General features: G+C 62.9%; 53 protein-coding genes (1 of these 53 running past the window's edge). 23 read left to right on the forward strand and 30 right to left on the reverse strand.

Translation table 11 applies throughout. The features are described from left to right. Positions 1-330 precede the first annotated feature (330 nt). Positions 331-1,458: an aminotransferase class V-fold PLP-dependent enzyme gene (locus NE850_RS12515; RefSeq protein ID WP_165189513.1), complete on the reverse strand. Its 1,128-nt coding sequence runs from the start codon at positions 1,456-1,458 to the stop codon at positions 331-333. Positions 1,459-1,689: 231 nt separating this feature from the next. Here NE850_RS12515 and NE850_RS12520 point away from each other — a divergent pair, with 231 nt between their 5' ends. From NE850_RS12520 to NE850_RS12530, 3 genes are all read left to right on the forward strand, one after another. Further along, complete coding sequence (locus NE850_RS12520) at positions 1,690-2,493, forward strand: hypothetical protein (protein ID WP_007178482.1); 804 nt, start codon at positions 1,690-1,692, stop codon at positions 2,491-2,493. Positions 2,494-2,705: 212 nt separating this feature from the next. After that, a complete protein-coding gene (locus NE850_RS12525; RefSeq protein ID WP_165189515.1) occupies positions 2,706-2,978 on the forward strand; it encodes a hypothetical protein in 273 nt (90 codons plus the stop codon). 426 nt (positions 2,979-3,404) lie between these two features. Then, entirely contained in the window at positions 3,405-3,890 is a 486-nt protein-coding gene (locus NE850_RS12530) for a GNAT family N-acetyltransferase (protein WP_165189516.1), read from the forward strand. A 24-nt stretch (positions 3,891-3,914) separates the two neighbouring features. On the opposite strand, the gene NE850_RS12535 is transcribed toward NE850_RS12530, so the two are convergent. After that, entirely contained in the window at positions 3,915-4,502 is a 588-nt protein-coding gene (locus tag NE850_RS12535) for a flavin reductase family protein (protein WP_007178485.1), read from the reverse strand. Between the two features lie 211 nt (positions 4,503-4,713). On the opposite strand from NE850_RS12535, the gene NE850_RS12540 reads away from it, so the two are divergent. After that, complete coding sequence (locus NE850_RS12540; protein ID WP_310698819.1) at positions 4,714-5,520, forward strand: aminoglycoside phosphotransferase family protein; 807 nt, start codon at positions 4,714-4,716, stop codon at positions 5,518-5,520. Positions 5,521-5,563: 43 nt separating this feature from the next. Here NE850_RS12540 and NE850_RS12545 read toward each other — a convergent pair whose 3' ends face one another. The 3 genes from NE850_RS12545 to NE850_RS12555 are packed head-to-tail and all read right to left on the reverse strand — an operon-like array spanning position 5,564 to position 7,665. Continuing rightward, entirely contained in the window at positions 5,564-5,896 is a 333-nt protein-coding gene (locus tag NE850_RS12545; protein WP_007178487.1) for a hypothetical protein, read from the reverse strand. Beyond that, complete coding sequence (locus NE850_RS12550) at positions 5,865-6,095, reverse strand: hypothetical protein (RefSeq protein ID WP_232292856.1); 231 nt, start codon at positions 6,093-6,095, stop codon at positions 5,865-5,867. The genes NE850_RS12545 and NE850_RS12550 overlap by 32 nt, the downstream gene beginning before the upstream one ends. A gap of 46 nt (positions 6,096-6,141) precedes the next feature. Continuing rightward, positions 6,142-7,665, reverse strand: a complete 1,524-nt coding sequence (locus tag NE850_RS12555) for a PLP-dependent aminotransferase family protein (RefSeq protein ID WP_007178488.1) — start codon at positions 7,663-7,665, stop codon at positions 6,142-6,144. Between the two features lie 108 nt (positions 7,666-7,773). On the opposite strand from NE850_RS12555, the gene NE850_RS12560 reads away from it, so the two are divergent. Further along, on the forward strand, positions 7,774-8,511 hold the full coding sequence (locus NE850_RS12560) for a GNAT family N-acetyltransferase (protein ID WP_007178489.1): 738 nt from the start codon (positions 7,774-7,776) through the stop codon (positions 8,509-8,511). An 84-nt stretch (positions 8,512-8,595) separates the two neighbouring features. Here the strand turns inward: NE850_RS12560 and NE850_RS12565 are convergent, their stop codons facing one another. Continuing rightward, entirely contained in the window at positions 8,596-9,132 is a 537-nt protein-coding gene (locus tag NE850_RS12565) for a GNAT family N-acetyltransferase (RefSeq protein WP_007178490.1), read from the reverse strand. A gap of 238 nt (positions 9,133-9,370) precedes the next feature. On the opposite strand from NE850_RS12565, the gene NE850_RS12570 reads away from it, so the two are divergent. Next, positions 9,371-10,036, forward strand: coding sequence for a VC0807 family protein (locus NE850_RS12570; protein WP_035516841.1), 666 nt, complete (start codon positions 9,371-9,373; stop codon positions 10,034-10,036). A 12-nt stretch (positions 10,037-10,048) separates the two neighbouring features. Here NE850_RS12570 and NE850_RS12575 read toward each other — a convergent pair whose 3' ends face one another. Then, positions 10,049-10,915 (reverse strand): LysR family transcriptional regulator, encoded by an 867-nt coding sequence (locus NE850_RS12575; protein WP_007178492.1) that lies wholly within the window; start codon positions 10,913-10,915, stop codon positions 10,049-10,051. A gap of 127 nt (positions 10,916-11,042) precedes the next feature. On the opposite strand from NE850_RS12575, the gene NE850_RS12580 reads away from it, so the two are divergent. The 6 genes from NE850_RS12580 to NE850_RS12605 all read left to right on the forward strand — a co-directional run bounded on the left by NE850_RS12580 (position 11,043) and on the right by NE850_RS12605 (position 15,966). Further along, positions 11,043-11,987 (forward strand): AEC family transporter, encoded by a 945-nt coding sequence (locus NE850_RS12580; protein WP_007178493.1) that lies wholly within the window; start codon positions 11,043-11,045, stop codon positions 11,985-11,987. A gap of 119 nt (positions 11,988-12,106) precedes the next feature. Further along, positions 12,107-12,937: a helix-turn-helix transcriptional regulator gene (locus NE850_RS12585; protein ID WP_310698820.1), complete on the forward strand. Its 831-nt coding sequence runs from the start codon at positions 12,107-12,109 to the stop codon at positions 12,935-12,937. A 177-nt stretch (positions 12,938-13,114) separates the two neighbouring features. Next, positions 13,115-14,080, forward strand: coding sequence for a zinc-binding alcohol dehydrogenase family protein (locus NE850_RS12590; RefSeq protein ID WP_310698821.1), 966 nt, complete (start codon positions 13,115-13,117; stop codon positions 14,078-14,080). Between the two features lie 68 nt (positions 14,081-14,148). Beyond that, positions 14,149-14,325 carry a DUF1427 family protein gene (locus NE850_RS12595; RefSeq protein WP_007178496.1) on the forward strand — a complete coding sequence of 59 codons (177 nt, stop codon included), beginning with the start codon at positions 14,149-14,151 and terminating at the stop codon, positions 14,323-14,325. Between the two features lie 191 nt (positions 14,326-14,516). After that, positions 14,517-15,095 carry a DUF4337 domain-containing protein gene (locus NE850_RS12600; protein ID WP_007178497.1) on the forward strand — a complete coding sequence of 193 codons (579 nt, stop codon included), beginning with the start codon at positions 14,517-14,519 and terminating at the stop codon, positions 15,093-15,095. A gap of 178 nt (positions 15,096-15,273) precedes the next feature. Next, positions 15,274-15,966: a class I SAM-dependent methyltransferase gene (locus NE850_RS12605; protein WP_007178498.1), complete on the forward strand. Its 693-nt coding sequence runs from the start codon at positions 15,274-15,276 to the stop codon at positions 15,964-15,966. Here the strand turns inward: NE850_RS12605 and NE850_RS12610 are convergent. From NE850_RS12610 to NE850_RS12625, 4 genes are all read right to left on the reverse strand, one after another. Further along, complete coding sequence (locus NE850_RS12610; RefSeq protein WP_310698822.1) at positions 15,881-17,275, reverse strand: RNA polymerase sigma factor; 1,395 nt, start codon at positions 17,273-17,275, stop codon at positions 15,881-15,883. The two genes, NE850_RS12605 and NE850_RS12610, sit on opposite strands and share 86 nt — an antisense overlap. Before the next feature lie 4 nt (positions 17,276-17,279). Next, entirely contained in the window at positions 17,280-17,687 is a 408-nt protein-coding gene (locus NE850_RS12615) for a VOC family protein (RefSeq protein ID WP_007178500.1), read from the reverse strand. A gap of 114 nt (positions 17,688-17,801) precedes the next feature. Then, positions 17,802-18,215, reverse strand: coding sequence for a YciI family protein (locus tag NE850_RS12620; protein WP_007178501.1), 414 nt, complete (start codon positions 18,213-18,215; stop codon positions 17,802-17,804). 149 nt (positions 18,216-18,364) lie between these two features. Continuing rightward, entirely contained in the window at positions 18,365-18,718 is a 354-nt protein-coding gene (locus NE850_RS12625; protein WP_007178502.1) for a YciI family protein, read from the reverse strand. Between the two features lie 414 nt (positions 18,719-19,132). On the opposite strand from NE850_RS12625, the gene NE850_RS12630 reads away from it, so the two are divergent. Next, a complete protein-coding gene (locus NE850_RS12630) occupies positions 19,133-21,094 on the forward strand; it encodes a hypothetical protein (RefSeq protein WP_007178503.1) in 1,962 nt (653 codons plus the stop codon). A 98-nt stretch (positions 21,095-21,192) separates the two neighbouring features. Here NE850_RS12630 and NE850_RS12635 read toward each other — a convergent pair whose 3' ends face one another. Both NE850_RS12635 and NE850_RS12640 read right to left on the reverse strand, forming a co-directional pair. Continuing rightward, entirely contained in the window at positions 21,193-21,666 is a 474-nt protein-coding gene (locus NE850_RS12635; protein WP_007178504.1) for a hypothetical protein, read from the reverse strand. 1,012 nt (positions 21,667-22,678) lie between these two features. Continuing rightward, positions 22,679-22,951, reverse strand: coding sequence for a DUF1488 domain-containing protein (locus NE850_RS12640; RefSeq protein ID WP_007178505.1), 273 nt, complete (start codon positions 22,949-22,951; stop codon positions 22,679-22,681). A gap of 112 nt (positions 22,952-23,063) precedes the next feature. On the opposite strand from NE850_RS12640, the gene NE850_RS12645 reads away from it, so the two are divergent. The 3 genes from NE850_RS12645 to NE850_RS12655 all read left to right on the forward strand — a co-directional run bounded on the left by NE850_RS12645 (position 23,064) and on the right by NE850_RS12655 (position 24,446). Next, positions 23,064-23,246 carry a hypothetical protein gene (locus NE850_RS12645; RefSeq protein ID WP_035516845.1) on the forward strand — a complete coding sequence of 61 codons (183 nt, stop codon included), beginning with the start codon at positions 23,064-23,066 and terminating at the stop codon, positions 23,244-23,246. A gap of 340 nt (positions 23,247-23,586) precedes the next feature. After that, positions 23,587-24,060, forward strand: a complete 474-nt coding sequence (locus tag NE850_RS12650; protein ID WP_007178506.1) for a GNAT family N-acetyltransferase — start codon at positions 23,587-23,589, stop codon at positions 24,058-24,060. Between the two features lie 35 nt (positions 24,061-24,095). Beyond that, positions 24,096-24,446, forward strand: a complete 351-nt coding sequence (locus NE850_RS12655) for a DOPA 4,5-dioxygenase family protein (protein ID WP_007178507.1) — start codon at positions 24,096-24,098, stop codon at positions 24,444-24,446. A gap of 52 nt (positions 24,447-24,498) precedes the next feature. Here NE850_RS12655 and NE850_RS12660 read toward each other — a convergent pair whose 3' ends face one another. The 6 genes from NE850_RS12660 to NE850_RS12685 all read right to left on the reverse strand — a co-directional run bounded on the left by NE850_RS12660 (position 24,499) and on the right by NE850_RS12685 (position 34,631). Continuing rightward, the gene (locus NE850_RS12660) at positions 24,499-24,810 is read right to left on the reverse strand and encodes a high-potential iron-sulfur protein (RefSeq protein ID WP_007178508.1); all 312 of its coding nucleotides are present in this window, start codon (positions 24,808-24,810) and stop codon (positions 24,499-24,501) included. 49 nt (positions 24,811-24,859) lie between these two features. Beyond that, positions 24,860-25,549: a nitroreductase gene (locus NE850_RS12665; RefSeq protein WP_007178509.1), complete on the reverse strand. Its 690-nt coding sequence runs from the start codon at positions 25,547-25,549 to the stop codon at positions 24,860-24,862. A gap of 137 nt (positions 25,550-25,686) precedes the next feature. Next, entirely contained in the window at positions 25,687-30,633 is a 4,947-nt protein-coding gene (locus NE850_RS12670; protein WP_007178510.1) for a response regulator, read from the reverse strand. 329 nt (positions 30,634-30,962) lie between these two features. Continuing rightward, positions 30,963-31,685, reverse strand: a complete 723-nt coding sequence (locus tag NE850_RS12675) for a PepSY-associated TM helix domain-containing protein (protein ID WP_007178511.1) — start codon at positions 31,683-31,685, stop codon at positions 30,963-30,965. Beyond that, the gene (locus NE850_RS12680; RefSeq protein WP_007178512.1) at positions 31,682-32,365 is read right to left on the reverse strand and encodes a Fe2+-dependent dioxygenase; all 684 of its coding nucleotides are present in this window, start codon (positions 32,363-32,365) and stop codon (positions 31,682-31,684) included. Before NE850_RS12680 ends, NE850_RS12675 begins: the two co-directional genes overlap by 4 nt. Positions 32,366-32,432: 67 nt before the next feature. After that, positions 32,433-34,631 carry a TonB-dependent siderophore receptor gene (locus NE850_RS12685; RefSeq protein ID WP_007178513.1) on the reverse strand — a complete coding sequence of 733 codons (2,199 nt, stop codon included), beginning with the start codon at positions 34,629-34,631 and terminating at the stop codon, positions 32,433-32,435. 454 nt (positions 34,632-35,085) lie between these two features. On the opposite strand from NE850_RS12685, the gene NE850_RS12690 reads away from it, so the two are divergent. Beyond that, the gene (locus NE850_RS12690; protein ID WP_310698823.1) at positions 35,086-36,081 is read left to right on the forward strand and encodes an aldo/keto reductase; all 996 of its coding nucleotides are present in this window, start codon (positions 35,086-35,088) and stop codon (positions 36,079-36,081) included. A 55-nt stretch (positions 36,082-36,136) separates the two neighbouring features. Here NE850_RS12690 and NE850_RS12695 read toward each other — a convergent pair whose 3' ends face one another. The 4 genes from NE850_RS12695 to NE850_RS12710 form a co-directional block, all read right to left on the reverse strand. Further along, positions 36,137-36,937, reverse strand: coding sequence for an ROK family protein (locus NE850_RS12695; RefSeq protein ID WP_165189534.1), 801 nt, complete (start codon positions 36,935-36,937; stop codon positions 36,137-36,139). 35 nt (positions 36,938-36,972) lie between these two features. Then, positions 36,973-38,580, reverse strand: coding sequence for a glucose-6-phosphate dehydrogenase (gene zwf, locus NE850_RS12700; protein WP_035516847.1), 1,608 nt, complete (start codon positions 38,578-38,580; stop codon positions 36,973-36,975). A gap of 160 nt (positions 38,581-38,740) precedes the next feature. Next, positions 38,741-41,542, reverse strand: a complete 2,802-nt coding sequence (locus NE850_RS12705; protein WP_007178517.1) for an MGH1-like glycoside hydrolase domain-containing protein — start codon at positions 41,540-41,542, stop codon at positions 38,741-38,743. 51 nt (positions 41,543-41,593) lie between these two features. After that, the gene (locus NE850_RS12710; protein WP_007178518.1) at positions 41,594-43,576 is read right to left on the reverse strand and encodes an amylo-alpha-1,6-glucosidase; all 1,983 of its coding nucleotides are present in this window, start codon (positions 43,574-43,576) and stop codon (positions 41,594-41,596) included. A 212-nt stretch (positions 43,577-43,788) separates the two neighbouring features. Between NE850_RS12710 and NE850_RS12715 the strand changes: the two genes are divergently transcribed. The 4 genes from NE850_RS12715 (at position 43,789) to NE850_RS12730 (ending at position 48,219) form a co-directional block, all read left to right on the forward strand. Further along, positions 43,789-44,103 (forward strand): hypothetical protein, encoded by a 315-nt coding sequence (locus NE850_RS12715; RefSeq protein WP_084747703.1) that lies wholly within the window; start codon positions 43,789-43,791, stop codon positions 44,101-44,103. 59 nt (positions 44,104-44,162) lie between these two features. Further along, the gene (locus tag NE850_RS12720; RefSeq protein ID WP_007178520.1) at positions 44,163-46,316 is read left to right on the forward strand and encodes a phosphocholine-specific phospholipase C; all 2,154 of its coding nucleotides are present in this window, start codon (positions 44,163-44,165) and stop codon (positions 46,314-46,316) included. 446 nt (positions 46,317-46,762) lie between these two features. Then, on the forward strand, positions 46,763-47,695 hold the full coding sequence (locus NE850_RS12725) for a methyltransferase domain-containing protein (RefSeq protein ID WP_007178521.1): 933 nt from the start codon (positions 46,763-46,765) through the stop codon (positions 47,693-47,695). A 254-nt stretch (positions 47,696-47,949) separates the two neighbouring features. Next, positions 47,950-48,219 (forward strand): cupin domain-containing protein, encoded by a 270-nt coding sequence (locus tag NE850_RS12730; protein ID WP_007178522.1) that lies wholly within the window; start codon positions 47,950-47,952, stop codon positions 48,217-48,219. A 43-nt stretch (positions 48,220-48,262) separates the two neighbouring features. On the opposite strand, the gene NE850_RS12735 is transcribed toward NE850_RS12730, so the two are convergent. Together NE850_RS12735 and NE850_RS12740 are read right to left on the reverse strand one after the other, a co-directional pair. Beyond that, positions 48,263-49,378: a succinylglutamate desuccinylase/aspartoacylase family protein gene (locus NE850_RS12735; protein WP_007178523.1), complete on the reverse strand. Its 1,116-nt coding sequence runs from the start codon at positions 49,376-49,378 to the stop codon at positions 48,263-48,265. A gap of 31 nt (positions 49,379-49,409) precedes the next feature. Then, entirely contained in the window at positions 49,410-50,177 is a 768-nt protein-coding gene (locus NE850_RS12740; protein WP_007178524.1) for a transporter substrate-binding domain-containing protein, read from the reverse strand. A gap of 124 nt (positions 50,178-50,301) precedes the next feature. Here NE850_RS12740 and NE850_RS12745 point away from each other — a divergent pair, with 124 nt between their 5' ends. Further along, the gene (locus tag NE850_RS12745; protein ID WP_007178525.1) at positions 50,302-51,222 is read left to right on the forward strand and encodes a LysR substrate-binding domain-containing protein; all 921 of its coding nucleotides are present in this window, start codon (positions 50,302-50,304) and stop codon (positions 51,220-51,222) included. Between the two features lie 249 nt (positions 51,223-51,471). Continuing rightward, positions 51,472-52,326 carry an oxidoreductase gene (locus NE850_RS12750; protein ID WP_007178526.1) on the forward strand — a complete coding sequence of 285 codons (855 nt, stop codon included), beginning with the start codon at positions 51,472-51,474 and terminating at the stop codon, positions 52,324-52,326. A gap of 29 nt (positions 52,327-52,355) precedes the next feature. On the opposite strand, the gene NE850_RS12755 is transcribed toward NE850_RS12750, so the two are convergent. The 5 genes from NE850_RS12755 to NE850_RS12775 form a co-directional block, all read right to left on the reverse strand. Further along, positions 52,356-52,772, reverse strand: coding sequence for a rubredoxin (locus tag NE850_RS12755; RefSeq protein ID WP_007178527.1), 417 nt, complete (start codon positions 52,770-52,772; stop codon positions 52,356-52,358). A gap of 461 nt (positions 52,773-53,233) precedes the next feature. Continuing rightward, positions 53,234-54,454, reverse strand: a complete 1,221-nt coding sequence (locus tag NE850_RS12760) for an aromatic ring-hydroxylating dioxygenase subunit alpha (RefSeq protein WP_007178528.1) — start codon at positions 54,452-54,454, stop codon at positions 53,234-53,236. Positions 54,455-54,640: 186 nt separating this feature from the next. Next, positions 54,641-56,092 carry a glycosyltransferase family 2 protein gene (locus NE850_RS12765; RefSeq protein WP_007178529.1) on the reverse strand — a complete coding sequence of 484 codons (1,452 nt, stop codon included), beginning with the start codon at positions 56,090-56,092 and terminating at the stop codon, positions 54,641-54,643. A 49-nt stretch (positions 56,093-56,141) separates the two neighbouring features. Next, positions 56,142-56,741 (reverse strand): cytochrome b, encoded by a 600-nt coding sequence (locus tag NE850_RS12770; protein ID WP_007178530.1) that lies wholly within the window; start codon positions 56,739-56,741, stop codon positions 56,142-56,144. Positions 56,742-56,876: 135 nt separating this feature from the next. Beyond that, positions 56,877-57,671: the 3' portion of a class I SAM-dependent methyltransferase gene (locus tag NE850_RS12775; RefSeq protein WP_007178531.1), read on the reverse strand. The gene runs 54 nt beyond the window's last position; only the last 795 of its 849 coding nucleotides appear in the window; the start codon falls outside the window, past its right edge — the gene reads right to left on this strand; its stop codon occupies positions 56,877-56,879.

The following is a 57,671-nucleotide window of genomic DNA, read 5'->3' on the forward strand; positions in this document are numbered from 1 at the left end:
GGTCAATCAATTCCTTCGGAATCGACGGCAACGCCGTCTGGGCCTCGGTGGCCGTCTTCGGTTTGCGTGGCATACATGCTCCTTGAGCTACATGTTATGCCTTACACACAAAATTTATGACAGGCCCCAAACCGCGCGTGAGCGGCAGAGTATGGCCGACTGCTGCCCCACGCCAAACAACCTGAAAACCGACATTCATCGCGATCACCGTTAAACGAGGAACGACCGCTTTGGCCGGATATTACGCATAGCCTCTCCGCTAGGTTTCGGGTTCCTCCCCGAGCCGTTTACGATAACGAACAACACGTACATCCTCCGCAAAAACTCACCCTAAAGAATACTACCCAGCCCCTTCACAAACCTCCCCACCGCCCCCTCAACATCATGCAGCTTATCCAACCCAAACAACCCAATCCGAAAGGTCTTAAAATCCTGCGGCTCATCACATTGAAGCGGAACCCCAGCCGCGATCTGCAACCCGGCATCAGCGAACTTCTTCCCAGACCGTATCCCATCATCATCGGTATAACTAACAACAACACCCGGCGCCTCAAACCCCTCAGCCGCCACGCTCCTAAACCCCTTATCCGCAAGAACTGACCGAACCCGCCTCCCAAGCTCAACCTGCTCCGCCCTCACCTTATCGAAGCCATAAGCCTCAGTCTCCCTCATAACATCACGCAACGTCGCAAGCCCGTCCGTGGGCATCGTCGCGTGGTACGCGAATCCACCGTTCTCGTAGGTTTCCATGATCTGCAACCACTTGCGAAGATCACAAGCGAAGCTAGTGCTAGTCGTCCCTTCGATTCTTTCACGAGCAAGCTCACTAAGCATAACCAGCCCGCAACAAGGCGACGCGCTCCATCCCTTCTGCGGCGCGCTGAGCAGGACATCGACGCCGCTCGCCTTCATATCGACCCAGACCGTACCGGACGCAATGCAATCCAGTACGAACATACCGTCGACGGCATGCACAGCGTCGGCCACCGCACGCAAATAAGCGTCCGGCAGCATGATCCCGGATGCGGTTTCGACATGCGGCGCAAAGACCAGATCCGGCTTGTTTTCCCTGATCGCAGCGACCACCTCTTCGATCGGCGGCGGTGCATAGGCGGCCTGTCTGCCTTGTTCGACCGGGCGCGCCTTCAGCACGATCGATTCAGACGGAATGCCGCCCATGTCGAAAATCTGCGTCCAGCGATAACTGAACCAGCCATTGCGGATGACAAGACATTTCCTGTTCGTTGCGAACTGCCGGGCAACGGCTTCCATGCCGAAAGTCCCGCTGCCGGGGACGACAACGGCCGACTTCGCGTTGTAGACCTTCTTCAGAGAATTGGAAATATCGCGCATGACTCCTTGAAAGAGCTGCGACATATGATTGAGTGATCGGTCGGTGTAAACGACTGAATATTCGAGGAGCCCCTCGCGGTCGACATCGGGAAGTAAGCCTGGCACGTTTGTCTCCGGTTATGGACGAATATAAGTTTCTACAACAGATTCTAACGAAAGCCACCTGAGGCTGCGGCAAAGGATGTGATGTCGGCCCTTAGCGCCGGCCGCCGCTAAGCCTGAGCGAAAAACCCGCCTGACTTGATGGAAAGAACCAGGCCGTCGGTTTGAACCATCGCCATGCCCTCCACAGGCCGACTTCAACTTGGAACTATACTGGGACACCTGGAGGTGCCAATGGCCGATCACGAAAAACCGCATCCACTACGCCCGTTCCTGAAAAACTGGATTTGGGAGCATGGACGAATCGGCACTCGCTATCTGGACTGCGTCGATGGCGAGATCAAGTTCGACGAAGGCAAGAAATCGCATTTCGCAGCCGAGAAATACACCTACGTGCCCGTTGGTAAGGACGCTCAAGACGATGCATCCAAGGATAGTCCCGCGATCCAGGAAGCGGGACTCGCCCGATTTCTGCGAGCCGCGCAGTTGGGAACGCCAGCGGAAGCCGGTTCTGTAGCGGAGGTTCAACGCGCCGTGCAGGACTGCATCGAACTCGGCCTGTTCAGCGCATATCAACATGCGGCTCGTGAGGCATTGGCCCGCTACGCGGAAGAACCCATGTTCGAGGACGAGATCCGCGCGGCCGTTGTCGACGATATCCGGCGCATCTACGCCGGCATGCCGGAACAACTGGCGCTGTACGATTTCAGCGTGCTTTACGGCTTGCCCACACCGCTGCTGATCAGCGAGTCGCCCTTCATCGACTGGCGCGTGCGCATCAGCCCTGCACTCCCGTTTGTATCGCTTCCGCTGGGACCTTACTGCCTGCTCGTGGGCGCGCCGTCGGGCAGGCAGAGTCGCGTCGGCTCGGTGGTCTGGAAGGCCGCCTCCGCGCTGGGCCCGCTGAAGGACCATAACCGCCAGATCGCGGAGCACGCACGTCTGTGGCTGGTGGCGACGACTGATGATCAACTCGTCTCGGCGCAGGGCCGCATTGCCGCGACCGCGGGCTCCAGGCCAGAGGAGGCTAAGCGCTAAGCGCCCGGCAAACATCGGCGGCGAGGGAGTACTGGTGTGATGACGAACGCGAGCTGCTGCGCGCGCCGCGGTCGGCTCTAAGGGTTTGTACTTATTTCCACAACATTGTTTTGTTTTGCAGATACTTAATTGCGAGCGGCCCCCGGCCTAGACTGCAATCACTGAAACGCAAACGGGTGTTTGCGGACAAACAAAGTCTGGAGGTAAGCATCATGAAACTCGTTCAATCGCTCATCGTCGCAGCTGCTCTTGCAATTCCCGCCGTGTCGTCTTTTGCCCAATCGAACGACGCGGTCGCTCCGACCAATGTTCAGGCCGCACAAACTAGCCGTGGCGGCGTCGCTGACGGTACTTCAGCGTCAGGCAGCCATCCTCACCTGCGTTCGTTCGGCACCGCTGTGTCCCACCTGGAACATAAAATTCAAGGCTCCATTCGCCCCGATCCGAATGATGGAATGAAGCCCGTATTTTTCGGTGGCGCGTAAATCGACCGGATTGATTACAGTCTCGTGCCGCTGATTGGGCGGTGTGCAGACGTCGCTGGTCTGTTGAGGGAATAACGTTAAAACGCGCAGATTTATCTGCGCGTTTTCGCTTTCTGGAATCCGCCGCAGGGTTGTTGCGCTGAGTGACGGGTTTCGAGCGGATAGACCGACATCAACGGGTACGACCCGAGCCCGACGATTATCCGCACTGGTCTCGTTTCCCTGCTTGCTTTCAGCTGCGAGCTCAGGCGTGCGCGCGGGTTTGGCGCGCGGCCAGCCTCAGATGCTCGACACCATCGGCAAACGAGAACGTCACTTGCTGGCCAGAACAGCACGTTAAACGATACGATGCATGTCTGACCCGAAGAACACGCACGTTCGCGAAACCCGGGTCTGCAACTCAACTGATCTACCGAGCTCTTGACCTTGACTATCCATATTCGTCCCGCTCACGCAGCCGACGCCGCATTGATTCTTCGCTTCATCACCGAACTCGCGGTGTACGAAAAGGCGGAGCACGAAGTCGTCGCATCCGTGAAGGACATCGAAGCGAGTCTGTTTTCCGCAAGCGCCAGTGCGAAGGCGCTGATCTGCGAGATGAACGGCGAGCCCATCGGCTTTTGTGTCTACTTTTTTTCGTATTCGACCTGGCTCGGCAAACAGGGGCTTTATCTGGAAGACCTGTATGTGTCGCCGGCATCGCGCGGCAGCGGCGCGGGCAAACAGATGCTGCGCCACCTCGCGCGCATTGCGTGCGACACCGGTTGCGGCCGCTTCGAATGGAGCGTGCTCGACTGGAACGAATCGGCCATCGGCTTCTACGAATCGATCGGCGCAAGCGCGCAAAGCGAATGGGTGCGCTATCGGTTGGCGGGAGATGCGCTCAAGAAGTTTGCGGAGGGTGAAGCGTAAGCAGCGCGTTAGTTCGTCTGGGCCTCACTCATCCACCGCGCCATTCGCCACGGCGTTCACCTCGAACGCGTCGCCGGTGGCAAAGAACGTCCCGCCTGCCACATAGTGGCAGGTGCGCAAGTCCGGATCGTCGCCGAAATGCCAGCGGTTATTCGAGTACACGCGGCTATCCGCATACGCGGCGACAACTTCGCCGATGATCAGATCGTGACGCTGGCTATCGTCCGGAATCACCTTGCACTCCATCCACGTGATACACCCCGCGAGCATGGGCACGTCGATCTGTTGCGCGGGGAACGTCTCCAGGCCGAAGGCGGAGAACTTGTCGAGCTCGGTGCCCGCACTCGTGCCCACCGCCAACGTCTGCGCGGCGAATCCACGGCTCGGCAGTTGCAGTCCGAATACGCCGCTCGCTTCGATCAGTTGCCGCGTGAGGGTGCGGCTGTCCACAACCACGACCACCTTCGGCGGATTGAAGTCGAGCGGCATTGCCCATGACGCCGCCATCACGTTCGACCGGCCACCGTACGCACTGGTAATGATCGTGACCGGTCCATGATTGAGTAACTGCGTGGCCCGCGGCAACGCCACGGGTTCTCGGGTGACTTTCATACGTATGTTCCGCGTCAGATGAATGAGAGCGATTGTAGCGTTGGGGCTCGATGCGCGCTGCGCGTGCCATTCCCGTCGATCCAGGCGAGAATGAAACACCATCAAGCTCGTTGGAGAGGCCGTGCCCGTCGTCCGCCTGCATAACGCTGATAACCACATCGCCGTATTCGGCGAAGCAGCTCTCGCCGCCGCGCTCACGAGCTGACACGCAATGTTCACCGAATACATCGTCAAATGGAATCTGCGGCAGGACGGCGAGCCGATTCGCACGCATAGCAGCCGGCTGCTGCCCGTGCGCCAGAACGGCGTACCGGCAATGCTGAAAATCGCGCAGGAACCCGAAGAGAAATCCGGCGCGCGGTTGATGGTGTGGTGGGACGGCGAAGGCGCGGCCCGCGTACTTGCGCACGATAAAGACGCACTACTGCTCGAACGCGCGCAAAACAGTCACGCGCTGGCAGACCTGTCACGCACCGGCAACAGCGATGCCGACGACCGCGCCATCGACATTCTCTGCGCCACCGCGGCGCGGCTTCACGCGTCGCGAAGCAAGGCGCTGCCCGATCTGACCGGTTTGCCGCGCTGGTTTGCGAGTCTGCGGCCCGCCGGGCAAAACTACGGCGGCTGGTTGCAGGACAGCGCGACCGTCGCGCAAGCGCTGCTTGCCGCACCGCAAGACCCGGTGGTGTTGCACGGCGACATCCATCACGGGAACGTACTCGATTTCGGCCCGCGCGGCTGGCTGGCCATCGATCCGAAAGGTCTCTACGGCGAACGCGGATTCGACTACGCGAACATTTTCTGCAATCCCGACGAAGAGGTGGCGTTGATACCGGGATGGTTCGAGCGTCGCGTCGAACGGGTCGCGCGGATTGCAGGGCTCGACCGGCACCGTTTGCTGCAATGGATACTGGCGTGGTCCGGTTTGTCCGCGGCGTGGATTCTCGAAACGGGCGAGATGCCGGACATCGATACAGAAATCGGCAGACTGGCTGCCGGGGCGCTCAAGCGCACGTAAGGCAAATCAGGGCGGCAACCCGCGAGCCGCCGCCCGGCGTCCCTCAGTGGGGCGCTTTACCGTTGGGTATGGCGTCCAGTGGTTTGTGCTGTTCTTCGCCGAGTCCGGGGAAGAACGCGTTCCACGCGGCGCGCACGCCTTGGGCGGCGGTGGCCTCGGCGCCGATCGACTCGGCTTCGCCATCGCCGGCTTTCGATGGATCAGCGGACAAGCCGCGCCAGTGCGTAAACACGAGCAACGGTTTCTCGGTCCATGCGCCGTCGCCAAACTTTGCAAAAGCCGTGTCCCCGCTCGTCAATTGCACCTCATACCAGCCTTCACGGACGGGCGTGTGGGCCGCAAGCTCAAACCACGGGGTCGGTTCGATTTCCTTCATGTCGTCTCCGTTCGGATAAATCGTCATAGATAACTACAACAAAGGCATTCTTCATGCCGAGGCCAACCACGGCCTGCGGGCGCACGCCGCAAGGAAGCGCCTCGGGAGCACCGCATGTCACGCGATGTTGCAGTGCGGCGCGCGCGGCATGAGTTGCGGGCGATCCGTCGATCTCGCACACCTCGAAATCGCCGCGCATAAGCGACACGATAGCGCGACATGGGCCGCGCGGACAAACGCAAAAGTTATACGCGAAGCGTCGCGGCCGGCGCCGCGGTGCGCCGGCGCTTCGGCTTGCCGTCCATCTCGCCCGCGAGCCCGGCCAGCGCATGCACAGCGGGCGCAAGTTGCTCGGCCGGCGTATTGCCGTAACCGATCACCAATCCATTGGTCTCGGCGCGCGGCTGCAACGCGAAGCCGGACAGCGCGCGCGGATTGAGCCCTTTGGCAAGCGCGTGTTCAGTGAGGACTCGATCGTCGATGCGAGCCGGCAGGCGCAGCGTCAAATGCATGCCGCAATTCCCACCAAGGATTTGCGACGCCGCGAAATGCGCGGTCAGCGCGTCGCGCAACGCCTGCTGGCGCTCGCGATACAGGCGCCGCATGCGCCCCAGATGGCGCCCGAACTCGCCGCTCTCGATGAAATGCGCAAGCGCCAGTTGCTCCAGCCGGTGCCCGCCGCGCAGCATCTCCTGCAAAGCGACAGCGGTATGCACGGCGATCGCGCGCGGCAGCACCACGAAACCGGTGCGCAGCGCGGGAAACATCGTCTTGCTGAACGAGCCGACGTACAACACCGGCGCGTCCTCGACCAGCCCTTGCATGCTGGCGATCGGCTCGCCGGTGTGGCGGAACTCGCCGTCGTAATCGTCCTCGATCAGCCACGCGCCGCTCTGCCGCGCCTGCGCGATCAATTCCAGGCGGCGCGCCACGGACAGCACCGAACCCGTCGGATACTGATGCGCGGGCGATGTGTAGATCAGCCTGGGCGGCTGCGTGCGCCACGCGTCGGCCGGCACTGCCATGCCTTCGGCGTCGACGGGCATGGGCAGCGTGGTCAGGTCGCCCTGATTGAACGCGGCCTTCGCGCCGCGATAACCGGGATCCTCGACCCACGCGACCTCGCCGGGATTGGTGAAGAGTCGCACGCACAGGTTCAGCGCCTCCTGCGCGCCCTCGGTGATCACCACCTGCGAGCCTTCGCAGCGCACTCCACGGGCCATGCGAAGGTGCGCGGCGATCGCGTCGCGCAACGCCGGCTCGCCGGCCGGCGTGCCGTAGCCGAGCGCGAGGGGCAACGTGCGCTCCATCGAGCGTTCGAGCGCGCGCCGCCACGCAGTCACCGGAAAGCGGTCCAGCGCCGGCGTGCCCGGCGTCAGCGGCAAGGTGTTGTCGGCGTAGCTGAGCGTAGCCGCGAACTGCCCGACGCGCGCGGCGTAGGCCACGTCCGGCACGGCAGGCTGCGCTTGCGGCTCGCCACGCGCGGACGGGCTGGAGAGCGGACTCACGCGCGTGCCCCGCTGGTCGGCAACCACGTAACCGACCGCGGCCAGATGCTCGTATGCGATCACCACCGTATTGCGCGACACGCCCATTTCCGCCGCCAGCAACCGTGACGAAGGCAGCAGCGATCCGGCCGGCAAACGCCCGGCGAGAATCGCCCGCTGCAAGCGCTCGATCAACTGTTTTTGCAGCGGCTCAGGCTTCGCACTGCTGCCGGCGGCTGCCGATCGTAGCGGGCTGGTGAGCGGGCCAATGATCTCGATCATCGTGGCTGGATCTATCAAATGGGTTAGCGATGGATCTTTTTAACATACCACGTTTGCCGTATCGTTCTCCATCAACGACGATCATTCGCAACCGAGAGGAGAAGAGCCATGCAACCCAGACGCAACGCGTTCGAGCAGCCGATCGGCGCCCCCGTGCCGGGCTGGAACGGCGCTCAGGCGCCCGGCCGCGAGCCGCTGGTGGGGCGCTATTGCCGGATCGAGCCGGTGGACGTGGAGCGTCATGCCGAGGACTTGTACGAGGCGTACAGCGCCGCCGCCGATGGTCGCGACTGGACCTATCTGACAGTGGGTCCGTTCGAGAGTCTCGCCGCCTATCGCGAGCATCTGACGCGCGCCGCCGCGTCCACCGATCCGCTCCACTACGCCGTAATCGATCTGGCGACCGGCAAGGCAGTCGGCACGCTGGCGCTGATGCGCATCGACCGCACCAACGGCGTGATCGAAGTCGGCCACGTTACGTATTCGCCGCGGCTGAAGCGCACGCGCATCGCCACCGAGGCGATGTTCCTGCTGATGACGCAAGTGTTCGACAAACTGGGCTATCGGCGCTTCGAATGGAAATGCGATTCGCTGAACGGTCCGTCGCGCGCGGCGGCCTTACGCTACGGGTTCACGTTCGAAGGGATCTTCCGGCAGGCGATCGTCTATCGCGAGCGCAATCGCGATACTGCGTGGTTTTCAGTCATCGACAGCGAATGGCCCGCGCTGCGGTCCAGCTATGAGCGCTGGCTCGATGCCGGCAACTTCGATGCGCAAGGCCAGCAGGTTGAACGGCTGGCGGATCTGATCGCACAGCAGCGGGCAGCGGCGAGCAACGACGCGTAATAGGGCGCGTGTCGAGCCGGCCGGCAAACGGCTAGCTCGACGCAATCGGGCCGTAACAAGCCGCGTCGCCCGTCGCGCGGCGGCTCAGACCGCGGGTGCCGGGCGACGCAGCACGATGGTCGGTTTGCCTTTGTACGTGGTGCGAAGTTGCTCCCGATAACCGCACTTGTGGGCAACCCGCAGCGACGGCAGGTTTTCCGGCGCGACGATACAGGCCGTTTCGCCGCCCGGCCATTGCTGATCGGCCCACTCCAGCGCGGCACGCACGGCTTCGGTTGCGTAGCCGTGGCCATGCACGGCCGGGTCCAGTGCCCAGCCGACCTCAGGCGTTCCCATCAATGACGGCTCGATCTCGCGATGGTAGTCGGCAAAGCCGACTTCGCCGAGAAAGCGGCCGCTCTGTTTGTCCCGCACGACCCAATAGCCATAGCCGAGCATCGTCCAATGTCCCGCGTAGCGCAGCAGACGCGCCCAGACTTCTTCGCGCGTAAAGGGCTTGCCGCCGATGTAGCGGATCACCTCGGGATCGGACCACATCGCGTAGCTATCGAGGAAATCGTCGAGCGTGTGCGGACGCAGGGACAGGCGCGGGGTGGTGAGGAGCGGGGGACGGGTGGACATTGCGTAGGAGCGGATAGTGGTTGGAGTGGCCCGGCAAGCAGTGCGCTCGATGATCGCAGATTTTTTCCGCGTGAGGGGCGTGGCCAAATTCCTGATCGCGCACGCCCCAAGCTATGGCAGGAGAGGAGACTTCGCCATACACTCCCCGGTACGTCTGCGCAACCGGGTCGGCGCGATAAGCGCATCGATACGGGTCGCGCGCCTCGCGCATCGTTGCGCCGCTCACCACGCTCCGCCGATGAAACTCCGCCCGCGCTACCTCACCGCGCTGATCGTCAACGTCGCCCTGCCCTGGCTCGTGTACCGGCTCGCCTTCCCGCACTGGGGCCACCTCGGCGCGCTGGCTGCATCGGCGCTGCCGCTGCTCGCGTGGATGAGCTGGGAGCTGCTGCGCTATCGCCATTTCGACGCGCTCAGCGCGCTCGTGCTGGTCGGCATCGTGCTCTCGCTGCTGGCAATGAGCATCAGCCTCGCCGGCAACACCCGGCTGCGAGCGATCGAAGAACCGATGGTATCCGGCATGGTCGGCGTGTCGTTCCTGGTATCGCTCGCGCTGCCGCGGCCACTGGTGTTTTATCTCGCCCGCTCGACCATGTCACGCGAGGATTATCGTAGCGTCGAGAGCTTCGAGCGGCATTGGCGCGAGCGGCCCACGCTCGTCGCCTATATCCGCCTGATGACGCTCGTGTGGGGCATCGGCATGACGGGCGAGAATGTCCTGCGCAGTCTGATCGTCTGGCAATGGCCCGGCGACCCGCGCTCAGCCATCGCCTCGAATGTGCTGAGGTACGGCGTCTATGCCGGCCTGACGGCCTGGACTTTCTGGTGCCGCCGGCTCATCAAACGCGACGCGCTGCGCTATCCGGACGACACCGTGAGCGAGGCAAACCACCTCGCCAGTTGACCAGCACCACCTTCACGCCAGTTCGAGAAAACGCGCCAGACAAGGATTGCGATTCGCCGGCGACCAGGCCAGCACCTGCTCGATCAACGGCGCATCGACCAGCGGCCGGAACACCACGCCCGCGAGCTGCGCCTTGCGCATCGACGCCGGCACGAGCGCCACGCCCACCCCTTCGTCGACGAGACTCAGCACCGTTTGCTGCAACTGCACTTCGAAGCGTATGTCGGGTTCGAAGCCGCCGGAGCGGCAATGTTCGAGGATCGTCGCGCGCAAAATGGGTGCTACTTCCGCCGACGCGAGCACGAACGGCTCGCCCGCCAGTTGCGCGATCTTCAGGCGCCGCGCCCGGGCGCGTGGATGGCTGCGCGACAGCGCGACACACAAAGGCTCGCTGACAATCGTGCGCGTGGCGAGCCCTTTGTCCGGCACGTTGGGGAACATGATGGCCGCGTCGATGTGGCCGGCGAGCACCTGTTCGGCGAGATCGTTCGAGACGACCTCGCGGAGGTTCAGCGCGACTTCGGGAAACGCGGCACCGAAGGCCCGCGCATAGCCCGGCACGGCGCTATACGCCGCACACATTGTGAAGCCGATGGCGAGCTTGCCCGCATCGCCCTGCGCGGCGGCTTGCGCGTTACTGACCGCCTGTTCGACGGCGGCGAGAATCGCCTTCGCGTCGGCGTAAAAGCGCTCGCCCGCGGCGGTCAAGGTGACGCTGCGGGGACTGCGTTCGACCAGCGTCACGCCGACGCTCGCCTCCAGCGCCGCCAGTTGCCGGCTCAACGGCGGCTGCGACAGGTTCAGACGCGCCGCCGCCCGGCCGAAATGGCGCGTCTCGGCAAGCGTCACGAAGTAGCGCAGCGGCTTGATATCGATCACGATGCACTCACGCGAAAACGACAATGCAAAAAAGGTATTATCGGGTGCGAAAAACAGTATTGGATTGTATCAACGCCAGTCATTAAGCTGGCGGATTGCCATTTTTTTCCGAAATTTTCCCGCGTCGATGTTAGCCACCCTCGAGATTCTGCTTCCCGTCTTCGGCCTGATTTTCGCGGGTTTTGCATGCCGCCGGCGTAACGTGCTCGGGCCGAACTCGGCGTCGGAACTGAACCGCTTCGTGGTCTGGCTGGCATTGCCGGCGTTGCTGTTCGACATCATGGCGCACGCCACCTGGCAGCAGCTCTATCAACCGGCCTTCGTCGCCACATTTTCGATTGCGTGCGTCAGCGTGTTCGTGCTGATTCTCGCGCTGCGCCTGATAAACGGCCGGCATCTCGCCGATGCGAGCGTGGATGCGATCGCGGCCTCGTATCCGAACACCGGTTACATCGGCTTCCCGCTGGGCGTGATCGCGTTCGGTCCGGCCAGTCTGACGCCGACCACGATCGCCACGATCCTCGTCGCCTGCGTGCTGTTCGCGTTTGCGATCGTGCTGATCGAGGTGGGCCTGCAGAGCGAGCGCACGCCGCATAAGCTGGCTCTGAAAGTGCTGGGATCGCTGGCGCGCAATCCGCTGATCGTGTCGCCGATTGTGGGCGTGCTGTTTGCCAGTCTGCATGTCGCGATGCCGGCCAGCGTCGAGACTTTCCTGAAGCTGCTGGGCGGCGCGGCGAGCCCGTGCGCGCTGGTGAGCCTCGGCCTGTTCCTCGCGGAAAAACGCCCGTCGGAGGCTGGCGCTCGCGGCATTTCCTGGTTGCTGACCGGCGTCAAGCTGCTGGTGCAGCCGGCGCTGACGTGGTGGTTCGCGGCGCGCGTATTCGGACTCCCGCCCACACTGGTCGAAATGGCGGTCGTCCTGGCCGCGCTGCCCACCGGCACCGGCCCGTTCATGCTCGCCGAGTTCTACGAACGTGAAGCGCACATCACCTCGCGGACGATCCTGCTGTCGACCGTGGGCTCGATCGCGACCCTGTCGTTGCTGTTGCTGCTGATGGGCCATCGAACCTGAGCGCATCTGAGCGCGCCGGCCGGCGCGCGAGTATCCGGCGGCGCGCGCCTCGCGTTATGCTTCGAACACGGACCGCCGCGGTCCGCGACCTTCTCGCGCGAAGCCCGAACCGACCCGCCGTGCCCAAAGCCCGCCCACCCGAACTCCACGACGACGCCGACGCCCGTTCGCTCGCGCGGCACTATCCGCGCGGGCTGCGCATCGACCCGCATTCGCACACGTGGGCGCAGGTGCTGTATGCGGTATCGGGCGTGATGTGGGTGGAAGTCGGCCGCGAAGCGCTGGTCGTGCCGCCGCAACGCGCGGTCTGGCTGCCGGCCGGCACGCTGCACTCCATCCACATGATGAGCGAAGTGGAAATGCGCAACCTCTACCTTCACGAGCGCAACGTCGGCCATCTGAGCCGGCGCAGCGACGTGTTCGAGGTGAACGGCCTGCTGCGCGAACTGATCACCTCGATCGCGGAATACGAAGGCACCGGCGCGCGCAATCAAACCTATCTGGACACCGCCTACCGTCTCGCCATGCTGGAACTCGGGCACGCGCCGCGTTCGTCGCTGCGCATCGCACTGCCCGATGCTTCGGACCGGCGGCTCGAAGCGCTATGCCGCGCGGTGATCGACAATCCGTCGATCACGATCAGTTTCGAGCAGCATGCGGCATCGGTCGGAGCGAGCGTGCGGACGCTGGCGCGACTCTTCACACGGGAGCTGGGCGTCGGCTTTGCCGAATGGCGCCGCCAGGTGCAACTGGCGGTCGCCGTTTCCTGTCTCGCCGAGGGACGCCCGGTGAGCAGCATCGCGCGCTCGCTCGGTTTTCAGCCGAGCAGCTTCAGCGACATGTTCCGGCGCGAACTGGGCGCGCCGCCGACCGGCTTCGATCCGGGCGGCACGCTGAGCGAAGCGGCTTACGCCGTCTCGCCCGAACCGGTGAAAAGCAGTCTTCGCTGATCACCTGTGCAGTCCGTAGCACCGAGCACAATCCGCACCGCCACGCGCGCGAGGGATCACCAAACCGCCTTGTCCGAAATTCGAAAGTCTTTGTCCTAATGCCTTAGTGCCGGTCATCTAGACTAGGTTTCACCAGCTGCGCGAAACAGCCCTGAATCCAGCAAGGAGCGACATACAATGAAAGCCATCCAGTTCAAATCTTTTGGCAGCCCCGAGGTGCTCGAACACCTGGATCTGCCGATGCCGCAAGCCGATGCGGACAACGTCGTGGTACAGGTCAAAGCGGCCTCGGTGAATCCGAGCGACGTCAAGAACGTCTCCGGGCATTTCGGACACACGGTCCTACCCCGCACGCCGGGGCGCGACTTCAGCGGCGTGGTGGTGGACGGCCCGCAAACATGGCTCGGCGCGGAAGTGTGGGGCACGGGCGGCGACATCGGCTTCACGCGCGACGGCACACATGCCGAATTCATCAAGGTGCCGCTCGCGGCACTCTCGCGCAAACCCAGAACGCTGAGCCACGCCGAAGCCTCCGCGATCGGCGTGAACTTCGTGGTCGCGTGGCTCGGCACGGTCGAGTACGCGCACCTGCAAGCGGGCGAAACCATCGCGGTGATCGGCGCGGGCGGCGGCGTGGGCGGCGCGGTGGTCCAGATCGCCAAGGCACGCGGCGCCCGTGTGATCGCCGTGGACCGTCATCCGCTCGACGCGGATACGCCGGCGGGCCGCCTGATCGACGACTACGTGCCGTTCGACGAAAACGTCACCGATCGCTTGAGGGCGCTGACCGGCGGCGCTGGTGCGGACGTGGTGTACGACACAGTCGGCGGCGTGGCCTTCGAGACCGCATTGAGCCTCGTCAAGCGACGCGGCCGCGTGCTGGAAATCAGCGCGACCGGCAAGCGCCGCGTCGAATTCGATCTGATCGACTTCTATCACAACGAGACCCAACTGCTCGGCGTGGATAGCGCGAAGCTCGGCGTTGCGGACTCGGCGCCGTTGATGACGGCGCTGGTCGAGGGCTTCGAAACCGGCAAGCTGACCGGACCGGTCATCGCGCAGGCCTTCCCGCTCGAACGTGCTCGCGAAGCGTACGACGCCGTTGCCGCCGGCACGCGCGGCCGGGTCGTGATCACGATGTAATCGCCGTCGCGATTGGCAGGCGTGGCGGCCCGCTTTTTTACGAGGCGTCTCACCAGGGTACAACAGTCATGAAAGCGTATTTGATCTCGCTGGCCGCCGGTGTGGTGGTCGGCCTTCTCTACAGCGTGATGGAAGTGAAATCGCCCGCTCCGCCGACCATCGCGCTGGTCGGACTGCTCGGTATGCTGGGCGGCGAACATGTGATTCCGTTGGTGCGCACGTGGCTGGCGTCGGGCATTCATTGACACGCTGCATGCCGCCGCGCGTCGTTCGCGTTGAGCTCAGCGCGTTGATCAAAAGAGCCAACGCGACCGCGTCTTCAGGCTCTCCAGGCCGTCACCTTTTCTGTCACCGTGCGCCGCACGCTAAGATTGAGCCCCGACGGGCCCGTGCGCCGTCCGGGAACGACAAGAAAAGCTTTGCCTCGGAGAATCAGATGCCTGAAGAATACGAAGTACATGGTCCGCACGACCATGCCGTGGAACACGCGGGCCATCATGACGCGGATCCGTTCGCGAGCCGCATGGCCGTGATCACGGCCATCCTCGCGACGATCGGCGCGCTGTGCGCCTATCAGAGCGGCAACAGCGAAAACCTCGCGCTGTACTACAAGAACGAGGCCGCCATCAGGAAGACCGAAGCGTCGAACCAGTGGAACTATTACCAGGCGAAGGGCGAGAAGGAAAATCTCGCTGAACTCGGCGCCGCGCTGTCCGCCGGCAACGCGGATGCGCACGCGAAATTCCTCGCCGACGTCGACAAGTACAAGCAGCAGAAAGAGCCGATCCGCGCGAAGGCTGAAGCGATCGAAAAGGAAGTCGTGGATAACGACGCCAGAAGTGAAGCGCTCCTGCACGGCCACCATCGCTGGGCGCAGGCCACCACGCTGATTCAGGTGGCGATCGCCCTGTGCGCGATCACGTTGCTGACCCGCAAGAAATGGCTGCGCAATCTCTCGTTCGTGGTGGCGGGAGCCGGCGTGATCACCGGCGCCCTGGCGTTTTTCTCGGCTTGATGGATGCTTGATGGATGAGTGTTAATACTGTTTTGCACGCCATCCCGCCCCGATCAACGCGGGCATTAAATAGATAAGCGCCGCGCGGCTTCATGACATAAATTAAGGATGCCGTATTACTGTTCTCGCTTCCACGGCGAGCACCGCATCCGGCACGATCTGTCATGGAGGAATCGCTGTGAGAGAAACTACTGAATTGTCAGGCGAGGTGGCGGCCGCCAACCTCGAGGAAAGCATTCTCCTTCCCCAACTCGGCTGCCCCGCGGGCAAGGTCGGCATAGCGGTCGGCGATATGCTGGAGCGCTCGAATCGCGCGGTTATCGCAACGTCGTTCGATCTGCTCGATCTGCACGCAAACGAGCGTGTTCTCGAAGTTGGCCTCGGCAACGGCGGCCATATCGCCTACGTGCTCGGTCAGGCCGCGCGGTTGCGCTTCACCGGTATCGACCTGTCGCCCACCATGATCGCCGTCGCTCGTTGCCGCAACGCGGCTTTCGTGCGCGACGGCCAGGTCAGACTCGAAACGGCGGATGTCGTCGCCATGCCATTCGCAGCCGCCTCGTTCGACAAGGCAGTCACGATCAACAGCACCTATTTCTGGTCCGACCTGACGGCCGGCCTGGCGGAAATTCGTCGTGTGTTGCAGGTGGATGGCACGCTGGTAATCGCGGCCATCACGCCAGAGGCCGCCATCGAGATGCCTTTCGCCGAGTACGGCTTCACCGTGCATGACGCAGCGGCACTGGAGGCCGCCTGCGTGGCCGCGGGATTCGATCGGATCGGCATTACCCGCTATGTCGAGCCGCTCGGCGACCCGCCGCAAGCGTATGGCCCGCGTGAGTTTTATCTGCTGCGGGCGTGCGCCGTCTGACACGGCGTTCTGCGCTTGCATCGCATGCCGTCAATCTCGATGCGCAATGCCGCGCGCGTTCGAGCAACAACTCGCGCTCGCGCGCATTGCGCGTCATGCCGGCAGCGCGTTCGAATTCCGCACGCGCCTCTTCCTCGCGGCCGAGTTTCGCCAGCAGGTCGCCGCGCACGCTCGGCAGCCAGTGGTAGTTCGCGAGCGCGGCGTCGGCTGCCAGCACGTCGACAATCTCCAGACCCGCAGCCGGACCGCATGCCATGCCGACCGCTACCGCGCGGTTCAGCTCGACCACCGGCGAAGGCGCCACCTGTGACAGCGCGTCATACAACGCCACGATCTGCACCCAGTCGGTGTCGTCCGCACGACGCGCACGGGCGTGGCAGGCCGCGAGCGCCGCCTGCAGCGCGTAGGGGCCGCTCGCGCCGCCCAATGCATGCGCGCTGTCGAGCGCGGCGAGCCCACGGCGGATCAGCAGCGGATCCCAGCGGCCGCGATCCTGATCGAGCAGCAGCACGGGGCGGCCCTGCGCATCCGTGCGTGCATGCGTGCGCGACGCCTGAATCTCCATCAGCGCGACGAGGCCGTGCGCTTCGCTTTCATCGGGCACGAGACCGCTCAGCACGCGGCCAAGCCGCAGCGCTTCCTCGCATAGCGCCGGACGCATCCAGTCGTCGCCGGCAGTGGCCGAATAGCCTTCGTTGAAAATCAGATAGATGACATGCAGCACCGAGGCGAGCCGTGGCGCGCGCGCATCCGCCTGGGGCACCTCGAACGGCACCCTGGCCGCCGAGAGCGTGCGCTTGGCCCGCACGATTCGCTGCGCGATGGTCGGCTCAGGCACGAGAAACGCGCGCGCGATTTCTTCCGTGGTGAGGCCGCCTAGCAGGCGCAGGGTGAGCGCGACGCGCGCGTCGGCGGACAACACCGGATGGCACGCGGTGAACACGAGTCGCAGCAGGTCGTCGCCGATATCGTCGGCGCGGGCGGCATCGAGGGTATCGACGAAATCGGGCACGAGATGAGCCTCCCGCGCGTCGAGATCGTGACCCAACTCCTGATGCTTGCGAGCATGCAGCGCCTCCTGGCGCAAGCGGTCGAGAGCACGGTTCTTTGCGGTCGCCATCAGCCACGCTCCCGGATTGTCGGGCACGCCCGCATCGGGCCAATGCTCGAGCGCGGCCACCAGGGCGTCTTGCGCCAGCTCTTCGGCGAGCTCCACGTCGCGCACGATTCGCGCGGCGTGGGCGATGACCTTGGCGGATTCGATCCGCCAGACTGCCTCGATGGCACGGTGAGTGACTGTCGTGGTCACAGCCTCAGCCCGCCGCCCTGGCGTTCGGATCCATGTAGATGAGCTCCCAGATGTGGCCGTCGATATCCTCGAAGCCGTGCCCGTACATGAAACCATAATCCTGCGGCGCGCGCGGGACCGTGCCGCCGGCGGCGAGCGCCCTGGCGACCAGCGCATCCACCTCCTGCCGGCTTTCGCACGACAGGCCCACCAGCGCTTCCGTGCTCTCCTTCGGGTCGCACAGCGACTTGCGCGTGAACGACTTGAACAGCTCCTTGACCAGCAACATCGCGTAGATGCTTTCCCCGAGGATCAGGCAGGCCGCCTGCCCGTTCGTGAATCGCGGCTCGAAGCTCAACCCGATCGCGCTAAAAAAGGCCTTCGACCGTTCGAGATCGTCCACCGCGAGATTGACGTAGATCTGCTTATGCATGATGCAGTCCGTTGATGAGGTTGTAGCCGGACGGCTTCAGCGCACCACGCCCAGTGCGTCGCGCCGCTTCAGCCGCCGTGCGCCGCGTTCAGCGGAGTTCCGGTCGGTCGCGCCTCAGCGCTTGCCCGCTTCCAGTTCGCGGAACCGGTCCAACTCGGGGCCGGGTTCGAAGTTGTCGAGTTCGAACAACTGACGCACTTCGATTTCGCCGTCGGCTTGCTCGCCAAAAGGCGCCGGAAAGCGCCGCGCCCATTCCACGGCTTCTTCACGCGAGCGCACCTGGATTAGCGTATAGCCGGCAATCAGCTCTTTGGTTTCAGCAAACGGTCCGTCCACGACCGAGCGCTGGCCGCCGCTGTAGCGAACGCGCCAGCCTTTCGAGCTCGGTTGCAGGCCGGTGGCGTCGAGCAGCACGCCGGCTTTGGCCAGTTCTTCGTGATAGGCGCCCATCGCGGCCATGAGGGACGCTTCCGGCATCTCGCCGGCTTCGCTGGCAGCCGTTGCTTTTACGAGGATCATGAATCGCATCGCCGTTACTCCTTTTTGTTGTGAGACGGAAAGCCGCGCACGTTGCTGGACTTCTTACTCACACGACGAACAATGCGCTGGCGGATCGACAAGCGCGTCGATCCGCCAGGGAAAACCCCGAGAACACATGCTGTGGATGCGCGAACCGGCTAGGCGAAACAAGGCCCGAGCTTGCGGACTTCGACCGTGCACCACGTTGCCGCGGGGCAGGCCTGCGCGATTGCCACGGCTTCTTCGCGGCTCTCGCAATTGAGCAGGAAGAATCCGCCGACCATTTCCTTGGCTTCGGCGAAGGGGCCGTCGAGCAGCTTCGGCTGGCCGTCGCGGACCTGTACGCGCACGGCGTCGCTAGAGGACGTAAGCGATTCGACCGCGAGCAGTTTGCCGCGCGCTTTCAGATCGGCGGCGAAACGGACCATCTGGTCGTAAACTTCGCGGCCCGCAGTTTCACCGCGTTCAATGCGCTGATTCGGGGGTTCGACAATGAGCAGCATATAAGACATGGCGTCTCCGATTTGATCGCGCCGCAGACGTGAACGCCCTGGAAGCGTAAGAGGCAAAAATCGCGCTCGCGGTGAGTTGGCGAGAGGCAGTCTAACAAGCATGAAAGACTCCGGCAAACCTGATCCGGCGCTGGCGAGGCACTCAGCCAGACGCCTTACGGAGACCCGTAATATCCGCGCGGCATAGTCAATGTTTTTTTACCGCGCGACACGATAGTGCCGTGTTGAAGTATTCTCCCTTCGCGCTAAAGATGCGTCGTGAAAATGCCGTTTTATCGTTTTAGCAGGCGCGGGGAATCAGCTTTCAATTTAACGACGCCGCACGATTCGGATCGTGCGCAATCATCGGCAAAAGCTGCCGGCCATCTATAACCATTCACAAGCAATCGAATAATCAAAGCGTCGGGGAAATTCATGCATCGATCGTTAGTGCGCAGCAGCGTTGCCGCCGCTGTGGCGTTTGCCTTTTTCCAACTCAGCGGTTGTGGAGGCGGCGGCTCCGGTTCGGGATCGTCGAACCCGCCTGCCGTTACGGCGACCGCAGTCGGCGGGACCGTGGCCGCGGGCAGCGCCCTGGTCGGCGCGAACGTCACGCTGATCGATGCGACCGGCGCGCAGGCCACCGCGACCACCAACGCGCAAGGCGCGTACTCGATCCCGGTGAAGGGCATGACCGCACCGTTCCTGATCATCGCGAGCGACGCCGCCCGTCTGTCCGCCCCGCTCGTCTCGGTGCTCGCGCAGTTGCCGACCGGCACCGCGCCGGCTGTCGTCAACGTCACCACGCTGACCACCGCGATTACGGCGATGCTCACGGCCTCGGGCAACCCGCTCGACCTTGCGTCGACCGCGGCGCTGACCAAGGTCACATTGCCCGCCGTGCAGATCGCGACCATCACGCTCGACACGATGCTGGCGAACATCCTCGCGCAGAACGGCTTGCAGTTGGCCGGCTTCGATCCCATCGGCGTAGCGTTCACACCGAACCATACCGGCGCGGACGCGGTCATCGACACGGTATCGCTCGTCACGTCCGCTAACGGTGGCTTATCGCTGCTGTCGAATGCCGCGCCGGGCATGACCGTGGCGCTGAACAACAAGACCGCGCAATCGGTAACGCTCGCCGCGCCGCCAGTGGCCGCGAATTATCTGGCCCCGCTCGCGACGCTGCTCACCGCCTGCGCGGCAAACGGCACGCTCAACACGTCGTGCTCGCCGGCCATCGACGCCACGTATCTGGAAAACGGCTCGACCGATCTCGCCGTCGGCCACGGCGTGACGGACGCGGCCTTGACCGGCGCCGTCTTCGGATCGCCGAAGACGCTAGCCTTCTTCACGCGCAACGGCAAACAGCTGGCGCTCGTGCAATTGCCGTTCACGCTCGCGAGCGGCACAGCGGCCGGCGTGCTCTACAGCATCGCGCAACAACGCGCGACGCCCGTCACGCTAGCCGACGGCACGCAGCTTGACTGGGATCTGATCGGCAATCAGTCGCAATTCGCGGTGTCGATCGACTCGCAGATCGCGCGGCGGACTTTCCTCGATTCGAGACTGAGCGACGTGAACCGTTATGAGTCGGGCCTCACGATCGCGATCCCGACCGCGTCGAATCCCACGGTTTATTCGGCCTCCGTCACCGGCCCCGGTCTCGCCGCGCCGGTCTGGCTGATGCAGCGCGATACCGTGGGCAGCAACACGCTGGGTCTCTCAGACGCAGTTCTGAACGCCGCGCCGGTGTCGCCTGCCACGACCAGCAGCAACACGTCGCTGTACCGCTGGTCATGGCAATCGCTTTCGTCGACGGCGAACTTCACGGCGCCTGCCGCGAGCGGCTATTACTCGCCGCAATCAATCGATGCGAGCGGCGTGCCGCTCTATTCGACCTACACGGTGACGTTCTACGACAGGAATGGCGCGCAACTCGGCCAGTCGTCGATCATCAATCCAGGTAGCCCGCTGAGCGCGGCGGCTGGCAGCTCGGTCGCATGGCCGACGCTGCTGCCGGATTTCGCGACTGAATTCCTGACGCCGGCCGGCTCGCTCGCGGGCACTCAGTACGCGATGAGCGTGACGTGGTCGAGCCTCGTGAACGGACGGGATCTCGCGTATCCGGTGACGTCCGTGCAGATTCAGGCAACCGGTCTGACGGCCTTGGGTTCGGTAACGGAAGTGGACGGCTTTTCTGTCGGCGCGCCGAACAACACTACGTTCGGCCAGTATCAAACGACGGTGAGCGCAAGCGTCGATTCGCTCGGCGTGGTGACTTGCTCGAATTGCCCATTCCCACCGCTGATCTCGGGGAATTCGCGGCTCGTGCAATTGAGCGGCGGGCAGAACGGGATCGCGTTCTACGACATTACGAAGTACAACGATTAGCGCCACGCAACGGCGCATCTGCTCGGCTGAACGAAAAAACGCCCCACGTGGGGCGTTTCATTTGTGTGCCGGAGAAAGGCGAAACCCGTGCGGGCGACTCAGACCACGGCTTCCGCAATTGCCTGAACCTGCGCGGACCTCATCAATCCCTCTATCATCCTGGCTTCCGCGCTCGCAATCTCGCTCAACGATGCCACGCTCAGCTGGCCGTCGAGAATCGCCAGCGCCGTGCACAGGCGGGCGTATTCGCCATCTTGCAGTGCCCATGCGCCTTCGCCGTGTTCACGCGTGTCGATCTGAACCATCGCCGCATGCGCACTTTCGATGTCTGACAGCACGTCCTCGCCGAGGCCGAGCCGCGCGAGCTCTTGCGACACCAGCAAATGCCGGCTCAAGGTCATGTGCAGATTCCGCGAGCCGTGGCCGTGCCGGAATGCATCGAGGGCGGTATAGCACTGCAGAAGCATCGCCGACGTAACCGGCTCATGGGCAGTGCGGCTATAGGTCAACGCGCGCAACAGCGGAGACATGGCCGACTGGTTGTGCCTGCGGACTCGCGATTTACTGGACATATCGGTTCAAACTCCTTCTCTAGCTTTCGGCTTCGCCACCGGATGCGTTTGCTCTACGGTGGCAAACGCCGCCGATACGCCGGCGGCTTGACAGGCCCTAATGTGAGTCTGTGCAGCCATCATGGCAAGCAACTATTAAGACAGACTTAAACTACATCAAGTCCCGTTCATGTGCAGCGTCTCACACCACGCGGCCGGCCGGGTGTCGAATATTCACCGACAAAACCGCAAAACGCGATGCAACGCCCGCATATCGGCTCGAACCCGCCAATTGCAAGTCGTGCCGCGCAACGAGACAAAAAAAACCCTGTTCCCGCGAAGGAACAGGGCCGGACAGGATGGAACAGTCGTACTCGCGCGTGGATGCTTGCCGACTTTTACCCACCACAAACTATCAGAGCTGCTACTTGAACTACATCTGCAAAGCTGTTGTTACTTGAACTGCCACTGCATCACAACCTGGTCCCTCGCCTTCAACATCACCTGGCTGCAACCCCCTGCTGATTCACGCGCTAATTGCATGGATCGCGCGCTATTCGCATTGCTTCTACTACCTACTGCGTTACTGCTCCGCCGCGTTCGACAACCGCGGCAAACTGCCATCAACGGTACGGTTCAAAACAACGCGGGGGAAGACCGCGTCGATGGGGCTCGGTCATCTGTCGCTCCATGAAAAACAGTGTATGCGCGCACTTGCGAATGCAATTGCGCGAAGCGAGGGGAATTGGCACGCCAGTTTGGCGAATCGGCGTAATAGGCCGATTTCCTCAGACGTGAACGGATGCGCGCTGCGCCGCCCACAGCGATAAATGCGGCTATTTACTGCGCGGAATCGTTGCCGCCGACTTCAGCGGCCGGACCTATAGGAAGTGGATCGAACCGGCAAAAATCGGCAAGGTTCAGCGAGCAGCGGCACCTTCACCGTCGCTTGCTGAATCTCGGGGATGTACGGTTGCACGACGACATATCACGCGAACGCAAACGAAACGCGCGATCGCATCGAGCTGGCTCGTCAACCCCGGGCGGCAAAATCGGCGATCGTCAGCAGCACTTTTTCGCCCGGACGTGCCAGCATTTTTCTTTCCGCCACGGCGGTAATGCGCTTGCGTCCGTCCGCGAACGTCTTCAAGACGCGTTCCTCGCCGGCGTCGCGTTGCAACCAGAAATGCTGTTCCAATGCCTCACGCGTGACGGCGCACTCGAGATCCCGTCCTCGCGTCGAAAGCTGGAAAATCACCGCGCGTCCGTCTGCCGAGACGCTTGGTTCGAGCTCGATAATCTCCATAGCCCACCTCGCAAAGTTCGTTAAGCCGCTCGCCGTGTTGAACGAACGACACCGGAAGAAACTGAATAGCTACGCAAAGCCACAGTGCGCACCTCGCCATGCGGAAAACGTCGTGAACCAGGAATACGGCGGCCGGCGCTCGTGGCAATGCCGCGCGCATGGCAAAGCGCAGACAACCGGTGTCGGGATAAAAGACGAGCGTCATCGCGTCGCCATCAACCCCGTACGTGACAATGTGTGGTTTCGTCGTATGCAGCATGTGTCGTTGTTATGCCAGACCGGCATCGTTGCCTGACGGTTCGGCTTCGAGCCCACACCGCCAGCAATTCGCGGATGAGGCAAAAGCAAAGCACATGCCAATCAACGCAAACCGCGCAGCATGAACCGTAGCGCGCACACCGCAAACAGGCCGCGCCCCGCGTCCGGCGCGCCGCAAACATCGGCCGCGCCTGAGGCGGCGCGCGCGCGAGCATGCGAATCCGCAACCGCGTGGACTGCCCACTTTCGGCATTGGCGCGACCGGTGAACAGTCAGGTCGAAAGGCACAAACATAACCGCGTGGTAAAAAAGCGCTGCTGGCGCGACAATTCACGACCATTCTTACTAGCCGCCGGCACACCGGCAACGTGACCCACATGTCCGTTCAAGAACCTGCTTTCACCCTGCGCCCGGCACTCGACACGGACGAGGCCTTCCTGTTCGATCTGCGCAAGGCGACCATGACGGAGCACCTGGCGCGCGTCGGCGAACCATCGGACGATATCGAGCATCGCGCGCGTCTGCTGCATCGTTATGACACGGCGCGCGTGATTTGCATCGACGGCGAGCCGGCCGGTTTGCTCAAAGCGCATCGCACGGAAGCAGAATGGGTCGTCGTGCAATTGCAGATCACGCCATCGCTTCAAGGGCGCGGCATCGGCGAACGCGCGCTGCAATCGGTGTTGCGCGCCGCGCAAGCCGACGCGTTGCCAGTCACCCTCAAGGTGCTCAAAGGCAATCCCGCGCAGCGCCTGTACGAACGGCTCGGCTTCGAGATCGTCGGCGAAGATGACAGACAGTTTTACATGAGCCGCGCGCCACGCGCGTCGACGGAAATTGAAGCAGAATGAATGTCGGATAAAGACTGATACGCAACGGACCTGTTATGACCTTTCGCGACACCTCCGCCATCGCAAGCTGGCATGCCCACGTGTATTTCGATGCGAGCAGCCGCGACGCCGCCTGGACCTTGCGTGAGCAGATCGAAGCGCGCTGGAGCGGCAAACTGCAACTGGGCCGCTTTCATGAGCGCCCGGTGGGACCGCATCCCATGTGGTCGTATCAGCTCGCGTTCACGCAGGAGCAGTTCGCCGACCTGGTGGGCTGGCTCACGCTGAATCACGGCGCACTGGATATCTTCCTGCACCCGAATACCGGCGACGCGCTCCGCGATCACCGCGACGCAGCCGTATGGATCGGCCATTCACACGAACTGGTACTGAGCGCGCTGAACTGAGCGCCGTGAATGCGACGCGCAGCGAACTGGATAGCACGTCGCCCCTTGCACGTCACATATTCGAATACGAACTGCACCAGCCGCGCGCGGCGACCTGCTTGTCGCCGAACAGCGTGCAACCGCCGTATGCGTCCGTGGCTTTACCCTGGAACAGCGAGCAGTTACCGCAGGTTTGTCCGGCGGCGTAGCCGGAGAATTTCGCTTTGTCGACCTTGGAAGCGTCCTCCTTATAGCCGACGGCTTGCGCCTTCGGATCGCTTTCGCTGAGCGTGTTCGCAGGCTCGGCGAAGGCAGTACGGGCGAGTGCGAGCGCTGAGCCCGCGCTCACGCCCAGCAGCAGAAAATGGCGGCGCGATGTTTTCATATAGGTCCGATTGGGGGTGGGGACTTGCCTCGATCGCGATCAATTGCCGTCAATCGAGAAATCGCGTGAACCGCTCAACCGGTTCGCGCTCGGTGCGCAACGTGTTGACCAGCGCGCCTTCGTCGGCGAAACCGAGCGACATGCCGCACACCAGTTGTTCTTCGGGCGGCAAGCCGAGATGCTCCGCAATCACCCGATGAAACTGCGTAAACGCCGCCTGCGGACAGGTATCGAGACCACGGCCGCGCGCGGCCGTCATGATCGCCTGCAGGAACATGCCGTAGTCGAGCCAGCTGCCGCGCTCCATGACCCGGTCGATGGTAAAGAACAAGCCCACCGGTGCACCGAAGAAGCGGTAGTTCTGAGCATGCTGCTCATGCATGCGCGCCTTGTCGCCCTTCGTGATGCCGAGCAGGCCATACAGATCCCAGCCGATTTTGCGGCGCCGGTCGATGTATGGTGAAACCCATTGATGCGGGTAGTACGGGTACTCTTCCTGGTACAGCGCATCGCGCTGCGGATCGTCGTAAGCGGCAAGCAAGGCCTGCGAAAGACGCGCGAGCGATTCGCCCGTCACCACGTAGACTTTCCACGGCTGCGTATTGGTGCCGGAAGGCGCGCGGCTGGCGGCTTCGAGAATGGCTTCGATATCGGCGCGCGGCACCGGTGTGGGCAGAAAAGCCCGAATGGAACGCCGCGTGATGAGCGCGGTGTCGACGGCGTTAGCGGGTATGGTCATCGGCGAATTCCGGCTGAGCGAGCATGTGGCGGTCTGCGGGAATTCTAGCGCGAGCGCGCACTTGTGCGCTGAGAGGCCGGCAAGCGCTGCCGGGCCTCACCGGCTTTGCGCAGTGGATCTAGCTTTGCGCAGCGGCTCTAGCGCAGCGGCGTTTTCAGCGCGTCGATGAGATCGAGCAGATCGTACGGCTTGCGCAGCAGGATAGCGTGCGGCAAGACCTTGCGCTGCGCCGGCGTCAGCACGAGGTCGTAGCCGGTCAGAAAGATCACGCGCAGATCGGGTCGCACGGCACATACCTCCAGCGCGAGATCCACACCCGACTTACCCGCCAGCCCCACGTCGGTCAGCATCACGCTGATCGCATGCTCGCTCAGAATCTGCTTCGCGTCATGCTCCCCTTCGGCCTCCAGAATGTCGAAGTCGAACATGCGCAGCAATTCGGCGGTGCTTGCGCGAATCAGCTCGTCATCCTCCACCAGTAGAATCCGCAGCCGCGGCTGAGCGGCGACGCTGCCGGCGCTATCCGGTACAGCCAGCGGATCGATCTCTAGAAGATGCTGCCCGGCCTCGGCGATTTCAGCCGCCTGCGGATTCTGCGTTTGCAGCACGTAGCGAATTTTGCGCGCCAACGCTTCGTGCGTGTAGGGCTTGCTGAGCAATTCGATGCCCTCGTCGAGCCGCCCGGAATGCACGATCGCGTTATCCGTATAGCCCGACGTGAACAGCACCGCGATCGCCGGCAACCGTTCGCGCGCCTTGCGAGCGAGTTCGGTGCTGCGTAGCGGACCAGGCATCACCACGTCGGTGAACAGCACGTCGATCGGCACACCGCTTTCGACGATCGCGAGCGCGCTTTGCGCGTCTTTCGCTTTCAGCACACGGTAGCCGAGATCGGAAAGCATTTCGACCACCGTCGTGCGCACTTCCTCGTCGTCCTCGACCACCAGAACGGTTTCCGTGCCGCCCTTGGCAGGACCGGCGTCGATATTCGTTTCGAGGTCTTCCTGCTGGCGCACCCGTGGCAGATAGATGCGAATCGTCGTGCCGTGACCCTCTTCGCTGTAGATCTTCACATGGCCGCCGGACTGTTTGACGAAGCCATACACCATGCTCAAGCCGAGGCCCGTGCCCTGACCTTCGGGCTTGGTCGTAAAGAACGGCTCGAACACGCGCTCGCGCACTTCCGGCGGCATCCCGGCACCCGTGTCGGTGACCGCCAGCATCACGTACTGGCCCGGCGTGACCTCGGCGTTGCGCTTGGCGTAGGCGTCGTCGAGCGCAGCGTTGCCGGCTTCGATGGTGAGCTTGCCGTGGCCGTTCATGGCGTCGCGCGCGTTGATCGCCAGATTCAGCAGCGCGTTCTCGACCTGGAACGGATCGACCAGCGTATTCCACAAGCCGCCCGACACGATCGTTTCGATTTCGACGCCGTCGCCAAGCGCGCGTCTGAGCATGTCGTCGAGTCCGCGCACGAAGCGGCCGAGATTGACGACCTTCGGCGCCAGCGGCTGACGCCGCCCGAACGCCAGCAGTTGCGAGGCGAGGTTAGCTCCGCGGGCCACGCCTGCGAGCGCATTGCGCACGCGCTGCTCGGGCTTCTCGGAACCGGCGACGTCTTTCGCCAGCAGTTGCAGATTGCCGCCTATCACCTGCAACAAGTTGTTGAAGTCGTGCGCAACGCCGCCCGTAAGCTTGCCGATCGCTTCCATCTTCTGCGCCATGCGCAGCGCTTCTTCGGCGTGCCGCAAGGCCTCGGTGGTTTCCTTGTCGGCGGTGACGTCGCGGCCCACGCCGTGAATGCGCGCCGTGTCGGGATCGAGCGCGAGCGTCCACGCAACCCAGCGCCACGTGCCGTCGATCCGCCTGAAGCGGTTTTCATAACGCACCGGCACGCCCGTGCGCCGCAGTTCGGCCAGATGGGTGCGGACCACCTCTACGTCATCCGGGTGAACCAGATCGACATAGGAACGCGACATCAGCCAATGCGTATTGTGACCGAGCGCATTGCTCCATGACGGACTCACGCGCTGCAAGCGGCCTTCGATATCGGCCACCACCAGCAGATCCTCGCTCAACTCCCACAGACGGTCGCGGTCCGCCACCGTCTCGATCACGCGGCGCTCCAGCGTTTCGTTCAGATCGCGCAGCGCGCTTTGCGCCTTGGTGCGCTCGGCGATTTCGGTTTGCGCGGCCCGGTACAAACGCGCATTGTCGATGGCAATGGCCGCCTGCGCGGCGATGCCGGCCACGATCCGCTCAGCGCGTTCGGTAAACACGCCGGGCTCGGGATGACCGAAGAACAGCCCTCCGACCACTTCACCGCTGCGCGACTGCACGGGCGCGGCCAGATAGCTGCGCACCTTCAGATGACCCTCCGGCATGCCACGATGCGGCGCGTTGTGGCCATAGCGCGGATCCTGCGTGATGTCGCTGACACGAACGATGCCTTCGCCCATGAACGTAGGCGCGAACACCGCCGTGTTGCGCGGCATCGGAAACTGCTCGAAGGTTTCCTTCGGCACGCCGGACAGCGTGTAAAGCATGTAGCTGCCGCCCTTATCGTCGAGCACGTTATAGAAGAACGAACCGAACGCGGCGCCGGTCAGTTCGGTGGCCGCGTCGGTTACGATCTGCACCGCGCGGTTCAGATCGAGTTCGGCGGCCACCGTCGAGCCGACGCGATTGAGAATCTCCAGCGTGCGCGATTCTTCGCGCAGCTTCGTCTCGGTCTCGCGGCGCAGGCGCGCGAGTTGCAGGTTGCCCGACACGCGGGCCAGCAGTTCGCGCGCCGAGAAGGGCTTGGTCAGATAGTCGTCGGCGCCGTGCTCGATGCCGTCCACGCGCGCTTCCTCACCCGCGCGGGCGGACAGCATCAGCACCGGCGTGTCGCGCAACTCCGGATCGGCGCGCAACGCGCGCAGCAGGCCGAAGCCGTCGAGGCGCGGCATCATCACGTCGGAGAGCACGAGATCGGGGCGCTCCTGCCGCGCGGCTTCGAGCGCGGCCTGCCCGTCGGTGGCAAGCCGCACGTCGTGGCCCGCCGCGCGCAGGATACGGCTCATGTACTCGCGCAGATCCGCGTTGTCGTCGACGACCAGCAGCCGCGCGGCGGCGACTGACGCAACCACGGGCGGCGCCGCGCCAGCCGGTGTCGCGCCAGCCGGCGCGTCGGCGACGATCTCGTTCTCGGGACTCCAGCGCAACGCCGCATCGACATAGGTGCGCGCGTGCTTGCTCATGGCGGCATGCACGGCTTCTTCATCAGGTTGGACCGGCACGGCGCCGTGCGGCAGCGAGACGGTGAAGCACGCGCCTTCGCCGGGCACACTGTCCACCCGCACCGCGCCGCCGTGGAGTTTGACCAGTTCCTGCACCATTGCGAGCCCAATGCCGCTGCCTTCGACCGAGCGTCCCGGCGCGCCCGCCACGCGATGAAAGCGTTCGAAGAGGCGCGGCACTTCTTCCTCGGCAATACCGATGCCGCTATCCGTCACACTGACCTCGACGCCAACGCCGGCAAGCACGCGAACCGCGACGCGAATCGTGCCGAAGAACGTGAACTTGTACGCGTTCGACAGCAGGTTCATCACGACCTTTTCCCACATCTCGCGGTCGAGCTGCGCGACCACGGGCGCGGCCGGAATCTCCACTTCGAGGCGCAGGCCGGCCGCTTCGATCGCGGACTGGAACAGCGACGCGAGTTCGGCCGTGAACGATGCGACATCGGTGGGTTGCATGTGAATCTGCATGCGTCCCGCCTCGATGCGCGAGAAGTCCAGCAGCGCGTTGACGAGCTTCAGCAGCCGCAAGCCGTTGCGATGCGTGATCTCGATCAGCGCGCGGTCCTCGATGTCGCTGCCTAGCCGTGCCTGGTCGCCGCCTGCGGCAAGCTGCGGCTTGGCGAGCAGTTCTTCGAGTGGGCCGAGCATCAGCGTCAACGGCGTACGGAATTCGTGGCTGATGTTGGAGAAGAACGTGGTTTTCGCGCGGTCGATTTCGGCTAGCGCTTCCGCGCGCCGCCGCTCCTCCTCGTACGCCCGCGCGTAGCCGATCGCCGCGCCGATCTGACCGGCGGCCAGGTTCAGGAAACTGCGATAGGCGTCGTCGAAAAGACGGCAAGGATTCAGCGCAGCGACCAGAACCACCGTTTGCGCCGACTCGCTGCCGGGCGACACCGGCAGGATAACCGCCTGCTGCGGCGGGAGATGCCACGGACCGCTCGGCAACGCGGTGGCGAACCGCTGTGTCAGATCGCCCACCCGCAGCGGCGCTTGCGTATCGAGCACGTCGACGACGGGCCAAGGCGCCTCGCCGTCGAGCTTCATGGTTTGCGGCGCCCCCGCGTGGCCCGGCTCGATGCCGCACGCGCCGACCAGCGCGAGCGTGTCGCTGCCCGGCTCGGCGGCATATAACAGGGCGAACGGAAGGTCTTGCGGGTTAGCCTGCAAGGCGCGCGCGCTGAGTTCGCAAGCCTCGCGCCAGTCGCGGCCGTTCGGGCTGACCGCCGCCAGTTCCTTCAGCAACGCCAGTTGCCGTTCGCCGATCACCTGCGCCGTGCCGTCGCTGTTGGCGCAGATGATGCCGCCGGGTTCGCCGTCGTCGCCGGGAATCGGGCTGTACGAGAAGGTGTAATACGTCTCCTCGGGAAAGCCGTTGCGCTCCATGATGAGCAGCTTCTGTTCGACGAAGATGCCTTCGGCGCCCGCCAGCGCGGTGTTCAGAAGCGGCTCGATATCGGTCCAGATTTCGCGCCACACGACTTTGGTCGGCTGGCCGAGCGCGGCCGGATGCTTGCCGCCGATGATCGATTTATATGGGTCGTTGTAAAAATAGAGCAGCTCGTCGCCCCAGCCAATCCAGATCGGCTGGCGCGACGTGAGCATGATACGGATCGCGATCTTCAGCCCTTGCGGCCAGTTCTCGGGCGCGCCAAGCGCAGTCTGCGTCCAGTCGTAAGCGCGGATGAGCGCACCCAGCTCGCCGCCGCCGGCGAGGAAGGACGGCGCGGCAAAGCCGTCGGGCAATGCATCCGACACGAAGCGGTCCGGCTCTTTCAACGCGATCTCCTCGACGCGACGGCTCATATTCGTGCAAACCGCCGTTGCAAAAGCGATGCCTGATACGACGGATGGCCAACGATCATCGCGCAACCGATGTAGCGCGATTCTCGCACGTAGCGGGATGAGGGAGGAAGGTGAGAGGTTACGCCGCGGCCCGATGAGCCGGCCTTTCGCGGCACGCGGCGAAGGCTTATGCAGAACGGGGCGGCGTCGGCGGAGAGAGATGCCGCGAAGCGAACTGAAATACCGGTAAAACGTACCTTGACGCAAAGGCGCAGGCCTGGCGATCTTCCCGATCGCAGGTCAGACAGGGCGGTCGATTTCTCCCGACCAGGCCCTGCCCGCAGCGGCTTTTATATCAACCCGACACACAACGCGGCGACGATCGACCCCAGCACCAGTACCGCACCGACGGTCTTGCGTTTATTCAGCTCCGTCCAGAGCAGCACACCGGTGAGCGACAGCAGAATGATGCTGCCGGCCAGCGTGTCGATCAGCAGCACCCAGCCGACGCTCAAGCCGACGCCTTTGTGCAGATTCGTCAGCATCGCGAGAAAGGTGTTCTCGCTGCGCTTGACGGTCACATAACCGTTGCCCACCCAATATTCGGCGGACGTGTTCTCACGAGGCGACGCGAAGTTGAGCTGCCAGTGCTCCGGCTGCACGATGCTGCGATCGCCCCACGCGACCGGATGCGCCGGCTCTTTCTGTACGCGCCCCGGCGTGCCCGCCAGTTTCAGTTCGTGCTTGAGCCATTTGCCGAGCTCGCGCGGCGTTTGCGGCGCCGGTTGCGGCAACGGCACCTGCAACAGCGCGACTTGCGGCTCGCCAGTCGATACCCGCAGCGGGCCACCGCGATGGTTCAGCAGAAACCCCGTGGTGCCGAACAGCAAACCCAGCGCCGCGCCCCACAGGCCGATCCAGCCATGCACTTTGCGCAACCATTTGACGAAGGTGGCGCGGCGCGAGCGCTGCTGCCGTGCTTTCAACTGGCCCTCGTCGAGCCGCTGCGGTTCACGCGACGCGTGATCGATGCCCGCGGGCGATTGAATGTCGATTGCCTCGGGTACGCTCACGGTTCACTCCAGGTACGCAACAGATTGTGATAGATGCCGACGAGGCTGCGGCGCGCGGCGTCGTCGGCGTTGGTGGCATTCAGCCTTTGAATGGCCGTGTCCATGTCGAACAGCATGGCGCGCTGCGTGTCGCTGCGCACCAGGCTTTGCACCCAGAAGAAACTGGCGACCCGCACACCGCGCGTGACCGGCGTGACCTGATGGAGACTCGTCGCCGGATAGACGATCATGTCACCGGCCGGCAGTTTGACCTGCTGCACGCCGTACGTGTCTTCGATCACGAGTTCGCCGCCGTCGTAGTCCGCGGGGTCGGAAATGAACAGCGTCACCGAGACGTCGGTGCGCAGCTTCACGCCGTTGGGCAGCACGCGCACTGCGCCGTCGACGTGACTGCCGAACTGCATGCCGCCTTCGTAACGATTGAAGAGCGGCGGGTACACCTGGTTCGGCAACACCGAACTGATGAACAGCGGGTTGCGCTCGATCGACGCGAGAATCACGTCGCCGAGCTCGCGCGCAATCGGCGTGTGCTCGGCGATCTGCTGATTACGCTTGACTGGTGCACCCTGATAGCCGGCGGTTGCGCGGCCGTCGACCCACGCGTCGCCGGCCGTGTCGAGCCGCTCGCGCACGATACGCAACTGCTCGGCATTCAGTACATTCGGGATATGCAGCAACATGATGTTTCCTTCGCGTCGGCTTGCCGCGTTCGAAAACGGCAAGCCTAACGCATGTGCCCAGCGCGTATCAGAAGCGGTAGTCGAACGTCGCCAGCAACGTGCGTCCGATACCCGGCACGGAACGGCCACCGTCCGACGGAATCAGCGCGTCGTAGTACTGCTTGTTGGTCAGGTTCAGCAGGTTCAGGCGGACGTCGTATTTCTTCGCGTGATACGCGGCGGTCGCATCCCAGCGCGTGTAGCCCGGCACCTGCACGTAGTTCGTGTTCGACGCATAGCGCGGCGACATATAGGTCGGGCCACCGCCGATTTCCCAATGCGGCGTGAGCGCATAAGTGGTCCAGAACGTCAGCGTATTGCGCGGCGTGTTGGCCGGCACGTGACCCTGCGTGCCGTCGCGCGCGCTCAGGATGACGGCGTCCATGTACGTGTAGCCGCCGAACACCTGCCACTTGTCGGTAATGTGGCCCGTCACGCCGGCCTGGAAGCCGTCGACACGGACGTCGCCGTCGAGCTCGTATTCGGTCGGCGAAACCTGCGTTCGCGCGTTGGTCTTTTCTTCGCGGAAGAACGACGACGTCACCGAGAGATTGCCGCCGAGCAGATCCCATTTCCCGCCGACTTCGTACGACCTGGTCGACTCGGGCGCAAGGTTCTGCGTGAGATTGGTCACTGTCAGCGCTTCGAGCGACGGATTGAACGACGTGCCGTACGACACGTAGTACGACTGCCAGTCGGTCGGCTGATAAATCACGCCAGCGCGCACGCTGGTGAAGAAGTTGGTTTGGGTCGCGTAGCCCGGCGCGCTGATCGAGTTGTGAATCTGCGCCTGGAAGCGATCCCAGCGCAAACCGCCAATCACCTTCCACTGCCGGCCGATCGAAACGGTGTCGTTCAGGTACGCACCGATTTCGTTCGATCCGGAGTCCGCGTAGTTGCCGACCGTCGTCGTCACACCCGCGGGCGACGACAGATACGCCGGATTCACCATCGAAACGACCGGCAGGTTGTTACGCGTGTACGCCTGATTCGAATAGCTGTCGTGACCGAGATCGACACCGGCGATCAGGTCGTGCTTGATCGGGCCGGTGACGAACTTGTATTCGAGCATCGTGTCGTTGTACAACGAGTGGTTCTCGATCACCCGGTCGTGGCTTTGCAACTTGATGAACAGTTGCGAAGGCGAGAGCTTCGTGAAATTGCCGTTGCTCAACGCGGGACTGGTGGCGAGCGGCCCCGTCAACACCGATTGCGGGGCGGTTTCGCGCGCGTCGGTCATCGAGTGTGAGAACTGCGTCTGGTTGGTCAGGATCAGGTTGTCCGAGAACTTGTGCTTGACCGCGGCGGTGACCGTCTGCACGTCCTGGATCGTGCGGTCGGTGGTCAAGCCGTAGAACGTATTCTTCGGCACCGGCGACGGGTGGCCGTTCAAGGCCTGCACGCCGTAGTCGGGCATGTCGTAGTTGTGCTGGATCAGCGCGGAGATCGTGACTTCGGTCGGTGTGCCGATCCCGAAGCGCACTTCCGGCGCGATGCCGTAATCCTTGTTTTTCATCTCATCGCGCGTCGAACCCAGGCTCTGGCCGAATGCGTTCAGGCGAATCGCCGACGTATCCGTCAGCTTGTGGTTCACGTCGATGGTGCTGCGATATTTATCGTCGGTGCCGATCATGCCGGTGACTTCCGCGGAGTCCTTCAGGTTCGCCTTCTTGCTCACCTGGTTGATCACGCCACCCGTCGAACCGCGGCCGAACAGCATCGACGACGGACCGTACAGCACTTCGAGTTCTTCCAGGTCGAACGTGTCGCGATAGTACTGGTTACGATCGCGGAAACCGTCCAGATAGATGTCGTTCTGTGCGGTGAAGCCGCGCAGGTTGATGTTGTTGCCGATCTGGCCGCCTTCGGCCGCGCCGATGGTCACGCCGGGCGCGTTGCGCAACGCGTCCTGGAACGAGGTGGCGCCTTGCGATTGCAATACAGCCTTGTTGATGACGGTGACTGTCTGCGGAATATCGCGCAACGCCGTGGGCGTCTTTGCGCCGACCGTGGAACGCTCTGCCTGGAAGTCCTGTTGTTCTGCCTGCGCCGAGACACCGATGGCCGGCAAGGTACCGCTGTCGGCGGTGGTCGTCGCGGTTGAATTTGCATTCGCGGTTGACGGCTGCGACGCGGATTGCGGAGCAGTCTGCGCGACCGCCGGAGTCGCAAAGGGAACGGCAAAGGCTAGCGCTAACGCAGTCGCAAGCGGCGTGTGGTTGAACATGGGAAATCCCGTCAGAGATGCGCTTGCCCGATTCGCATACCTGAGATGGAATCGATGACGAAGTCGCAAATTGGCTGGCTGCCGGTCTCGTGCGCACGGCACCGATGACGGGATGGCTGGCTGTGGTTAAATGAGAATCGCTATCATTCCACACGCATAAATCTGCATCAATCGCGAAGTCGCTTACCCCTCGTAACAGAATTGTTTCTATATTTTACGAATGTATGGTTTATGTAATATTTGATGCCCGTTTCGTCACGGATTATTACTTGTTTGTAATACGACATGCATGAAAACAAAAGGCTTTCAGAGCCGTAAGGGACAAATGCGTCACCTGAAATCCTTCAAATAACTAACAGCTTGTGGCAATCGCCGCCGACACTAAATCTCGCTACGGTTTATCCTTTTTGCAACACTGCATATCGAACTGTTCCGTTCATCCCCGGAGTTGACCATGCAATACCGCAAATTTGGCCGCACCGGCCTGACTGTTTCGCGCCTATGCCTCGGCACGATGACCTTCGGCCTGCAAACCGAAGAAGACGTCTCGCATCGCATTCTGGACACGGCGGCGGATGCCGGCGTGAATTTCATCGATACGGCCAACGTGTATCCGCTCGGCGGCGGCGAGGGTATTGCCGGCCGCACGGAGGAGATTGTCGGACGCTGGCTGAAGGGCAAGCGCGACCGCTTCATTCTGGCGACCAAGGCGGTGGGCAAGATGGGACCGTCTGCGTGGGATCAGGGCGCCTCGCGCAAGCATCTGCTGGATGCCATCGACGCGTCGTTGCAGCGCCTCGGCACGGATTACGTGGACCTCTACCAGCTTCACTCCGACGACGCGAACACGCCGCTCGACGAAACGCTCGAAGCGCTGGACGTGATCGTGCGCTCGGGCAAGGCGCGTTATATCGGCGTATCGAACTTTCTTGCCTATCGACTCGCGCGCGCCCTGGGTCGCGCCGATGTTTTGCGCGTGGCGCGCTTCGTCTCCGTGCAGCCTCGCTATAACCTGTTGTTTCGCCAGATCGAGCGGGAGTTGCTGCCGCTCGCCGGCGAAGAGCAATTAGCCGTGATGCCGTACAACCCGCTCGCGGGTGGTCTGCTCACGGGCAAACATCAACTGGATGTCACGCCGGCGCCCGGCCGTTTCACTGAAACCGTCGGCAAGGCGGGTGCAATGTATCACCAGCGGTATTGGCATAAACGCGAGTTCGAAACGATCGAACAGCTGAAAGCCATCGCGGCGCCAACCGGCGAATCGCTGACGCGCGTTTCGCTCGCCTGGGTGCTGGCGAATCCGCTCATCACGTCAGCGATTATCGGCGCGAGCCGCGCCGAGCAGTTGAGCGATACGCTCGCGGCTGCCGATTTCGTGCTCGATCCGCAGATCAAGACGCAACTCGATGAAGCGAGCGTGGAATACCGTTGGGGCGACGCGGCGCGTTAAGCGGAGTCACCTGTTGCGACGGCAACCGCGCAACCCGCACCGCGCCGCGTGAAGGTCATTTGAAGCGGCCCGTCCGCTCATTCGCTTCCGGCAATTGGCGCGTCTCACGCATGGACCTCGCATGCCATAGACGCGCCCCGCCTTCAATGCCGGCATCGTTCGAAACGGTCGCCACGTTTGCCGGGAGATCGATCGTGAGGCGCGCGGCGTTGCCGCCGCCAATCCACAATTTGTCGTAGTTCACCAGCGCCGCCAGAATCCCGATAACCTTCTGAACGCGCCGGTTCCAGCGCTTGTTTCCGACTTTTTTACGCGCAGCATCGCCGATATATTCGTCGTACGCCACGCCCTTCTTGCTGACCGGGTGATGCGCAAGCTCCAGATGCGGCATCAACTCTCCGTCGCGAAACATTGCCGTACCAGCACCCGTGCCGAGTGTCAGCACGAATTCGAGGCCTTGACCCGAGATCGCGGCGAAACCTTGCATCTCGGCGTCGTTGATCATGCGAACCGGCAATCCGCCCAGGCGCTGCGCCAGCGAATCAGCCAGCGCAATATCGTGCCAGCCTTCAACGCCGAAGTGCGGCGCGGTCAGAATACGGTTGTTGCGCACCACGCCCGGAAAGCCGATCGACATCCGCGTGGGCGGCTCCTGCGCGACGAGCGGCGCAACCAGCTTCGCTAACGCGTCCACGAGTTGATCCGGCGTACAGGGATGCGGCGTCGCCACCCGCACGCGTTCGGTTTTCATCTTGCCGTCCGCGTCGATGATCGCGGCTTTCAAACCCGTGCCGCCAACGTCGATCGCCAGAATTCGTTCGGTAGTGCTTGTCACTTTCGTCTTACGTGCTGCCACGGTGTCCCCCGGTTGTGTTGGTGCGGCTCGTCGAATTACTTTTTCTCCACGACATCCCGTTGCAACGGCCGCCATGCGTGACCGCCGCGCGCCAATAGCGCGTCTGCTTCCGCCGGACCTTCGCTGCCGGCCGGATAGCCATGCACCGGCATCGCGCCGCCGGATTCGGGGTGCAACACGTCGTCCACCGCGCACCAGCTCGTTTCGATGCTGTCAGCGCGCTGGAACAGCGTCTCGTCGCCGAGCATGCAGTCGTAGAGCAAGGTCTCATAGCCGACGTTGGCGCGCTCCGCAAAAAAGTCGCCGTAGTCGAACGACGATTGCACCGCACCGATCTGCATAACCGGGCCAGGCGTTTTCACATTGAAGTCGAATCTCGTGCCGTGTGCGGGATCGATGCGCAGGGTCAACACATTCGGTGTGAGCGCGTCCACGGGTGTATCGCGAAACAGGCGGAACGGCACCGGTTTCAGTTGCACCGAGATTTCCGTGCGACGCCCGGCCAACCGTTTCCCCGTGCGCAGATAAAACGGCACGCCGGCCCAGCGCCAGTTCTCGACGAACACGCGCGCCGCGGCGTAGGTTTCCGTCTTGCTGTCCGGCGCGACGTTCGGCTCCTCACGGTAGCCGACACCGGCCGGGCCTTTTTCGTATTGGCCGAACACGACGTCGTCGGGCGTCAGCGGCTTGATCGCGTCGAAGATTTCGGCTTTCTTGTCGCGCACGGCTTCGGCGTCGAACGAATTGGGCGGCTCCATCGCAACCATGCCGAGCAGCTGGAACAGATGGTTCGGCACCATGTCGCGGAACGCGCCGGTCTGTTCGTAGAACTTGCCGCGCCCTTCCACGCCGATCGTTTCCGAAGCGGTGATCTGCACGCTGTCGATATATTCGCGCCGCCATATCGGTTCGAACAGCGCATTGGCGAAGCGCACCGCGAGAATGCTCTGCACGGTGTCCTTGCCGAGAAAGTGATCGATGCGATACACCTGTGTTTCTTTCGCGAACGACAGGATATGCGCGTTCAGATCGCGTGCCGAAGCGAGATCGCTACCGAAGGGTTTCTCGATCACCAGCCGGCGAAAGCCGCCGCCGTCGCCCTCTTTCAGCAAACCCGCGTTGCCGAGGCGCTCGACGATCGGCTCGAAAAACCGCGAGCTGACCGCGAGATAGAAGATCACGTTGCCGCCCGGCGTTTGCTCGAGCTTCTGCTTGAGCTTCGCGAAGGTGTCGTCGGTTTCGAATTCGCCGGCCATGTATTCGAGCCGTTGCGCGACCCAGTCCCATGCCTGGTCGTCGAGCTTGCCGGCGTGAAAGGTGCTGGCCTTGTCGGCGGCAAACTGCTCGAGCGACTGGTGCAGTTCGTCGCGCCACTCGCTCGTCTCGCGCGCGCCATGATTCACGCCGATGATTTTCATGCCGCCGTCGAGCAGGCTATCCACCGCCAGGTTGTAGAGCGCCGGCATGAGGAGCCGTTTGGTCAGATCGCCGCCGGCGCCGAAGATCACCAGCGTGCAAGGCGGCGCGGGCCGCTTGCCGGCCGGCGATGCCGGCGCCTGCTGCGGATTCATGCTGACTTTGCAGCTCGGCGGTTGACTGGCGACGGGGTGATCGGTTGCTCGGGTATTCGGTGTAGTCGACATGGGATTCACTTTTGGAAACCGATGGAACGAACGTGGTGATACATAAAAGACCACGCTTGTACCCACACAGTTCAAAAACGGCCAAGCGACCTGTTCGCCACGCGACGTTGTATGGCTAACGTAACCTGAGCAACCTCACGCCCGCTCGCGCCGCCGCGCCCTACTTCATCGATGCGTGCGCCGGCTCAGGTGCGGAAGCAGATTCGGGCATGCTTGCCACTGTGGCGTGCGCCGAAGGGGAAGTCGGCACCGGCGCCCGATCCGGTTCGCCCGCCAACGGTACATTGCCCGACACCCCCATCACGCGCGGTTGCAACAGCAAGGCGACCAGCCCGGTCCAGCCGGTCTGATGCGAAGCGCCGACACCGCGCCCGTTATCGCCATGAAAATACTCATGAAACAGGATCAGATCGCGCGAGCGCGGGTCGGTCTGCAACAGAGGATAAGCGCCCATTACTGGCCGCTCGCCGTCCCTGTTCTTGAGAAACAGCGTGGTGCACCGGCGCGCCAGTTCGTCGGCAATCTGGCTCAGCGTGAACGCCTCGCCCGAACCGGTCGGATACTCGACCTTGAAATCGTCGCCATAGTAGCGGTGGAATTCGTAGAGCGACTCGATGAGCAGATAGTTCACCGGCATCCACACCGGGCCGCGCCAGTTGGAATTGCCACCGAACACCCGCGTATCCGATTCGGCCGGCAAATACTTCACGGTGAAACTGTCTCCGTTGTGATTGAACACGAACGGCTGATCGCGATGGACTCGCGAAAGCGCGCGCACGCCGTGATCGGAAAGAAATTCGCTTTCGTCGAGTGCACGGCGCAGCAATGCTTTCATCCGATGCCCGCGCAACAGCGAGAGCAGCAGCGCGTTGCCCTTGCCCGGCTCGTTCCAGCGCGAGACCAGCTTCGCCAGGTCGGGGCGATGTTCGAGGAACCAGATCAGCCGTTCACGCAAACCCGGCAGGCCGCCATGCAGACGCTCTTCCAGCACGTGCACGGCGAACAGTGGAATCAGACCTACGATCGAGCGCAACCGCATGGGAACGCTGCTGCCGTCCGGCAGACGCAGCTTGTCGTAGAAGAACTCGTCCTCGCTGTCCCACAGGCCTGTATCGCAGCCGTCGTCGCAACTCACGGCCTCGGCGATATACAGGAAGTGCTCAAAAAACTTCACTCCGATATCGACGAAAACATGATTCGCGTACGCAAGTTCCAGCGCGATGCGCATCAGGTCGAGCGCATACGCGGCCATCCACGCGGTGCCGTCGGCCTGATCGATATGGCCGCCGGTCGGCAGCGGCGACGAGCGGTCGAAGATACCGACGTTGTCCAGCCCGAGAAAGCCGCCCTGAAAGATATTGTGGCCGTCGGCGTCCTTGCGGTTCACCCACCAGGAAAAATTCAGCAGCAGTTTATGGAAGATCAGTTCGAGAAAGTCGCGATCCCCCTTGCCGGTGAGAGCGCGGTCGATTTCATACACACGCCACGCGGCCCACGCGTGCACGGGCGGATTGGCGTCGCCGAGCGCCCATTCATAGGCGGGAATCTGACCATTCGGATGCTGATAGCGGTCCTTCACCAGCAACAGCAATTGCCGTTTCGCGAACGCCGGATCGATCAAGGCGAACGCGGCGGCATGAAACGCCAGGTCCCACGACGCGTACCACGGGTATTCCCACTTGTCGGGCATCGACACGATGTCCGCGTTACACAGGTGCCGCCAGTCCATATTACGGCCGCGTTTGCGGCTTGCAGGCGGCGCCGGCTGAAGCGGGTCGCCCTCGAGCCAGCGCTGCACGTCGTACTGGTAGTACTGCTTCGACCACAGCATGCCGGCGAGCGCCTGACGCTGCACTAAACGCGCGTCGGGGTCGGTGATGTCCTGTTGCAGCGCGCCATAGAATTCGTCGGCTTCGGCAATGCGGTGCGCGAATATCGCTTCAGCGTCGAGTTGCGCATCGTCGGGGCTCGATTGGGGACGCCAGCGCATGTACACCACGGCGCGTCCATGCGGTTCGAGTTCGATCGACGCATGCGCGCCAGCCTTGGTGCCCGCGTTGCGGCGAATCGCGTGTTCATCGCCGTGCACGAGATAATCGTTGAAGCCGTCTTTGAACGGGCCCGCGCCGTCCATGTTGAAGAGACGCTTCACGTTGGTGTCGTTCTCGCAGAAGAGCCACGTCACCGTTGCGTCTTTCGACCAGGCTGTGACGACGATCGGCTCCTGGCCATGCTGATGCCCGACCAGATACGCCTTGCCATTGCGGTCCGTACCGGCGACGAGCGACGGCTTGTCCCTGTTCTCTTTCCACGACCACGAATTGCGCGCCCAGATTTGCGGCAGCACATCCAGTGAAGCTTCCTGGTCCGCGCGATTTTCGATGGTCACGCGCATGAGTATGTCGTCCGGCGCGTGTTTCGCGTATTCCACCTGTACGTCGAAGTAGCGCAAATCGTCGAACACGCCCGTGTCGAGAATTTCGTACTCCGGCATGTCGCCGCCGCGGCGCGCGTTTTCCTGAACCAGGTCGTCGTACGGAAAGGCGGAGTGCGGGTACTTGTAGAGCATGCGCATGTACGAATGCGTCGGCGTGCCGTCGACGTAGAAGTACAACTCTTTCACGTCTTCACCGTGATTGCCTTGCGCATTCGTGAGACCGAACAGGCGCTCCTTCAGGATCGCGTCCTTGCGATTCCATAGCGCGAGCGAAACACACCAGCTCAGCTTGTCGTCGCCGAAACCGGCAATGCCGTCTTCGCCCCAGCGGTAAGCGCGGCTGCGCGCATGGTCGTGCGGAAAAGAGTCCCAGGCGGTGCCGTCGGCACTGTAATCCTCGCGTACGGTGCCCCATTGACGCTCGCTGAGATACGGTCCCCAGCGTTGCCAATGCGCACAGTCGGCCGAATGGAGCCGTGAACCCTCAATGGTGGCGAGCAGATTGGCAGCGCGCAGCGGTGGCATGACTACATCCTTGCATCGGGCTTGGCGGTGGGACACACATCGTAGCGCGGTTTAGGCGCCGGCGGACGGCAACCGGGCCAGCAGCATCTCCATGCGCAACAACTCGCCCAGCGACCAGGCCTGGAAAGGCGTGCCGGCGGGCGCGTGCGGCGCATCGCCATCGGCGATTTCAGAGAGATGGTCGAGACCGGCATGATCGAGATGCGCGTAGAGCGGGTCGAGAAAGCGCGTTTTCGCTTGCATGCGGGCATCCGCCGCGCCGCCGTGGACTCGCAACCATGCTTCGACAAACGGACCGAGCAGCCACGGCCACGCGGTTCCTTGATGATAGGCGCCGTCACGCTCCAGCGGCTGCCCGCCGTAGTGCCCGCGATAGGCAGGATCGGAAGGCGCCAGCGTCCGCAGTCCCAGTGGCGTGAGCAACTGCGCTTCGACCTGGTCGAGCACCGCGCGCGCCGCCGCGCCGTCGAGCAACGGAAACGGCAGGCCGCCCAGGGCGAAGATCTGGTTGGGGCGAATCGAGCGGTCTATCGCGCCTTTGACATGATCGACGTCCACGTTGTCGAACAGTGCTTGCGTGGACGGATCGATGAAGCGTTCATGAAACGCTTGCAACGCTCGGTCAGCGGCCGGCTGCCAGTGCGGATTCCAACTTGCTGCAATGCGCAATGCGTTGATCCAGAGCGCCTGCACTTCGACTGGCTTGCCGATACGCGGCGTGACCACCCAGTCGCCGACTTTCGCATCCATCCACGTAAGTTGCACGCCGGGTGTGCCGGCGCTGAGCAGGCCGTCAGCGGCGGATGCCTGGATGTTGAAGCGCGTGCCTTCCGTGTAGCCCCTGAGGATGGCTTCGCTTGCCTGCTGCAGGCGCTGCTGCGTGGCGGCGCTCGCGTGATGCGTCGCCAGATAGTCGTGCACGGCGACGATGAACCACAACGACGCGTCGACGGAATTGTATTCCGGCGTGTCGCCATAGTCGGGGAAACGATTCGGCAGCATGCCTTCGGACAGCGTGCCTGACCATTCGAGCAGGATCGCTTCGGCGTCGTCGAGCCGGCCTGATGCGATCAGCAAACCGCGCATTGCGATGAATGTGTCGCGACCCCAGTCCGTGAACCACGGAAAGCCCGCGAGGATCGTGCGGCCTTCGTTGCGCTCTACCACGTAGGCATCGGCCGAGCGTTGCAGGCGCGAGCCGAGCGCGTCGCGGCGCTGTTGCTCGATGCGCGCCAGTTCTGTTGCGTGCGCGAATGCCGGTTTCGCGCCTGCCGATTGCGTGCCGCTCGTGGCACTGGAAGCGCTGAGAATCATCACCGCTGCACCATCGGCGAGATTGAAGCTGAACACGCCAGGCGTCGCCAGATCCTCGCTGAAATCGAGGCCGCGTTCCCGCTCGCGAACGTAGCAGAAATTGCGATACCAATCCGGCGCGTGCGTGTAGACGCCGTTCGTCGCGCACTGGATCACCGGCCGATCGCCGTACGGTTGCCAGCTTACGCACGCCTGATCGCCGCTCGTCTGCGCGGTGAAGTTGAACGCGGTGTTCTCATGATGCAGCGCGTGGTAGTCGCGGCCCGATATTAGCGGCCTGACTTTCAATGTGAGCGCGCTTGTTGCAGCCGTATCTCCAGCGCTCTGCAGACGCCAGCGCAAAACCGTTTCGCGGGTCGCTTTGCCGACAAACACGTCAGCGGTCAATGCGAGATGCGTGTCGAGTTGCACACGCCATGTCGGCCACGGCACGGTGTCGAATGCAATAAGACTCGCGGTCAGGTCCGGATAAATCAGATCCGGCACGTAGCGCTGCATGCTCAATGGATAACGCTTGCCGTTCGCCTCAAGCCACGCCTCCACGCCGTTGACAAGCACCACGCGCCCGCCGGGCGCCCGCGTTGCGGCGAGCAGCAACGCGTGATAACGGCGCGTGCGCAGCGTGCCGACAGTGCCCGACGCGAAACCGCCGAAGCCGTCCGCTTCCAGCCATTCGTCTTCGAGACGCGTGATGTCGAAAGGTCGTTCGATGCGTGTCATGAACTTACCGGTTGTACATAGCCGTCGATCGTTCGGTGTGCCCAAGATTACCGGTCACATGGCGTTGCAGTGACCATTCTCCTACTTCTCACTTTCCACTGCCTTTCGAAAGACCAACTCAAACACGCAAGTTTTACCACTCGCAAACGTTTCACAATTATTTCTTGAAAGGATTAGAGACTGCATCCGCCTTCACGAAACTGGATGCAAACATGAGAAGAGACAAACGCCTCGCGAGTGCCGCTTTGGTTGCGCTTGCAACTGTAGCGTTGAGCGGTTGCGGTGCCGATGATTCCGCGCCTTCTGCAACGTCTTCATCGCCGGCCGTTGCCAATAACGATGCCGCGCCAGATGCGGCGATGGCGCCCGCCGCGGCAATGCTCAATGCATCCTCGACGCTCGCGGCGAACCCGGCCGCAGCCTCCGATCCGATCACGCAGAACATGCAAGCCAGTCTCGCCGCGGACAGCCAGCAAGTCTCACCCGTCATGCATTACGCACCCGGCGACAGCGCGAGCAGCAACTGACCCGTTTCTCCCGGCGCGCGAGGCGCGCTATTCTTCCCCCACGCAGAAGGTGATATTCGATGACATCAACTAGCCGTCGCCGTTTCCTGCAGACCGTGGCTTCATCCGCCGGCGCTGCTGCCGCACTGACCGCGCTGCCCGAGTCGATTCGTAATGCGCTTGCCGTTCCCGCGTTTTCGCGCACCGGCACGATCCGCGATGTCGAGCACATCGTCGTGTTCATGCAGGAGAACCGCTCGTTCGACCACTACTTCGGCCACATGCGCGGTGTGCGTGGCTACAACGACCGTTTCCCGATTCCGCTCTCGAGCGGCAAGCCGGTGTGGTATCAACCGTCGAAGGAAAATCCGGCTCAGCCTGTGTTGCCGTTCCATCTGAACACGGCGACCACCAGCGCGCAATGCGTCGGCGATCTGGATCACTCCTGGTACAAGACCCACGCCGCGATCGACGGCGGCCGCTACGACCAGTGGCCCGCCAACAAGACCGACATGACGATGGGCTATCACCTGCGCAGCGACATTCCGTTCCACTACGCGCTGGCCGATGCGTTCACCGTTTGCGACGCCTACTTCTGCTCGCTGCCGGGGCCCACGCACCCGAACCGCGCGTATCTGATGACCGGCATGGTCGATCCGTCCGGCACGCTGGGCGGCCCGCTGCTCGACAACAACGATTTCGTCGACGGCGACGGCCCGCCGAATTACCAATTGCTCTCGTGGACCACGTATCCGGAGCGCCTGCAAGCCGCGGGTATCTCGTGGCAGGTGTATCAGCAAGGGCTGACCGGCGCCGATCCGCTGAACGGCAACTACGGCACCAACATCCTGCAGAATTTCACGAACTTCATCAACGCGCAGCCGGGTTCGCCGTTGTATGAGCGCGCGCAAACCGTGCGCACCATCGACGACCTGAAGGCCGACGTGCTGGCCAACAAGCTGCCGCAAGTGTCGTGGCTGTGCCCGCCGGCCGCGTACTCGGAACACCCGAGCTATACGCCCGCATACGGCGCGGAATACACGTCGCAGATTCTCGAAGCGCTGACGTCGAATCCGGAGGTCTGGAGCAAGACCGTGCTATTCATCATGTACGACGAGAATGACGGTTTCTTCGACCACCTCGTGCCGCCGCAACCCGCAACGACAGGCGCTCAAGGCCAGTCCACGGTCAGCACCGAAGGCGAGATTCACAACGTGGTGAATCCGTTGCGCGGCGGCAGCTACACTGCCGACGGCCTGCCCTACGGCCTCGGCCCGCGTGTGCCCATGACGATCGTGTCGCCGTGGAGCAAGGGCGGCTTTGTGTGCTCGCAGGTGTTCGACCACACGTCGGTGATTCGCTTCATCGAAGCGCGCTTTGGCGTGTATGAGCCGAACATCACGGCATGGCGCCGCGCGGTGTGCGGCGACCTGACCACGGCATTCGACTTCCGCACGCCGGACTCGAAGGTGCCGCCGCTGCCGGACACGAGCAACTACAAGAGCATTGCCGACAACCAGTGCGCGACGCAGCCCAAGCCGACCGTTCCCGCAACGCCGGGCGCGATCGATCCGCAGGAAAGCGGCATTCGTTTCGCGCGCGCACTGCCGTATGAACTGCATGTGAACGGACACGCGGACTCGAAGAAGAACACGTTCGAACTCTCGATCGGCAACACCGGCGATCAGGGCGCGCATTTCTACGTGTACTCGATGAACCGCACGGACGGTCCGTGGCGTTACACGGTCGAAGCGGGCAAGTCGCTCAGCGAGACATTCGATCTGACCGTGACGAGCGGCGTGTACACGTTCGAAGTGTTCGGCCCGAATGGTTTCGTGCGCAAGTTCGCAGGCAACACGCAGCAGCCGAAGGCACAGAACGCGCAGTTCGGCGGCGGCCACGGCAACAACAAACCGGCCGAACCGGAAGTAAAGGTGCAATACGACGTCGCGAACGGCAACGTGTTCCTCAAGTTCAGCAACAAGGGCGGCGGTATTGCGCGGTTGACGGTGACCGACAACGCATACGGTGCCCGTCCGCGTCCGGTGCTGGTGCCGGCCGGCGCACAAATCGAAGAAGCATGGGTGCTGGCGTCGAGCCATCACTGGTACGACTTGACGGTGACGAGCAATGACGACGCGAGCTTCTCGCGCCGTCTTGCGGGTCACGTCGAGAATGGGCGGCCGAGCATTAGTGATCCGGCGGCGGTTGCGCCGGTGCTGGTGGCGATTTAAGAGTAAGCGGAAGTGAAACCGTCTTGAGTTGCACTGAAAGACCTGGAAGCATCGTGTCCACCTGAAATAGGTGGACACGTGAACTCCATCATGGAGGAAGGCGCCGGTCGGACAACGGCACCACCGTTTTTTTATAGCCCGGCGTTCAGCGCTCTGGCCTCTAGCGAGGGGCATAGTATTCGACGCGCGTATCGAATCAGACTTCTCCCTTCACCGATCGCGTGAAGGTTCTCGTTCACGACGGCATTGGCATCGTGCCGACGCCACCCGGGTGTGTTTGCTAAACTCGGTGCTCGCTCGCAAATCCGACCCGCCCGATCCTCGCGTACCTCGTCCGGCAATAAGGTCGCGCCGGTCATGCCGTCGTCTGGGACGGCTCAAGCCCGAGGATGAGCTGCGATATGCCCCCACAGCAGCCATTGAAAGAATCAAACGGAGACGACAAGATGGCGTATGCGATTGACCGTCTGGAAACTTTTCGTTCGCACGTATTCTGTGAAGGCTGGTTTTCCGGCCTTGCGGAGCGTCGCGGATCGATCTCGGTAATGTTGGACGGCAAGCGTTATCAGCCTGTCATCACCGCCGTCAACCGGCCGGACGTCGCAGCCGCGTTCGGTCGAGGTGCTGAAAAGTGGGGATTCAGACTGTCATGTCGCATCGACGCGCGAGACGGATGGTATGGAAGAATTGGCCTGATCCTGTCGGACGGCAAAACGGAACTCCGTGTCGATGATCCGGCGCGCGAGGTGCTTAACGCGGACTGCGCGGAATCAAGCGCTGCCGAGGCGGCTTTCTTCGAATCGGTGCGAGCTGCCGACAATCCTGCCATTCTCGAGATCGGCTCACGCGCCCGCAGCGGCAACAATCGCCGTGCGCTCTTCCCTGCTTCGGCCAGCTATGTGGGTTTCGACATCGTGGCCGGCGAAAACGTCGACATAGTCGGCGATGCCCATTTCCTTTCTCAGACACTTCCTGCCAATCACTTCGACTACATCTACACGATCTCCACGTTTGAACACCTGATGATGCCGTGGAAAGTCGCGGTCGAGATGAACAAGGTGATGAAGACCGGTGGTATCGGCTTTATCCAGTCTCATCAGTCGTGGCCGGTGCATGATGCGCCGTGGGACTTTTACCGCTTCTCGAAGTTCGGCTGGCATGGCATCTTCAACCAGTTCACCGGATTCGAGGTCGTGACCAGCGCCCAGAGCAACCCGGCGGCGATCATCCCCCAGACGCAGATCGACAATCCGGCGACGTTCCTTGAGAACGAGACCGGCTATCTGGCGAGCATGTGCGTGATAAAAAAGGTGGCGCCCTGCAACCTTTCCTGGGACGCCGATCCAGGCACGATCATGAAGACAGCCTATCCGGGCTGACCGTCAGTCGGCAATCGCCGCCTTGTCCAGCATGAGCGCGTGGCAGCCAATGCCGCACGACTAAATAGTTAGCTTGTCGAAGTGAATTCCGGGAAGTTTACGACTTGACTGGCGACTGTCGCAAGCGCACCCAACTGCACTGAAACGTCAGCACGACTGCAACCGTATCGGCATGACATTCGAAGCCTCGCCTGCAGAAAATCGCGCGCAGCGTTAAAGTGAAGTACCCCCAATCGATTGCCGAGGAATCCGTAATGAACCGTAACGCATTCACCGAAAGCCTGACGAAAGAAGGCTTCCCCGACGCCGTGGTTGTCACGCGCGAGGCGAACGCCGAGATGGCTGTTCACGAGCATCCGTTCGAAGCGAAAGCCCTGATTCTCGAAGGCGAAATGAGCATACGCGTGGGTGACGAGGAACGCGCGTATCACGTCGGCGACGTCTTCCACTTGCTGCCCCACAAACCGCATTCGGAGCGCTATGGCCCGAATGGTGTGACGTATCTGGTGGGAAGGAAGCAGTAAGGCGCGGCCTGAAAAACGGCACGCGCCAATCGAAAGAAGAACGTCAGGCGCCCAGCAGAACGCCAGTCCTGAAAGGCCGCGTGCCTGTCACACGCCCAAGCGGTGCGCCGGCCGTTACAAAGCGAATCGCGCGGCGCATGTAAAACACGCCTTCGGTCTTGCTGACGATCGTCGTCGTCTCGTCCGTCAGTGGATCGACGATATCGAATAGCGCCTGCCCCACGCGAATCGTGTCGCCAATCTTCGCGCGGTGAATGAGAATCCCGCTCACCGGCGCATAGAACTGCTCACTGCCGGCGAGCGGCGTGGCGGGCGTCAACAACGGCGGCAAAGGCCTGGCGTCGAGCTGAATCGCCTTGCGCCACACCAGATAATCGACAAGTGCGTCGGCATCCTCTTGAGCAACCTCATAGGAAACGTCGCGCTGGCCGCGGCACTCCACGGTCACGGCAATCGCACCGTCAGGCACCGGCTTGTCGGCCGGCAGAGCTTGTCGCAACTGCCACCATAACAGGCTGTGCGTTTCATCGAACGCTTCGCCGCCTGAATTGGTGGCAAGCAACGACGCCTGCGCTCCAAGATAACGCGACAACGGTTCGAACTCGGGCCACGCGGCCTCGCTGGTATAGAGGTGCATTGCCGCTTCGAGCGAACAGTGCAGATCGATAATTACATCCGCGTCGAACGAGAGTTTCAGCAGCGCCAGTTGCAGCGATTCGAACTCGGTCAACGGTTTCTGAGCGGCCAGTTCCTCGGCAATCAACCGGCGAACAATCCGCACATTCTCGGCGGCATTGGAACCCAACGCTTCTTTGGCTTGCGCCACCAGCTTCGGAAACTGCAGGAAGTGACGATTGAAGTTCTTCCCGCTGCCCAGATCGAAGCGGCCAAGAAATTGACCGAGCACGTATTGGCCGAGCCCGACCGGATTCGCTACCGGCACAAGGACGATTTCCGCGTTCAGCGCATCCTGCTTTTCCAGTTCGAGCAAACGACGCTTGAGCAAGACCGTCGTCAGCATCGCCGGCGTTTCATCGGCATGCAGCGACGACTGGATATAAATCTTCTGCCCGCTATTCGCCGGGCCGAAATGAAACGACACCAGTTCGCGGTGCGTGCCGATAGCCGGCGAGAGAAGCGGAATGGATTGCCTGTTCATGAGCGGGAGTCTTTAAAAGAAAGTCGGAGAATCAGTTTCCGTACGGATCGAAGTCGAAGTACTTCTTTGCGATCTGCGCGTACGTGCCGTCCTTGCGCATCGAGGCGATCGCCTCGTTGATGGAGGCCTGCACCGCGGTCTCATCCTTGCGCAAGCCGATGCCCACGCCGCGATCGCCCATCGAGAGCGGTTCGCCCACGAACGCAAACCCCTTGCCCGCCTGTGTGCGCAAGAATCCGTAGTCCGCCTCCACCGAACCGAGCAACGCGCCGTCGAGACGCCCGTTCTCCAGGTCGGCGAAGACTTCCTCCTGACTCTTATACGCCACCACATGCACGCCGAGCGGCGCCCAGTTCTTCAGCGCATACCCCTCGAACTGCGTGCCCGACTGCACGCCGATTTGCTTGCCTGGCAATGCGTTCAAGCCGCCCGCGAGCGCGGAACCTTGGCGCGCGATTAGCCGCGATTTGAACTGGAACAGCTTCGACGAAAACAGAATCTGCTGTTCGCGCTTTTCCGTGATCGCCATTGAAGAAAGGATCGCGTCGATCTTGCGCGCCTGCAACGCCGGAATCATCCCCGAAAATTCGAGCTCCACCCACTGGCAGCGCGCGTGAATGCGCTTGCAGATTTCGTTGCCGAGATCGACGTCGAAGCCTTTGAAGCTGCCGTCGGGCGCCTTGGAGTCCATCGGCGGATAGGTCGGATCGATGCCGAGGCGCAGCGTGGTGGAATCAGCAGCAAACGCGCCGCTGCTGAAAGCCAGCGCGGCGCTCAAGATCATCAGCGAAATTTTCATGGGAGGACGGAGTGTGGGGTGGGCGGATAACTACCGCGTCATCCTATGCCGCGTCCGCGCCTCAAAGAAGCCCCGTTGAGACTATCATGATCACTTTTACCGATCACCGGACGGCACAGCCCTCATGGCGTTGACCATCTCCCAGCTTCGCGCATTCACCGCCGTGGCCGAGCACGGCAGCATCCGCGCGGCTTCGCGTGCGCTCGGTATCGCGCAAAGCGGCATCACGCAGCAATTGCAGAACCTCGAATCGATGCTCGGCGCCACGCTCTTTACCCGCACGAATCGGGGCATTGCGCTGACCGCACTCGGCCAGCGGCTGTTGCAGCGGGCCGGCGCGATCATCGGCGAATGCGAACGCGCGGAGCAGGACGTGCAGCAACTGCGCGGCGACTATGTCGGCGAGGTCACGTTCGGCATGACAACCGAACCGCTCGTCGATGCGTTCGCGCCGGTGCTGATGGAATTCCACACGCGCTTCGAGCGGGTCGCGGTGCATCTGCGTACGGGCACCTCGCGCATGATGATTTCGTGGATTCGCGAAGGCACGCTGGACTTCGCGGTTGCCCTCGTCTCGAAGCACACGGATACCGCCGATCTATCGGTCATGCCGCTTTATCCGTCCGATCCGGTGGTCGTCTGCCGCCAAGGGCATCCGAAGGCCGGCGCGACCTCGCTGGCCGAACTGGTCGACTGCACGTGGGTGGCCACGCGCTCGCCGAATCTCACGGCCGATCCGCAAGTCAATCGCCTGAGCCATCTGTTCGAGAGCCACGGCTTGCCGCCGCCGAAAATCGTCGCGACGGTGGAAGGCTTGTACGAGACGCTGCATCTGGTGGGCGCAACGGACTGCCTGTCGCTGGAGTCGTCGATCGTGGCGAAGCGTGGGCCGTTTGCCGGCACGCTCACGTCCATTCCCGTGCGCGAGCGCGCGGTCGAACAGAACGTGTGCCTGCTGCAGCGCGCGGCCATTCCGCTCACGCCCGCCGCGCAGGAGCTCGCGACCATGATCGCTTCGTACACGCGCACAGTGCGGGCGCGTTGAAGCGGTGCTGCCAAGCGAAGCCGCCGCGCTGCGGCTACAATTAAGTATCCACACCGGACGCAAGCAGCACTAACGGCGCCGTTCGAGCATCCACATAGGCGAACGACCGCCGGCACCCACCGAAAAAGTCCGGGCACGCTTCAAGCTAAGCACAGCAGCAAACCAATTGCGGAGGCGAGCGGCGCACAGCGCCCTCGCACCGCATGGAGTCTTCTTTACGTCGTAGACCATCAACAGGAGTTTCCCCAAATGATGAATCGAGACAATCCCGTCTGGCTGATCACAGGATGTTCCACCGGATTCGGCCGCGAGCTGGCAAAACTGGTGCTGGAACGCGGCTGGCGCGCGGTGGTTACCGCACGCGACCCGTCGAAAGTGAAAGATATCGTTGAGGGCCACGCCGATCGCGCACTGGTTCTGGCGCTCGACGTGACGAATCCCAAGCAGATCGAAGACGTAGTCGCGCAGACAAAGCAGCGTTTCGGCCGCGTCGATGCGCTCGTCAACAACGCGGGTTACGGTTATCTGGCCGCGATCGAGGAAGGCGAAGACGACGAAGTCCGCGCCATGTTCGAAACCAACGTATTCGGCCTGATCGACATGACGAAGGCGGTCTTGCCGATCATGCGTGAACAGCACAGCGGTTTGATCGTGAACGTGTCGTCAATCGGCGGTATCACGAGCTTTGCGGCGACCGGCTATTACCACGCCACCAAATACGCAGTGGAGGGCTTGTCCGAATCGCTGGCGACGGAGGTGAAGCCGCTCGGCATCGACGTGTTGATCGTTGAGCCGGGGCCGTTCCGTACGAACTGGGCGGGTCCGTCTATCAAACAGTCGGGCACGGTGATCGACGACTACGCGGCCACGGCCGGCGAGCGCCGCGCGCAGACCGAAGCGCGCAGCGGCAAGCAGGCAGGCGACCCGGTGCGCGCGGCGCAGGCCATCATCGACGCCGCGCTGTCGGACAAACCGCCGCTGCGTTTGCTGCTCGGCAAGACTGCACTCGAATTGGCCCGCAAGAAGCTGGACTTCATGCGCGGCGACTTCGATGCATGGGAAGCCACGACGGTAGGCGCGGATTTTCCGGAGGGAGCGGGTTAATAAGCCGCGCGAGTCATCCGTTGGTTGGGTTAAAACTCGACCAGCGCGAAGTCTTCCTTGCCTACGTCGCAGAGCGGGCAGCGCCAGTCGGGCGGGACATCCGCCCAGCGCGTGCCCGGCGCGATGCCTTCTTCCGGCAAACCCTCGGCTTCGTCGTAGACCCAGCCGCAGATCACGCAGACCCATTGCTTGAAGTCGTCCGCTGTGGCGGCGGAATCGGTGCACGCAGGCGGCGCATCGGCCGCCTGCGACGCCGGCGTTTCATCGAGGCTCACCACCAACGGTGCGGCAGTGCCCACGCCGGTTTCCGCGAGACGCGCCTGCAGGCTTTCCAGCAACCGCTGCGCTTCGGCCTGCGTCAGATCGATCCAGTAGGGATCGCCGGCGCCGTCGTTGAGCCGCTCGGGGGAAAACTGGATTTCTACGGCTACGCCCTTCTTGTACATGGCAAATCGGAATATCGATTAAGCCGGCAGCGCGTCCCCAAGGGGCTTCCTTCAGGACGGGCCGGCATGGGTCGGAAGCGTCGCGCCGAGGCTTCGCGCAGAGATCAGACGAACTGGTTCAGTACGATGGCGGCGATCAGGCCGGCAGCGCCGATGAGGCCCAGCAGTTGCAGCAGAGTGAGGGATTTACGGGTTGCGGTAGGGATTTGTTGCGTAGTCACGGGCTATTCTTGAAGATCGGAAAAAGCGAAATGGTACACGAGTCCGCGGCCTGCGCATGTCGATTAGCGCAAACCGCCGTGCATTAGCTGCCATTATCGCCGCTCGATCGCCCGGGATTCCCTACCGTCCGGAAATGGATTAATTCCCCTTGACGGGGAAAAGTTTTCCTGTGAATGCGCCAGGCGCGATCAGTAACAAAACTGCACGTCCACACGCCCGGCGTCAGATAGACCCGGATATCAGCTTTTCGCCAGCGGGCTGCCGTGGCGAGAATCCCAGAAGCGAATCACCTCGGTGTCGCCCGTGCCGGCGCCCACCACCTGATCCGGTGCGCCGTGCTCGCGCAGCAACGCGCGCAGTTCGTTGATGACCGGAAACACCTCGTGATTCCAGTCCGCGCCTTGCGAATCGTGGGCGCGCTGTTCGGCTTCGACGATCTCGCGGTCTTCCTTGAAAATGCGTTCGGTGAACCACACCAGCAGCGGCCATGCGAGATTCAGTACGCCGGGAACGCCCGGTTTGCGAATCGACAGCAGGCCGAACGTGCGGTTGGTACGCTGCTCGCGATCGAGCGGCACATAGACGATCCATAGATTCATCACCAGCGTCTGCTCGGACGTGCGAATCTGCAGCGTCTGATACGGATACTCGGTGCGGATCGTCATCACGTCCTTGTCGTTGTCGCCGCCGGTTTTGCGGCTCTGGCCGAACACGATGGCTTCGCCGATAGGTTGCTGGCCGGCCATGCGCGCAAACGTGTAATCGACTTCGACCCAGCCCTCGCCGTTGCGGCGGCCGAGCGAGCGCGCCCGCATCTGCCCCATCTGCTTGCGATGCAGAAACTGATGGTTCATGTCCATCAGGTTCTCGTGCATGAACGAGTAGTGGCAATTCACCGGACGGCCAAAGCGGCGCGTCTTGTACTTCTTGTCCGAAACCGAGGCGAGATCCGGCAGGGGCCGTTGTTCTGCAAGAGCGGCGTCGCCGGGGAAAACGAAAATCAGGCCTTCCACTTCGTGGCACGGATAGGAGCGCACACCGTTCGGCAGACGTTCGCGACCCAGATACGGCACGTCGATACACTTGCCCGAACAGTCGTAAGTCCAGCCGTGGTAGCCGCAGCGAATCGATTCGCCATCCACCACGCCCTGATGCAAGGGCACCTGACGATGCGCGCAGCGGTCTTCGAGCGCGAACACCTTGCCGGCCTCCGTGCGCGCCAGCACGATCGGGTCGCCCGCGAACGTCACGCCATGCGTCTTGCCCCGCTTCACCTCATGCGACCACGCAAGCGGATACCAGTAATCAGGGTGAATGCCGACGCGGCGCAGATCGCGCACCGGCGCGTCGTTGGCCGCCTGGCCGGACGCGTGAGCGCTTTTCTGCGATGCTGCCTGGACGGGCGGCACATCGACGGTTGCATCGCCCGTGTCTTGTTCTAGCGGGGGAACAGCATGCATAGGTGGGTCTCCGTGCACGAGCGGAAAGAGGGTCGCCACCCTGCAGATTGCGGGCGGCATCGTCGCCAGTCTACTAGAACCCGACACCCTATGGGATCGAGGACCGCGCAACCACCCTCGGCAGCGCCTGCCCGCACAAGCGCACCGCCCACCTCGAACACCTTGTTGAAAAGACGCCGCGCCGCGTCAGCCTTCGTCCGGCGCCACCAGGCCGGAGCGGCGCTGCACGCCCCACGACCGCCCGCCGCGCAGGAAATGCAGCCAGCCGAGCGTGGCGCCCACATGCCGTACCAGCTGAAACGTGAACGGCTCGGCGATCGCCGCGAACACCGCCATCCACAAGCTGTTGGCGGTGCGCTCGCCGGTCCAGCGCCGATACAGATGAATGCTCCACAGATAGAACGCGAGATCGATCGCCGTTTTGAGCCCGATCACGCTGAAGATCGACACGACGATCGCGCCGTGTCCGCCGAACAGAAAGGCGAGCAGCAGCGCAAACGCGGTCAGGCCGTAGATGGGCTGCATGGTGTCGATCGCCTTGACCGGCAGCATCAGCATGCCGAGCGTGCCGTAGCGCGGATTGCCGGTCATGTCGCGGTTCCAGTATTGCGTCTGCAGGAAGCCCGCGAACCAGCGCCGGCGTTGACGCAGAAAACTGGCAAGGTTGTCCGGCGCATCGGTGCGGGCATGCGCGTCGCCGACCACGCGCACGTCCCAGCCAAGGCCGTGGTCGACCGAATAGCGGCGCAGCCGGTGAATCAGCTCGTAGTCTTCGACCAGGCACTGCGGATCGAAACCGCCCACGTCGACCAGCGCGTCGCGCTTGAACGAAGCGAAGGCGCCCGAAATCAGCAGCAGACTGTCGGCGCGCATCCACGCAAAACGGGCGATGAAGTTGCGCATGTACTCGTAGGTCTGAAACCACTGGAATACACGCCCCGACACCGACTTGCCGCACACCGGCACCAGAATGCCGGCTGCGGCGACCAGCTTCGGCTCGCTCGCGAAAGCGGCACGCATGGCGTAGGTGGCGTCGTCGTCGAGCAGAGTGTCGGCGTCGACTGTCATGACGGTTTCCGTGGTCATCACGGTGATCGCGGCGTTCAGCGCGCGCGCCTTGCCGCCGTGCGGCACGCGCAGCCAGAACAGGTTCGGATACAGCGAGCTCGGCGCGCTCAGCACGCCGTCGGCGGCCGCGGTGAGGCCGAAGCGCCCGGTGAGCAGCTCGCGGGTCGAGTCGGTGGAGCCGTCGTCGGCAATGACGATTTGCGCCGGCCCGTGCGTTTGCCGCAGCAGCGCGGCGAGCGTCACCGGCAGAACGGTCGCTTCGTTATGCGACGCAACGATCACGCCCATGCTCGGCAAGCTGCGCCGCTCGAACTCGGGTTCGAGCGGCGGTGTACGCCGCATGAGCGGCAGCGTTTTCCACGTGACGAACGCCAGCAGCAAGGTGTCGTACACCACGTAGGCAATGCCCGTCGACCAGGCCAGCGCCCCCTGCAGAAAGAAGGCGCGTGCGAACAGCAGCAGCCACAACACGACCACGCTCAGATGAATCAGCGTACTCAACGCAGTCGTGCGGCGCGGCACAATGCGCGGCGACGCGAGCGCGAGAGCCTGTTCCAGGGTTTTCTTCAAAGTGACGGCCGGGTTAGTCGGTGCTGCGGTTGATAAGGGGACGCAGCGCTCAAGGCACCATGCGCTTCAGAACCGACTTGCGATCGATCCACTGATGCTTCAACGCGCCGCCGATATGCATTGCCAGCAGCGCATAGAGCGCGTAGCCGAGCCAGGTGTGCAAGGCCCCGAAGCGATCGTGCAAGCTCTCCTTGAGCGCCGGATCGAGATTCATCACGTAACCGATGCGCGGCCAGGGAAACAGATCGAACAGGCGCATGGGGTGCGTCGCCGCGTCCTTCCATGCGGAATCGTGCAGCCAGCCCGATAGTGGCAGTGCAATCATCAGCAGATACAGCAGAAAATGCGCGACATGGGCGGCGATTTTCTCCCACGAAGGAAACTCGCGCGGCAAGGGCGGCGGCCTGTGCGACACACGCCACAAGATGCGCATGAGCGCGAGACCGAGCACCGTGATCCCGATCGACTTATGGGTATCGACCACCGGGCGCACCCAGTCGTCCGGCAACGAATCCGCGCTCAGGCCGAGCACCACGTTGCCGATCATCAGCAGCGCGATCAGCCAGTGCAGAATCATGGCCGTGCGGGTGTATCGCGACGGCACTGGCGTGCCGCTCGAATCGGTCAAAGAGTCGGCGTGCGTATTCATGGTTGTTCCGTCCGCAGACGCGTTGCTGCGAAAGCTGTTTGAAAATCCGGCGATACCGAAGGAGGTTCACGCGCGCCGCAATAGGCAAACGCCCCAGTGTGCGGTTTTATTCCGCCGGGCGCTTAACAGTATGTTTCAGATTATTTCGCGCGCCCGGCGCAGGGAAGCGACTGCACCCTGGCGATGCGACGCCTCGCGCCGCGCGATCAACGCGGTCGACTCGATCCGTTCCTCGACCCAGCCGTTGGTTGCATGCGCATCCAGTAGCTGCCGGATGCGTGCCTGCAGTTCGTCCAGCCGCTCGCCGAGCCGTTCGCGCGACAGACTCGACATCGACAGGGGGCGCTCGATCAACGATTCGACCGACGTGCGCCGTGTTTCGACAATCGACACACGCTCGAGCGCCGGAAATGACGACTTCGCGAGCACCGTGTCGTGGCTCTCCCAGTCGTCCGACTTGCGCTGCATGCGCGCCGGGTCGCTCTGCGCATACTCTTCGACCAGCGCGTGGTAGGGCGCGAGCCAGGCAATCGGCGCTTCGGTGACGATCGCGGTCGAGAACAGCGCGACCGCGCCTTCCGGTTCGATCAGCTCATCCAGCCGGGCGAGCGTGTCGGGCCGGTCCATCCAGTGAAACGCTCGTCCGATCACTGCCAGGCGAAAGCGCCCCAGAGTAGGAGCCAGATCATAGGAGCTGCCCTCGCGATACTCGATGTTGGGCGCAATCCCGGCGCCGAGACCCGCTGCGATGCGCAGCATTTCCGGTTCGGGGTCGAGCGCAAGACCCGATCCGACCCACGAAGAAAACGCCAGAGACAACTGCCCCGGCCCGCAGCCGAGATCGAGCAGCCGGTGCGAACCGCCGAGCTCGCACGACTGCGCGACGCGGCGAATCAGCTGCGGCGAATAGGGTGGACGGCCCGCCAGGTA

The sequence above is a fragment of the Paraburkholderia sp. USG1 genome (genome assembly GCF_031570135.1).
GTDB classification, from domain to species: domain Bacteria; phylum Pseudomonadota; class Gammaproteobacteria; order Burkholderiales; family Burkholderiaceae; genus Paraburkholderia; species Paraburkholderia dioscoreae.

Bases quoted from the DNA above. Each gene is read 5' to 3' on its own strand.
- NE850_RS12520 (WP_007178482.1), top strand. From the start codon at position 1,690: ATGGCCGATCACGAAAAACCGCATCCACTACGCCCGTTCCTGAAAAAC.
- NE850_RS12525 (WP_165189515.1), top strand. From the start codon at position 2,706: ATGAAACTCGTTCAATCGCTCATCGTCGCAGCTGCTCTTGCAATTCCC.
- NE850_RS12535 (WP_007178485.1), bottom strand. From the start codon at position 4,502: ATGAAAGTCACCCGAGAACCCGTGGCGTTGCCGCGGGCCACGCAGTTA.
- NE850_RS12540 (WP_310698819.1), top strand. From the start codon at position 4,714: ATGTTCACCGAATACATCGTCAAATGGAATCTGCGGCAGGACGGCGAG.
- NE850_RS12545 (WP_007178487.1), bottom strand. From the start codon at position 5,896: ATGAAGGAAATCGAACCGACCCCGTGGTTTGAGCTTGCGGCCCACACG.
- NE850_RS12550 (WP_232292856.1), bottom strand. From the start codon at position 6,095: ATGCGCGGCGATTTCGAGGTGTGCGAGATCGACGGATCGCCCGCAACT.
- NE850_RS12555 (WP_007178488.1), bottom strand. From the start codon at position 7,665: ATGATCGAGATCATTGGCCCGCTCACCAGCCCGCTACGATCGGCAGCC.
- NE850_RS12560 (WP_007178489.1), top strand. From the start codon at position 7,774: ATGCAACCCAGACGCAACGCGTTCGAGCAGCCGATCGGCGCCCCCGTG.
- NE850_RS12565 (WP_007178490.1), bottom strand. From the start codon at position 9,132: ATGTCCACCCGTCCCCCGCTCCTCACCACCCCGCGCCTGTCCCTGCGT.
- NE850_RS12570 (WP_035516841.1), top strand. From the start codon at position 9,371: ATGAAACTCCGCCCGCGCTACCTCACCGCGCTGATCGTCAACGTCGCC.
- NE850_RS12580 (WP_007178493.1), top strand. From the start codon at position 11,043: ATGTTAGCCACCCTCGAGATTCTGCTTCCCGTCTTCGGCCTGATTTTC.
- NE850_RS12590 (WP_310698821.1), top strand. From the start codon at position 13,115: ATGAAAGCCATCCAGTTCAAATCTTTTGGCAGCCCCGAGGTGCTCGAA.
- NE850_RS12595 (WP_007178496.1), top strand. From the start codon at position 14,149: ATGAAAGCGTATTTGATCTCGCTGGCCGCCGGTGTGGTGGTCGGCCTT.
- NE850_RS12600 (WP_007178497.1), top strand. From the start codon at position 14,517: ATGCCTGAAGAATACGAAGTACATGGTCCGCACGACCATGCCGTGGAA.
- NE850_RS12615 (WP_007178500.1), bottom strand. From the start codon at position 17,687: ATGCATAAGCAGATCTACGTCAATCTCGCGGTGGACGATCTCGAACGG.
- NE850_RS12620 (WP_007178501.1), bottom strand. From the start codon at position 18,215: ATGCGATTCATGATCCTCGTAAAAGCAACGGCTGCCAGCGAAGCCGGC.
- NE850_RS12625 (WP_007178502.1), bottom strand. From the start codon at position 18,718: ATGTCTTATATGCTGCTCATTGTCGAACCCCCGAATCAGCGCATTGAA.
- NE850_RS12630 (WP_007178503.1), top strand. From the start codon at position 19,133: ATGCATCGATCGTTAGTGCGCAGCAGCGTTGCCGCCGCTGTGGCGTTT.
- NE850_RS12635 (WP_007178504.1), bottom strand. From the start codon at position 21,666: ATGTCCAGTAAATCGCGAGTCCGCAGGCACAACCAGTCGGCCATGTCT.
- NE850_RS12640 (WP_007178505.1), bottom strand. From the start codon at position 22,951: ATGGAGATTATCGAGCTCGAACCAAGCGTCTCGGCAGACGGACGCGCG.
- NE850_RS12650 (WP_007178506.1), top strand. From the start codon at position 23,587: ATGTCCGTTCAAGAACCTGCTTTCACCCTGCGCCCGGCACTCGACACG.
- NE850_RS12655 (WP_007178507.1), top strand. From the start codon at position 24,096: ATGACCTTTCGCGACACCTCCGCCATCGCAAGCTGGCATGCCCACGTG.
- NE850_RS12660 (WP_007178508.1), bottom strand. From the start codon at position 24,810: ATGAAAACATCGCGCCGCCATTTTCTGCTGCTGGGCGTGAGCGCGGGC.
- NE850_RS12665 (WP_007178509.1), bottom strand. From the start codon at position 25,549: ATGACCATACCCGCTAACGCCGTCGACACCGCGCTCATCACGCGGCGT.
- NE850_RS12670 (WP_007178510.1), bottom strand. From the start codon at position 30,633: ATGAGCCGTCGCGTCGAGGAGATCGCGTTGAAAGAGCCGGACCGCTTC.
- NE850_RS12680 (WP_007178512.1), bottom strand. From the start codon at position 32,365: ATGTTGCTGCATATCCCGAATGTACTGAATGCCGAGCAGTTGCGTATC.
- NE850_RS12685 (WP_007178513.1), bottom strand. From the start codon at position 34,631: ATGTTCAACCACACGCCGCTTGCGACTGCGTTAGCGCTAGCCTTTGCC.
- NE850_RS12690 (WP_310698823.1), top strand. From the start codon at position 35,086: ATGCAATACCGCAAATTTGGCCGCACCGGCCTGACTGTTTCGCGCCTA.
- zwf (WP_035516847.1), bottom strand. From the start codon at position 38,580: ATGTCGACTACACCGAATACCCGAGCAACCGATCACCCCGTCGCCAGT.
- NE850_RS12705 (WP_007178517.1), bottom strand. From the start codon at position 41,542: ATGCCACCGCTGCGCGCTGCCAATCTGCTCGCCACCATTGAGGGTTCA.
- NE850_RS12710 (WP_007178518.1), bottom strand. From the start codon at position 43,576: ATGACACGCATCGAACGACCTTTCGACATCACGCGTCTCGAAGACGAA.
- NE850_RS12715 (WP_084747703.1), top strand. From the start codon at position 43,789: ATGAGAAGAGACAAACGCCTCGCGAGTGCCGCTTTGGTTGCGCTTGCA.
- NE850_RS12720 (WP_007178520.1), top strand. From the start codon at position 44,163: ATGACATCAACTAGCCGTCGCCGTTTCCTGCAGACCGTGGCTTCATCC.
- NE850_RS12725 (WP_007178521.1), top strand. From the start codon at position 46,763: ATGGCGTATGCGATTGACCGTCTGGAAACTTTTCGTTCGCACGTATTC.
- NE850_RS12730 (WP_007178522.1), top strand. From the start codon at position 47,950: ATGAACCGTAACGCATTCACCGAAAGCCTGACGAAAGAAGGCTTCCCC.
- NE850_RS12735 (WP_007178523.1), bottom strand. From the start codon at position 49,378: ATGAACAGGCAATCCATTCCGCTTCTCTCGCCGGCTATCGGCACGCAC.
- NE850_RS12740 (WP_007178524.1), bottom strand. From the start codon at position 50,177: ATGAAAATTTCGCTGATGATCTTGAGCGCCGCGCTGGCTTTCAGCAGC.
- NE850_RS12745 (WP_007178525.1), top strand. From the start codon at position 50,302: ATGGCGTTGACCATCTCCCAGCTTCGCGCATTCACCGCCGTGGCCGAG.
- NE850_RS12750 (WP_007178526.1), top strand. From the start codon at position 51,472: ATGATGAATCGAGACAATCCCGTCTGGCTGATCACAGGATGTTCCACC.
- NE850_RS12755 (WP_007178527.1), bottom strand. From the start codon at position 52,772: ATGTACAAGAAGGGCGTAGCCGTAGAAATCCAGTTTTCCCCCGAGCGG.
- NE850_RS12760 (WP_007178528.1), bottom strand. From the start codon at position 54,454: ATGCATGCTGTTCCCCCGCTAGAACAAGACACGGGCGATGCAACCGTC.
- NE850_RS12770 (WP_007178530.1), bottom strand. From the start codon at position 56,741: ATGAATACGCACGCCGACTCTTTGACCGATTCGAGCGGCACGCCAGTG.